Below are 55,430 nucleotides of genomic sequence, written 5' to 3' on the forward strand. Positions count from 1 at the left end.
CTTGTTTTAATGCCTGCTGCTCGGGAGGACCTTGCGTGAGACTGATCAGTGGGAATGGTATCGTGTTGCCTCAAGCATTCGTATCCTGCTTGGGCTCGATGGCGGCGCGGTAACCCGCAGTGATGACGGCAATGCCCAAGACGGTGACGATGATTTGAAGCAGTATTTCAAGCAAAGCGAATTTGAGCTGGATGAGAATGAGCGGCAGACTTGCTGAGGCCAGATTGAGCAAATACGCGATGAATTGCGTCGCCAGACCAAATGGCAGCATCAGCACTATGCTTGCAAATGCCATCTGAAGGCCCACGCCCTCGCCGAGCGTGAAAGCCTCGCTGATCCCCAAGGGCCGATCTATTGCGGTTGCAGGCAATGCCAGATTGAAGCGCATCAGGAACTGGCTGAGGAACAGGACTGCGATGCCAAGAACCACGAGCGACATCACGAGGCTAGAGGAGGCGGCGCTGAGGGCAAAGGCAATTGCAATGACTGGAATGAACATCAGAAAGCCGATCAATCCGATGAGCATGGTCCGCAGAAGAAACCAGAACTCCAGCTTTCCAAAGCGCAGATGAATGGTGCTTGGCCTTTCGCCGGTCAGAGCAAACCGATGCCAGGCGACTGCGATGGAAGGCCATGAAAGCACCATCGTAATGACCATTGCCAGCCAGGCGAAAAAGGCGGGAACAGATGTTGCGTCGGGGCTTGAAGGAAACGCGATGATGATCACCGAAAGCGTGAACTGCAAAGCGAACCATGTGCCGCATACCTTGAAGACCACATCGAGATTATTGAACGTCTGATGGAATGCGTCGGAGAGAATGCGCTTGAACAACCGGATATTCCTGAAAATGTTCGTGAAAACAGAGTTTCCACTATGGCTTGCAGCTTTTCGCAGTACAAATTTTTTGCGCTATGTATCTCCGCTTTTCCACGCTGAGTTTGGCAGAGTGAAATCGAACGTGACACGCCAGACCATTGCCCTTTTGGCGCAGGGGCACTAATCAGGCGGTAAGGCCTGGGTGGGGGAGGAATGCCCGCCCGGAGCCAAGGACGCAGCGAGACGGCAGATCCCATGATCGACAATTTTGCAAAGCCCAAGACCCGGCGCCATTCGGTCGCGGTAAAGGTTGGCAGCGTGACAGTGGGGGGCGATGCTCCGATTGTTGTGCAATCCATGACCAACACGGACACGGCTGATGCGGACGCCACCGTTGCGCAGGTTGCAGCGCTTGCCCGGGCTGGATCGGAACTGGTTCGCATTACGGTGGACCGGCCCGAAGCCGCAGTCCAGGTGCCGCGGATCCGCGAGCGTCTGGACCGGATCGGCATCAACGTGCCGCTGGTCGGGGACTTCCACTATATCGGCCACAAGCTCCTGAGCGACTATCCCGATTGCGCCGCAGCGCTCGACAAGTACCGGATCAATCCGGGCAATGTCGGCTTCAAGGCCAAGCGCGACACGCAGTTTTCGCAGATCATCGAGATCGCCATGAAGCACGACAAGGCCGTGCGGATCGGGGTGAACTGGGGCTCTCTGGATCAGGAACTCCTGACCAAATTGATGGATGAAAACGCGGTCAGCGCTGCGCCGGTCTCGGCTTCGGCCGTCATGCGCGAGGCGATCATCCAGTCCGGTCTTCTGTCTGCCCAAAGGGCCGAAGATCTCGGTATGGGCCGGGACAAGATCATCCTGTCGGCCAAGGTCAGTCAGGTTCAGGATCTGATCGCGGTCTATGCGGACCTGGCCGAGCGCTGTGACTATGCACTGCACCTGGGCCTGACCGAAGCGGGTATGGGTACCAAGGGCATCGTTTCCTCGGCGGCCTCCATGGGCATCCTGCTGCAACAGGGCATCGGCGATACGATCCGCGTGTCCCTGACGCCTGAGCCGGGCGGTGACCGGACCCGTGAGGTGCAGGTGGCCCAGGAGCTTCTGCAGGTCATGGGGTTCCGGGCCTTCGTGCCCGTGGTCGCGGCCTGCCCGGGATGCGGACGCACGACTTCGACCGTCTTCCAGGAACTGGCTCAGGACATTCAGGACCATATCCGGGTGTCCATGCCCGCCTGGCGCGAGCAATATCCGGGTGTTGAGGGCCTGAACGTTGCTGTGATGGGCTGCATCGTGAATGGCCCCGGCGAATCCAAATACGCCGACATCGGGATCTCTCTTCCGGGCACTGGCGAAACGCCGTCCGCGCCTGTCTTCGTCGATGGCGAAAAGGTTACGACCCTTCGCGGCGAAGGCATTGCCGATGAATTCAAGCAAATGGTTCTGGATTATATCGAGCAGCGTTTCGGCACTCCGGGCAAAGCATCCCAGTCAAGCCAGTCCTGATCACTGAGGGCATCATGAACCAGCCTGCCGCCGGGCCAGCTCCCGCCAAGAAAACCATTCTCGTCATCACTTCCCAGGTTGTCCGGGGCGGGATCAGCGGCCGGGGCATTGTCTTCACGCTGGAGCGGCTGGGCCATCCGGTCTGGTTTCTGCCGACGATCCTGCTGCCCTGGCATCCCGGGCAAGGTCCGGGCACGCGCATTGTGCCGCCGGCGCCGGACTTTGCTGCCATTGCCGCAGATCTGGCAGGGTCCAGCAAGCTTGGCGAAATCGGTGCGGTTCTGACCGGCTATCTGGGGGATGCGGAACAGGCCACGGCGATTGCCGGATTGGTCAAGGCTGTGAAGCAGGCCTCGCCGGAAGCGGTCTACATGTGCGATCCGGTGATGGGGGATCACTTCAGCCCTGACCGCAACGGTCTCTATGTGCCCAAGGCAACGGCGGCGGCGATCCGGGATGAACTGGTGCCGCTGGCCGACATCGTCACGCCGAATTCCTTTGAACTTGGCTGGATGACGGGCCGGGAAATCACCAGTGAAATGCAGACAGTTGCTGCTGCCCGGTCCCTTGGCGCCGAGCAGGTTCTGGTGACCTCTGCACCCGCCTTGCGCCGCAATGCCATTTCCAATCTTCTCGTCACCCGCCGCGGGGCGCTGGCTGCGGAACATGCTGCCGTCGCGAACCCGCCCAAGGGGACCGGCGATCTGATGGCTGCCCTGTATCTGAGCCGGTTGCTGGATGGCATGCCGGAAGAAGATGCCCTCGTGCGCTCTGCCGGTTCCACCTTCGAAATGGTCGCCCGCAGCGTCAAGAAGGGCGCTGATGAACTGCTGTTTGCCGAGGAGCAGGTATCGCTCGGACGGCCGATGGCGCTTGTTTCCAGCCGCCGCGTGATGGAAATGGTCTCCCGTGCCTGACCTCACGGCCCCCTTGCTGGCAGGCGTTGATGGCTGCAGGGCAGGGTGGGCTGTGGTGCTGATCCGGGACGGGGAGGCTGGAACAGCCAGGCTCAGGATTGCGGGTGACTTTTCCGCTGTGCTGGACCTGGTGCCTGATCCTGGCATTCTGGCTGTCGACATGCCGATCGGCTTGCCGGACAGGCTGTTGGCGAGAGGCCGGGGGGCAGAACAGGCTGCCCGGCGGCATCTGGAGGATCGCCAGTCATCCGTCTTTGCCGTTCCTTCGCGCGATGCGGTCTATTGCGAGGACTATTCCTCGGCCTGTGACGTGGCGTTCCAAACATCCGAGCCGCCGCGCAAAGTGTCCAAGCAGTGCTTTTATCTGTTTCCGAAGATCCGCGAGATTGATGGGCTGATGACGCCGGATCTGGAGATGCGCGTCTATGAGGTGCATCCGGAGCTGGCATTCTGGCGGCTGAATGGTGAGCAGGCGATGAGCCTGCCGAAGAAAGTGAAAAGCCGGGCCAGCGGGCCGGGGCTCGATCAGCGCCGGGAGCTTCTGGTCTCCTGCGGCTATTCCCCGGAGTTTCTGGATCAGAAGCTGCCGTCCGGTTGCGGGCGGGACGATCTGATCGATGCCGCTGCCAATGCCCTGATCGCTAAACGCATCCACTCGGGCATCGCAGAGCCGTTTCCAAAGGACTATCAGCGCGACGGTAAGGGATTGCGGATGGCGATCTGGGCCTGAGATCTGGGCCTGAGCCCAGATCTGTCTGAATGGTGTTATGAGCCGCCCCTGCCTTTTCAGGCCTACTGAGGCTTGGCCTCGGGCGTTGACTCGGTCGTGATCTGACCGACTTCCGGAGACGGGGTGTTGTCCTCGTCAGAGCTGCCGAAGGGCAGCCAGCGCTTCAGGAAGCTGCCGCTGGAAGAATTGCGGGCCGGTTCCGGAGCAAAAGCCGTCTCCACAGGCGTGGAAGCGGCTGCCGGGGCTGCTGGAGCTTCCTGCGTTGCGACCTGGACCTGAGGCGCCTGAACCTGCGGTGCCTGGGCGGGCTGGGCGACCTGAGGCGCTTCGACCGGAGCGGACAGGGTCGCGTTCTGCGGACGGTCGCCGCCGCCGGTCAGGGCGCTTGCAAACTTCGACTGGGTTTCCGCCCAACGGCGCTCGCGGTCTTCACGGGCTTCGATACGGGCCACCTGCTGTTCGAAGACCTTGTTGTCTTCGGCCTGCTTCTTGGCGACCAGCTGCTCGAGCGGCGCGGGGACCTTGTAGTCCGGACACTTGGCGGCTGCGCGGAACGGAACACCTTCCACGAGGGTGGTTGCATCGAAAACATATTTCTTTTCGCAGACCGAAACCTTCGGCGGAACCTGGGTGACCTCGAAATGGTCATAGCCGGTCTTCAGCATGCGCCAGAAGTCCATGTGCTCGCTGTCGTGGTGCTTGGCCATGTTTTCCGGCGTCATGCGGAAGGGGAAAGCCTGAACCTGGAAGGAGCGCTGGCCGCCGGCGAAACTGTCGCGGGCGAGGGCGTAGATGTCCTGAACCTGGGCGTCGGTCATGGCATAGCAGCCGCGCGAAGAGCAGGCGCCGTGGACCATGAGGTTCGAACCGGTGCGGTTGAGGGACCGGTCATAGGCATTCGGGAAGCCCATGTTGAACGCCAGGTGATAGTTGGAATTCGGATTCATCAGGCCCGGCGTGATTTCATAGAAACCTTCGGGTGCCTGACGGTCGCCTTCCTTGATCTTGGGGCCAAGGCCGCCGGACCATTTGCAGATCTCGAATGTGTCGAGCAGGGCATAACGGCCGTTGCGCTTTTCCTTCCAGACCTCAAGGGTGGAGTCTTCCTTGAAGATCCGGATCATGATCGGCGATTGGGACGGCATGTCCAGTTCGGTCATCTTGCGCTTGATCGCAGCAGAGACCGGCTCTTTCGCCTTGTTCGCGCTGGCAACGAATTCGTCCGACTGGCAGCCAGCCAGAACACCGGCAAGCAGAAGGGCTGCAGCTGCACCGCGCACCTTTCCTGAAAGGCGGAAGTCTGCCAGAAACTTGCCGCGGGGAGCGTTGCCGCGTCCGAACGGTCTATGCCAGTTTGCCATCTCGTCTATCCGTTGGCGCCGGGCGAATACGCGCGCCGGCTTCAGTGACAGTTTCCGGGAGAAACATCCAATGACATGGATGCCTGGCCGGATCCTGCGGGATCAAGGCTAGGCCGTCATGGTTGACGACCTGTTAACTTGCTTCTTCAAATTCATCAAAAGCTTGCCGTAAAGGCAAGGGCCGCACAATTTTCAGCTGCTGAATGCCCTGAAAATCTGTCCGAATCACGGCGAAAGGGGCGCTTTGGGGCGCCCCTTTCAAAGAATCTCGTGCTTTTTACGGACCGGTGGCCCGCCGCTGGTTCAGCCGAGCGTGCGGCCGATGGCGAGGAACTTCTCGCGCCGTGCCTTGCGCAGCTCATCAGCCGACATGCCGGCCATACCGGCCAGGGCCGCTTCGATTGCGCCGCCAGCCGAATTGATCACGGTTTCCTTGGCCCGGTGGCCGCCGCCAACCGGTTCGCTGACGATGCCGTCGATGACGCCGAGCTGCAGCAGATCCTGCGCCGTGATCTTCATGTTGGTGGCAGCGTCCTGCGCCTTGGTGCTGTCGCGCCACAGGATGGAGGCCGCGCCTTCCGGAGAAATCACCGAGTAGATCGCGTGCTCGAGCATCAGGACCTTGTTGGCCGTTGCGACAGCGATTGCGCCGCCGGAGCCGCCTTCACCGATGATGACGGAAATGGTCGGGGTGCCGAGGCCGAGGCCCTTGTCGGTGGAACGGGCAATGGCTTCCGCCTGGCCGCGCTCTTCCGCGCCGCGGCCCGGATAGGCGCCGGCGGTGTCGACGAGGGAGATCACCGGAATGGAGAAGCGCTCGGCCATGTCCATGATGCGGACTGCCTTGCGGTAGCCTTCCGGACGGGCCATGCCGAAATTGTGCTTCAGGCGGGACTGGGTGTCCGCACCCTTTTCCTGGGCAAGGATCGCGACCGACTGGCCACGGAACCGGCCGAGGCCAGCGATCAGGGCGTTGTCTTCGGCGAAATTGCGGTCACCGGCAAGAGGCGTGAAATCCTCGATCAGGCCGGAAATATAGTCGAGCGCGTGGGGACGGTCCGGGTGGCGGGCCACCAGGGTCTTCTGCCACGGGGTCAACTTGGCATAGAGGTCCTTGAGGGTCTGGGACGCCTTCGCCTTCAGACGTTCGATCTCGTCCTCGATGTTGACGGCTTCTCCGTCTGCGGCAAGGGCGCGCAGTTCCTGGATCTTGCCTTCGATATCGGCAACGGGTTTTTCGAATTCCAAATAGCTGTGCATGTACTCGTACACCTGGCCAGGCCGCTTAAAAGCGCCGGCCCGCCGGAACGCGGGCCCGCATCAGGAGGAGACTGGACGGCAAGATCTTGCGGCATCCAGCCTGCCGTGTGTCGGCTCTAGCAAGAGAAGGGGACCGGCGCAAGAGTGCCGGGCGACACCAGGGCCTTGCGGTTAACGGGAGGCGCTGTCCCGCTGGCCGCTTTCCACGTTGAGTTTCGAGGCTTCAACGACCAGCTGGCCGGTGTCCGTATCGATGGCAATCCGGTAGGGAATCAGTACGTTGTCCTGTCCCATCGGAGCCAGCCATGCTTCCATGTTGGCGTTTTCCATCTGCTTGACGGACTTCTTGGACGGGCGGTGGCCGGCAACCGGAACCCATTTGGCGGTGCAGACGACGACAGGGCCGTCATAGCCGCGGCCGGAGACCTGCTTGATCTCCTTGTAGCTCATCTTGATGTCGAAACGGGTCCAGCCATCGAACACCGGAAGCTTGCGCTTGCAGGCTTCCTTGTCCAGGCCACCCTTTGCGGAGCCAACCGGCATCAGCGCAGCACTGAGCGGATCCATGGCGTTTTTCTGGTGACGGGTCGTCACCGCGATGCGCTCCGGATTCGGCTTGAACTGGGGGGTGACTTCCATGGAGCGGATGTTGCCCGAGCCCTGCTTCAGCGAAACGAAGAAGTCACGGTCCGCCGCGCGGGAGGTCATCTGGTAGGTTGACGGGACAACCTTGGAGCCAACCAGCCAGCCGGACGCTTCCGCGCCGCCCTTGCCTGTGGTGAAGAGCGTGCCGATGCCAGCTGGCTCAAGACCGACCTTCGCGGAATAGGCGTTGCCCTGCAGCACGAGCGACAAGGTGCCCTTGCCGACGGTGAAACCGCCGACGCTGATTGAATAGAGGCCGCCGACGCTGCTTTTCTTCGCCTCGGCGGGCGTGACAAGCAATGCGCCTGCCAGCAACGGCAAGGCCAGAAGACGGCCGAATGACTGCAAACGTGACACTATCAAACCCTCCGCGCCGTTTCGGAACTCCGGCACCGACAAAACTTGGTTCCTGCACGACTCTGTTCTGGATGCCCGCATTCCAGGGGCGGCAAATCAGCGAGAGCCTCGTGACATTAATTCAGGCCAATTGTTCGCTGGTATGGTAACTCAGTCGTTAACAAAGGCGGTCCGGATGACGAAAAACACGGAATCGGCCTCCTGATGCGGAGAAGCCTTGACGATGGCCGCCGCTGCCAGTATAGCAGGCCAACTTTTTCCGTAAACCGCCGGAAATGCTGTAGCGGGGCCTAGGGTCCGCTCCCTTCCGGTTGCAACAGACGGGTTCGAAGCAAAGCGAACCTGCGACAAGATAAAAGGTGATATCATGGCACGCCGTTGCGAACTGTCCGGCAAAGACGTGATGAGCGGTAACAACGTTTCGCACGCCAACAACAAGACCCGTCGCCGGTTCCTGCCGAACCTGTGCAACGTGTCGCTGATCAGCGACGCGCTGGGTGAGACCTTCAAGCTGCGCATCAGCGCCCACGCCCTGCGCTCTGTCGAGCACCGCGGTGGTCTGGATGCATACCTGCTGAAGGCTTCTGACGCTGGTCTTTCTGAAAAGGCTCTGCAGATCAAGGCAAGCATCAAGCGTCAGCAGGCTGAAGCCGCTGCTGCTTAAAGTCTCCGTCAAGGGACTGAAAAATATGAAGACCCGGAGTTTCTCCGCGGCACAGTTCGCCATCGCGGCCACCGCGATGGCGTCTGTCGTTGTGGCATCCAATTTTCTGGTTCAGTTTCCGGTGGGCGGTACGCTCGGACCGGTGGTTCTTGCTGACCTCCTGACCTGGGGTGCCTTCACCTATCCGGCTGCCTTTCTGGTAACGGACCTGACCAACCGCAGGTTCGGTGCTTCTGCTGCCCGGCTGGTTGTCTATACCGGCTTCATCTCCGCCGTTGTCCTGTCGATCTGGCTGGCCACGCCGCGCATTGCGATTGCGTCGGGAACGGCTTTCCTGTCGGCACAGCTGCTTGACGTCACGGTGTTCAACCGCCTGCGCCGCAGCAGCTGGTGGAAGGCGCCGGTGATCTCGTCTCTGCTCGGGTCCGTTCTGGATACGGTGCTGTTCTTTTCGATCGCCTTCGCTCCGGCCTTCTCCGGTCTTCTTGGCTATCACGACGATTTCGCCACGGAAATTGCCCCGCTGTTCGGCGCTTTTGCGCTGGACGTGCCGCGCTGGATTTCCTGGGCGCTGGGCGATTTCACGGTCAAGCTGGTAGTGTCCATGGTGCTTCTGGCACCCTATCGCATGGCGATGGCGCTGCTCGGATCCTACGCGGACCCTGCTACAGCCTGAAATCGTCCCGTCAATCTGACTTCTCGAAGGCCTGCCGGATTTCCGGCGGGCCTTTTTTGTTTGTCTGCGGCAAGGTGCTGACGTCCAGGTTGTGCGGGTTTACCTTCCGTAAAGAATCGTTAACTCTTTCTTGAGACGATTTTTCATCGCCAGAAGGGCGATGTATCTTCAAGGGCCAGGAGGGCCGCCATGCCGACGTCCGTAGACCGTGCCCAGAGCGCGCAAGTCGTGCCGCATGCCACAGAATATCCCCCTGACCGGGAGCGGCAGAAACATGCCTTTCCTCGGCCTGAGGACGCTGCTGACGCTGATCAGGACCCCCGTGACGAGACTTCATCTTCACTCGATGAGGAGCCTGCCGTGGTTCTGGAGACAGAGCATTTCGAGGATCACCGGCTTGATGGGGTCGCTGCCTATACCGCGACAGCCCACAAGGTGCTCGATCCTGTTCCCCAGTCCACGGATCAGAAGCAGGCTGGGCCCCACGGGGATCCGCAATCGCCGTCGGCAGTGCGTCATGCCTATGAGGACCATGGCGGCGAGATCGAACATCACGAGATCAATGTCGCGACCTGAACGGCAGCGTCTTTGGCAGGTGCGTCAGGGAAAATACGTATTCGCTATGAGGCCAGATGCCTGTGGTTGCTAGGCAGCCGCATTCCGATCGCCTATAACCACGCCGACATGATCTTAAACGGATGAGCTGGAGGCTGGATCTTGAGTTTTCCCAAGGACCTGTTGAACGGATACGGCAACTACTTGCAGAAGGGCTTTGTCCGCCACAAGGAAACCCACGAGCACCTGGCGGTCTATGGCCAGAAGCCGAATGTCATGGTCATCTCGTGCTGCGACAGCCGGGTGACGCCTGAAGGTATTTTCCACGCCGGGCCGGGTGAGCTGTTCGTCATGCGCAACGTGGCGAATCTTGTTCCGCCGGCGGAAGACGACACCAGTCTTCACGGCACCAGTGCGGCGATCGAATATGCTGTTCGCGCGCTGAAAGTGAAGCACATCGTGGTCATGGGCCACGCCAAGTGCGGCGGGGTTCAGGCTTTTCGCGAGAATGCCAACGCGCCGACCCTCAAGGGCGACTACATCGGCCGCTGGATCAAGCTTCTGGAACCGGCAGCGATTTCCCTGGCCTGCATGCCCGTCGACAAGATCGACGATCCGCAGCTTGCGATGGAATATGCCGGTGTCCGCCAATCCCTGAAGAACCTTGTGACCTTCCCGTTTGTCGCTGAACAGGTTTCGGCCGGTGAACTGGAGCTGCATGGCGCATGGTTCGACATCGGCTCTGGCGAGCTGCGCGTGATGGATCCGGAGACGGAAGTCTTCTCCGTCAGCGAAGAAGCTCTGGCACTGGAAGCCCAGAACGGTTGACCCCACATCGGCGAGCTTGCCGCCGGACTGATGTCAGATCAGGCCGGCTGCGGGCTTTTACCGATCACTCTGCGCTGGATAGGGCCTTCGGCTGGCATCTTGCGCAGGTGTGCGTGATAGGGGGACTTGATGCAAGCCGGATCCGTTTCGGCCGCAGACCCTGTCACCGCGAAGGCCTGGCAGCGGCATCCACCGAAATCGATGTCCTTGCGCTCACAGCTGCGGCAGGTCTCCGGCATCCAGCTGTCCCCCCGATAGCGATTGAAGGCGTCCGAGTGATGCCAGATTTCTGACAGGCTTTTTTCCGTCACCCGGTCAAAGGTCAGGGAGCTGATCGTCTGGGCTGCATGGCAGGGCAGGACCTGTCCGTCCGGCGTGATCGCCATGGCATCTGCCCCCCATCCACCCATGCAGGGTTTTGGATAGTCGGCGTAGTAGTCCGGCGTGACGAAGTCGATGTTGAGAATGCCAGTCAGCCGCTCGCGGATGTCATGGACATACTCGACCTGCGCCATGACTGCGTCATAGCTGGGCAGAAGAGCCGCCCGGTTCAGGTGCGCCCAGCCATAATACTGGACATTCGCGATCTCCAGTCGCTCCGCGCCAAGTTCCAGGGCAAGCGCAACGAAGTCAGGCACTTCATGAATGTTCAGCTTGTGGATCGGGGCATTGATCGTGAGGGGAAGGCCAAGGTCCACGGCCCAACCGGCGGCAGCCCGTTTCTTTTCATGAGCGCCCTTGAGATGACCGACAAGCTCGGTGGTCTCGGGCAAGGCCCCCTGAAAGCTGATCTGGATATGGTCCAGCCCTGCCTGCCGGAACCGGGAGAGATCCTCTCTTGAAAATGACACCCCCGCGGTGATCAGGTTCGAATAGATGCCGTTCTCGGCCAGACAGGCGATGATCTGATCGAGATCCTTGCGCAGCGTCGGCTCGCCGCCTGACAGATGAACCTGCAGGACGCCAAGGCTTGCCGCTTGCCGGAACGTGCTGATCCAGTCCCCGGTGCTCAGTTCCCTGTTTGCTTTCAAAAGTTCCAGAGGGTTTGAGCAATAGCCGCATTGCAAGGGGCAGCGGTGGGTCAGTTCCGCCAGAATGCCGAGCGGCGCGAGGATGCGGGTCATGACGGCGTCTCCTCCGTCCTGATCAGAAGCCGGTCCGCCCACTCTTGCAGGAATTCAATGACGTCCGCTTCGACCTGGTCGGCAGGGGCGTCATAGGCCTTGGCCAAGTCCTGGGAAAGTGTCGCTACCGAAATCTTGCCGGTGCATCGTGAGAGAATTTCGACGCTGATCTCGTCCGGCCAGAGGACTTTTTCGGGCGCGAGGATCACCCATTTTCCGCGGATTTCGTCTCTTCGCAGCCGGACATGCCGGTGCAGAACGGGATGGCTGTCCGGCCCGATGATCAGCCTTTGACTTTCACGAGGGACAAACGGTTCGCTCAGGAGCATCGGTCTACTCCTGCAGGGGCGGCGGGATGAAGGCGCCGGGAGGGATTGCGCCGGGGGTGACATAGGCCGAGTGAAGCGCGTCCAGCATTGCCCAGAGAATATCGCACTTGGCCAGAAGGGCCTCGATGGCATCGGCCTGCTTGTCCGGCGTGTCTGCCCAGCGGGTCACCAGCGAAAGGGCGTGCTCAGCATCGCGCGGGGCCTGATGCAGGCGCGGGGTGAAATAGGAGAGCGTGTCCTCGTTGATATAAGCGTAGCGCGCCAGCATGGCGGGGACACGCTCCCCGATGGCGATGGGAGAAAAAAGCTCCGTCAGGGAGGAGGCCACTGCGACGAGGATGCTGGAGGAGGCGACCAGGTCAATATAGGCGCCGACCGCAAAGCGGGTGGCGGGCAGGGCATAGCGGCGGGACTGGACCATCTGGAGGTCCAGATCCAGACCTTCTGCGAGCTTCAGCCAGCGCTTGATCCCGCCATCGATAGCCGCGCCGTCCTCGCCGTCATGATCGGCGATGCGCTTGCGCCATTCCCGCCGGAACTCCGGATCCTCTGATCGGGACAGGATGATGGCATCCTTTTTGGGAATGGCGGATTGATAACAATAGCGGTTCAGCGCCCAGGCCTGCATCTGGCCTTTAGTCAGCTCACCGGCGTTCATCAGTTTGTGAAAGGGATGATGGATGTGGTAGCGGGCAAACCCTGCTGTGCGCAGGGCGTCCTCCAGCTCCTTTGGCGGCAGCAGGCGGCCTGCCTTGCGGATGTCATCGGCGACAGTAGCGGCCACGCCGCTGCCGATCGGCTCCGGCACTGGCATGGCACGGGTCAAGGTGGCTTGCAGGGTCATAGCGTCAGCTCCATGCCGTCATATCCGACCTCCCATCCGGCCTCCCGGACGGTCCTTGAGGCCGCAGAGGTAGGGTCCAGAATGGGATTGGTGTTGTTGATGTGAACGAAGATCTTGCGGCTGAGCGGCATATCCTGGAGTTGGGCCAGGCTTCCGGAATGACCGCTGATCGCAAGATGGCCCATGCGGGCACCGGTCTTTTCGCCAACCCCTGCATCCGGCATTTCGGTGTCCGTGAAGACCGTGCCGTCAAAGAGCAGAACCTCGGCGCCGGTGAGTCTTTCGAGCAGAGGCGTGTCGATGGCGGCGCAGCCTGGAATGTAGAAGAGATGCGCGGAGCGACTGTCCGATTGCGAAATCCTGAGGCCGACCGTGTCGCCCTCACTGGTGCCGAAACCGTCCTTGCTGGCGTCCTCCAGAAACAGCGCGACCTTGCCGGGAACGGCGAAGGTTTCGATGTCCAGGCCAAGGGGCCCGTCAGGTCCTTCGAGCGGGATGATGTCGCCGAGCGGCAGTTCGCGTCTGGGCACCAGTTCCGGGTTGAGCACCTGAAAGATGCTGTTTTCCGCGAGGGTCTTCAGAACGCGGGCTGTGGCGTAAAGGGTAAAACGCTGGCGCTCGCGCAGGGACAGAAGCCCGGCGATATGATCCACATCCGCATTGGTCAGAACCACGGCGCGGATGGGGCTGTCACGCAAGGGGCCGTGTGCCGGAGGCTGAAGCTCCGGTGTCGCTGCGATCTGCTCGCGGATGTCCGGTGAGGCGTTGAAAAGGACCCAGTCCTTGCCGTTCGCGCTTGCAGCCAGGCTGGACTGGGTCCGGGATGAAAAGCCCGGTGAACCGGAGCGGACAGCCCGGCTGAAGGTCGCGTTGCAATTCCACTGCGGAAAGCCGCCGCCTGCCGCGGATCCCAGGATCCTGATATCCACCGGGTGTTCCCCCTTCTGGAAGGGAGAGACTTACTTCTTGCGGCCGCAGGTGCCGATTTCAGCCGGCATGTAGCGGGTAATCTCGAAACCCGCTTCAACAGCGGTCATGGCAGGCTTTTTCCAGGTTTTCATGTTCATTCCTCCTCAGATCAACATGCAGAGGAACGGTAACATTCAGGTCCGGATTGGGCAGGTGCCACCTTAGTCGGCGTTTTGTGCGCACCGAACCTGAGGTGTTCGCAGCTGCATCATGACGAAAGGCGCTGTGGCCTAACGTCGAATCCGTCTGACATGCGTTTCTTGGGTCTGTTTGAGCTGCGCCGCACAAGGTCAATCTTACGGATTTGTAATGTGCGGCGGACTGGCGGGCGTGAGACCCGCCAGTCGCTGAGTTCAGTTCGCTGCCGACAGGCGATAGTCCAGCGGCGGGGTCCGGTCCCCGATCATGGCGCTGTATTTGAAGTCGCTGCCGCGGCCTTCCTCGAATTCGGCCTTGGCGGCGGCAATGACATCCGGGGACTGGAACAGCTCGGCTGCCGTTGTCGCCAGGGTTTCTGCTGCAAGCCGCGTGCCCTTGTGGCCAATCGACATGCCGCCTGCGGCGACTGCCTGCCAGCTGTGGGCCCAGGTGCCCGGAACCCAGGTGGCTGTGCCGAGACCGGCCGTCGGGGTGACCCAGCTCACATCGCCTACATCCGTGGAATAATAGCCCTGATCGCCGAAGGAATAGGCGTCCACCTCACTGACGCTGGTGAGCGGTGGTGCCTTCTTCAGGCTCGTCTGCAGCTTGGTGGCAAAGTCCGTTTCCTCTGCGGTCCAGGCGATCGGCTCGGATTGGCGCAGGTTCTGGTCCATGATCTTGCCAAGCGTATCATTGGGCAGCAGGGAATAGGCCCCGCCCACGCGCTCGACCTCATAGGTGGTGCCGGTGCCAAGAGCCGCGCCTTCCGCGGCCTTCTCGATCCGGCTGAACACATCCGCGACCACAGCCGGGTCTGGATGGCGGACATAGAGATAGGATTCAGCGAAATCCGGAACCACGTTCGGCGCCTTGCCGCCATCGGTGATGACGTAATGGATCCGGGTTTCCTGCGGAACGTGCTCGCGCATCAGATTGACCATCATGTTCATGGCCTCGATGCCGTCCAGCGCAGAGCGACCCTTGTCCGGAGCGAGCGCTGCATGGGCGGAAATGCCGGAGAAGCGGAACTTCGCGCTGATGTTCGCCAGAGACTTGCCCTGCTCCGCCGAGTTGCTGGCGCTCGGGTGCCAATGCAGCGTGATGTCGACATCATCAAAGAGGCCGCCGCGCACGAGATAGGCCTTGCCGGAGCCGCCTTCTTCCGCCGGTGTGCCATAGAGCCGGACCTGACCATTGGTGCCGGTCGCCTTCAGCCAGTCGGAAACCGCGATGGCGGCTGCAACGGAGCCTGCACCGAACATGTGGTGGCCACAGGCATGGCCGGCATCCAGACCATCCTGCTCATGCTTTTCCGGGGAAGCGGACTGGGAGAAGCCGGGCAGGGCATCCATCTCAGCCATGATGGCAATCACCGGACCATCCTCGGTGCCGCTTTTGGCAATGAATGCGGTGGGAATGCCGGCGACGCCTGTCTCCACTGTGAAGCCATGGGCCTTCAGCTCGGACTGGAGCAGATCAGCGGTTGCCGTTTCGAGGTAACCGAGTTCGGGATGGGCCCAAATCGTGTCGGACACTTCATACATGCGCGGGGCATAAGCATCGATCGACGCGCTGATTTCTGACCGTTGTTCCGGGCTCAAGGGTCCGGCAAGGGCGGCGCAAGACGGTGCGATGACCGCGACCGTGGCCAGAAGAAGGGACTTGTACATGGCAGATCTCTCTCGGGGATTGAAAAGGCAGGACCCCGAAAGGTTGCTGCATTCCAAACGGCCATGCAAGGTTGGCTGTCGGTCGCCGGTGCACAAATCTTGACGCACAGGTGGACGTAGCGTCTTCGGCCATTGAGGCGCTGGATCAGCTCAAGTATCTGAACACAAAGAAATTCAGGTGCTGAAACTTGGGGCAATCAGACGCAAGTTTTGCGAGAGAGGACGCAATTTTGACGTGCTTTGAAAAGAAGCGCCGGGGCCAGGTTCAGGCAGACCCACCGGTCCAGGCCGCGTCAAAAAAGGCAACTTCCAGATGGCACATGCGCTTGAAGAGGTTTTCGAGCTGCTTCTGCTCATCCTGGCTCAATGCCGCACCCACCCGGTCCATTTCTTCCCGGATCCAGCCGACAAAGGCCTCAAAAGCACTGATGGCGTGAAGGTCGATCCATTCGGCCAGATAAAAGGCCTCGGGCCGTGGCTTCTTAGCCTCGCGCTGTGCCCAGGTGAGATACATCCATTCGGCGCACAGGAGGCAGGCAAGTCCTTCCGCATAGCTGCTTCGTGCAGAGGTTAGCAGCAGGTCGGCAAAGGCGCGGGTGACCGGTCCCTGGGCCGCCTTCAGATAGACCTCAGGGGAAACGCCAAGCGCTTCGAAGGAGCGCAGGAAGTAGCTGTTTTCCTCGGAGGTCAGAGCGGAAAGAAATCCGCTCAGCTTGCTCTTGGAGGCCATGGTGGGGGCCTGGGCGACAAGATAGCCCAGCACGGACGCGAGATCCGTGATGAAGGTGTAGTCTTCGATCAGATAGCGGATATAGGCATCGGACGGCATGGTGCCGTCGCCAATCGCTCTGGTGAAGGGATGGTTGCAGCCATTTTCCCAGTCCTTGCCGCCGCAATGGCGCAGCCAGTCGGAAAACCGCGAACTGCCGGACCGGGCTGCGAACTCCTCAAAGGACGGAAGGACGGTTGAGGTCATGAGCTGTCCGGAGTTCTGCAGGAAAGGAATTTAGCGGCAGGAAGAGCGGAGCGCATGGATCACGCGCTCCGCGAAATCAAATCAGGCAGCCTGCTTCTTCGGCTTGATCAGGCCACGGTTCACCAGAACCTCGGCGATCTGCACGGCGTTCAGGGCAGCGCCCTTGCGCAGGTTGTCGGACACGACCCAGAGGTTCAGGCCGTTTTCGACGGTCGCATCTTCGCGGATACGGGAAATGTAGGTGGCGTCTTCACCGGCGCTTTCGTACGGGGTGATGTAGCCGCCGTCTTCATGCTTGTCGATGACGAGGCAGCCCGGAGCTTCGCGCAGGATGTCGCGGGCCTGGTCGGCCGTGATTTCACGTTCGAACTCGATATTGACGCTCTCGGAGTGACCGATGAAGACCGGCACGCGCACGGCGGTGCAGGTGACCTTGATCTTCGGGTCCAGCATCTTCTTGGTTTCTGCCAGAACCTTCCACTCTTCCTTCGTGTAGCCGTCTTCCATGAACACGTCGATGTGCGGGATGACGTTGAAGGCGATGCGCTTGGTGAACTTCTTCGGTTCGATCGGGTCGTTCACGAAGACAGCGCGGGTCTGGTTGAACAGCTCTTCCATCGCTTCCTTGCCGCCGCCGGAAACCGACTGGTAGGTGGAAACGACGACGCGCTTGATGCCGGCTGCCTCGTGGAGCGGCTTCAGAGCGACAACGAGCTGCGCGGTGGAGCAGTTCGGGTTGGCGATGATGTTCTTCTTGGTGAAGCCCGCAGCAGCGTCGGCATTCACTTCCGGAACGATCAGCGGAACGTCCGCATCGTAGCGCCATGCGGAGGAGTTATCGATCACAACGCAGCCCTTGGCGCCGATCTTCGGAGACCATTCCTTGGAAATGGTGCCGCCAGCGGACATCAGGCAGATGTCGGTGTCGGAGAAGTCGTAGTTTTCCAGCGCCTGAACCTTCAGCGTCCGGTCGCCAAAGGACACTTCGGTGCCCTGGGAGCGGCGCGAGGCGAGAGCGATGACTTCGTCAGCCGGAAATCCGCGCTCGGCCAGAATGTCGAGCATTTCCCGGCCCACGTTGCCCGTGGCACCTACGATTGCGATCTTGTAACCCATCTTGAAACTTCCTCATCCGGCTCCCCGCTTTACCGGCCTTGCCCAAGGTGCGGGCGAGCCGGCCTTCTGGTACCCCCCGTCCCCGGGGAGTGCGGGACGAGCGGCACCGTCAAGCGGTGGTTTTGGTAGTGGTTTTGAGGGTGGTGGCCGGGGTCTTGGTGACGCAAGCCGTCATGCCGCCGGTTTTAGCCGTCGTCATTTTCATGCCTGCGATGTCGGCGATGCGCCGCACCATTCAAGTCTCTCCGGTTGTCACGAAACCGCGGTGTTTCTGGCGCGGAATTGGCTGGATGTCAATAAAAGATCTTGCGCAAACAGCGCCCTTATCGAGGCAAGATTGCCGGTGCGAACCGGGGCCTGTCATGAAAACTTCGTGAAATCGTCATCGAAGCTCCACGTGACTTCCCTAGCGTCCGGCCGAAATTTCGTCGGGCTTGTCCCGAGAGCGGGGGTTGTCATGAAATTGCGTACTATTCTTCTGGCCGGGATCAGCCTGGGCGTATCTGCCGGTTTTTGCGGCGCTGCAAATGCCGGCTCGTTCTTCGAGCGGGTCAACACCTTCCCGGTCTATAAGACCCTGAACGAAGGCACGGATCCGAATACGGTTACCTCTGCCGAGATCATCTCCGCGACCAAGGATGGCATGACGCTGGTCTTCACCGACAGCCCGGCTGAATCTCTGGTGTTCGTTGATGCTTCCAACCCGGAAGCCCTGGCACCGAAAGCCCGCATCGCGCTGGGTGGTGAACCGACTTCCGTGACCGTTGGCCAGTCCTTCGCCTACACCGGCGTGAACACCTCCGAGAGCTACGTTGCCCCGTCGGGTCATCTGGCTGTCGTTGATCTCGGCTCCCTGGAAACCGTTGCCAAGTGCGACGTGAAGGGCCAGCCGGACAGCGTCGCCATGTCCGCTGATGGCAAGTTTGTTGCAGTTGCGGTCGAGAACGAGCGTGATGAAGAGCTCAACGACGGCAAGCTTCCGCAGCTGCCGGCCGGTCACCTGGCGATCTTTGATCTGGGCGAAGACGGCAAGCCGGTAAACTGCGATGCAGCCCGCATCGTCGATGTGACCGGTCTGGCCGAAATCGGCGGCGACGATCCGGAGCCTGAATTTGTCTCGATCAACGCCGACAATCAGGTCGTCATGACCCTTCAGGAAAACAACCATCTGGTGGTGGTTGACCTGGCCTCGGGCAAGATCACCTCGAATTTCTCCGCTGGTGCAGTGAACCTCGAGAACATCCCGGTCTCCAAGGCACGCATGAGCGATGCTTCCGGCAGCCTCGAAAACGTCAAGCGCGAGCCGGACGCCGTTGCATGGCTCGATGCCGACCGTTTCGTCACCGCCAACGAAGGCGATTATGAAGGCGGTTCGCGCGGCTTCACCATCTGGAACACCAAGGGTGAAGTCCTGTTCGACAGCGGCAACACCGTCGAACACATCGCCATGGCCAATGGTCACTATCCGGCCAAGCGCGCGTCCAAGAAGGGCGCTGAACTGGAAGGCGTTGCCGTTGGTGAATTCAACGGCGAAAAGCTCATCTTCGTGAACTCCGAGCGCGGCAACTTCGTCGTGATCTACAAGGACACGGGCGCAGAACCGGAGTTCGTGCAGTTCCTGCCGACCCATATCGCCCCGGAAGGCTCCATCGCCCTGCCGCAGCGCGGCCTGTTCGTGGTTGCCAACGAAGCTGACAGCGCCGAAGACGGCTTCCGGTCGCAGGTGTCCGTCTACCGTTTCGGTGCAGAAGCTTCGACCTACCCGATGGTTGTCTCCGAAGCTGATCCGGAAACCGGTGCTCCGATCGGCTGGGGCGCGCTCTCCGGTCTGGCTGGTGATCCGCAGGACGCAAGCAAGGTCTATGCGATCTCCGACAGCTTCTATGACAAGGCCCGCATCTACACCCTGGACGTTTCGTCCATGCCGGTGAAGATCAAGTCCTACGTTAACCTGCACGGTGCTGACACGCCGAAGTATGACCTGGAAGGCATTGCGGTTTCCAAGGATGGCGGCTTCTGGCTGGCGTCGGAAGGCAATCCGGAAAAGGACATGAAGCACCTGCTGATCAAGGCAGCGGCTGATGGGTCCGTCGAACAGGAAATTGAACTGCCGGCAGAGCTGGTTGCCCAGTCCACCCGCTTCTCCTTCGAAGGCGTTGCCGAGTTCGAAAAGGACGGCAAGACCTTGGTGGCCGTCGCCGTTCAGCGCAGCTGGAAGGACGATCCGAAGGGCATGGTCAAGCTGGCGATCTTCGATCCGGAAGCAAAGACCTGGGGCTTTGTCCATTACCCGCTCGATGCTCCGGCAAGTGCAGCCGGCGGCTGGGTCGGCCTGTCTGAAATCGTGTCCCTGGGCGGTGAAGAGTTCGCTGTTCTGGAACGCGACAATCAGGGCGGCGAGTTTGCCTCCATCAAGCAGGTGACCCGCATTTCCCTGAAGGGCATCACCCCGGCGGCCTATGGTTCTGAACTGCCGGTCGTGGAAAAGCGCAAGGCTCTGGACATTCTGCCGGCGTTGTCTGCTTCCAAGGGCTGGGTTCTGGACAAGCCGGAAGGCCTGACCGTGACCGCCGATGGCCGTTTGCTGCTGGTGACCGACAATGATGGCGTGGATGATGCGCCGGGTGCGACCGAGTTCTTCGACCTTGGCGCGGCGTCCCAGCTGAACTGATACGGTCCTCCCAAGACCGATCCCAAGCGCCCGGAAGACAATAGTCTCCCGGGCGTTTTCCTTTTTGCCGTCTCGTGTTTGGAGGTGCCGCCTTTTACTGCGCGCGGCGGTAGACCGAGGTGTTGGTGAAGCTTGCGACATCCGGCAGGTGGACGGTCTGGGTCACCGTCAGGGTGGTGCCGTCTTCGGAGAGCTCGCGCTCTGCCTTCATCAGGGTCAGCCCGCCGCGGCGGGCTTCGGAGACAAGGTTCCGCTCGCCGTTGAAGACCAGGCGCATGGCATCGACCAGACCGCTCTTGCCCAGCTTTGTCTCGGGGCCGTCAGGCAGCGCCTCGAACGTGTCGTTGGTGACTTCACCTTCAGCGGACACGCTGTTCATGATGAAGCGGGCCATGCCGAAATTGTCTTCGATCTTCAGCGTTGCGCTCTTTGGAGGCTCGCCCTGGTCGAATTCGCTTTCATCCGCATCGAGGATCCAGGTGCCGAGGAACGGGCTCAGTTTGTCGCTCATTTTGCTGCCTTTGATGCTTGAAAGTGTGCGGCATTATAAAGGAAAAACGGCCGCCGTTGGGCAAGTCCCAATGGCGGCCGTTTCAAAGTTCATAAAGTGGTTCAGGCGCTCAGCGCGTTCAGCTCGGCAATGATCGCATCGCCCATTTCGGAGGTGCCTACGACCTTGGTGCCTTCCGAGGCGATGTCCTTGGTGCGCAGGCCCTTTGCCAGCGCATTGGCGATGGCCTTGTCCAGCATGTCGGCTTCGGCAACCTTCTCGAAGGAATAGCGCAGAGCCATGGCGAAGGACGCGATCATGGCGATCGGGTTTGCTGCGCCCGTGCCGGCGATGTCCGGAGCAGAACCATGGACCGGCTCGTAGAGGGCCTTGCGCTTGCCGGTCTTCGGGTCAGCTGCGCCGAGCGAAGCGGAGGGCAGCATGCCGAGGGAGCCGGTGAGCATGGCAGCCACGTCGGAGAGCATGTCGCCGAAGAGGTTGTCACAGACGATGACGTCGAACTGCTTGGGCCAGCGCACGAGCTGCATGCCGCCGGCATCGGCCAGCATGTGCTCCAGCTTGACGTCTTCGTAGCCGTTCTTGTGGGTCGCGGTGACGACTTCGTTCCAGAGCACGCCGGACTTCATGACGTTGCGCTTTTCCATCGACGTCACTTTGCCGTTACGGGTGCGGGCAAATTCGAAGGCGGCCTTGGCGATGCGCTCGATTTCGTAGGTGTCGTAAACCTGCGTGTCGATGGCGCGCTTCTGGCCGTTGCCGAGATCGGTGATGGTCTTCGGTTCGCCGAAATAGACGCCGCCGGTCAGCTCGCGCAGGATCAGGATATCAAGGCCTTCGATGATGTCCTTCTTCAGGGAAGAGGCATCGGCAAGCGCCGGGTAGCAGATGGCCGGGCGCAGGTTGGCGAACAGCTCCATGTCCTTGCGCAGGCGCAGCAGACCGGCTTCCGGACGCACGTCATAGGGAACGCTGTCCCACTTCGGGCCGCCAACGGCACCGAAGATCACGGCATCGGCTGCCATGGCCTTTGCCATGTCTTCTTCGGAAATCGCGACGCCATGTGCGTCATAGGCGCTGCCGCCGACGAGGCCTTCGTCGGTCTCGAAGCTGTCGCCACCCTGGGCATTGAACCAGGAGATGACCTTCTTCACCTCGACCATGATTTCCGGACCGATGCCGTCGCCGGGCAGAAGAAGGAGATTGTGAGTTGCCATGGGTGTCCGCCCTGCTGTTCTTGTTAAGACAAACTGATCGGGTTGGGTTATCGCTTTGGTCCGGTTCTGGCAAGGTTCAACGGCTTGCAAAGAGTTCAAGCGTCGTAGAGCAAAGCTCACATGCCTTTCCGCAGCGTCTTGCAGAAGGCTGTCAGAAACCGACCAGCGACCGGGCCACGGGCCAGATCAGATTGAGGGCGAGCAGGGTCATGACGATCCTGAACCCCTTCTTGAAAGTCTCTTCCTGCATCCGTCCGAGAAGCCGGGTTCCGGCAAGGGTTCCCAGGAAGCCGAAGAAGATCATGAGGGCCGTGAAGCCGATCCAGGGGCCGAAGGCAAAGCCGAGGAAACCGAAGGCGGCAACCTTGCAAACGTGCATCGTCAGCGAGGTGATTGCCTGATTGGCGACGAACTGGTGCCGGGTCAGACCCAGAGTGGACAGGACGCTGCCTCCGATGGGTCCGGTTGCCCCGAAGAACATGGAAAGGCCTGTGGCGATAAATCCGGCGATGCCCATCGCCTGCTTGCGGGCGTGGTCGAGCTTGGGAACCTTTCCCCAGACCGTCCAGAGCACAAAGAAGGCAATGCCGAGCCGGAGCCAGGTGGAGGGCAGGTTCACCGCCAGCATGCCGCCGAGGGCCGCGCCCAGAACCGCGCCCCCTGCAAACCACAGGGCGATAGCCGGATCGATATAGCGCCGCTGGACGATGGCACGCCCGCCATTGGAGCCGAGCTGAACCAGGCCGTGGATTGGAACAAGCGCCAGTGGCGGCATGAGATTGGCCATGACCGCGATCAGCGCGATACCGCCGCCAAGCCCGACAGCCGCCGTCAGCGCCGAAGCAATGAAACTGGACAGCAGAAGGACGAAGGTGGCGATCGGGGAGAGGGCGGCCGGAAAGAAGAATTCAGCAATCGGATGCATGAGCGGAACCTGACAAGGGAAGTCGGCCCCTTATCTGCCCGCAATTCTGCCCTTGCAAGGGTTCAATCCTGCCGCCTGCTGCGGATCAGTGGCCGATCGAGACCAGTCGTGGCCCGTTGGGCGAGGTTTCCTCGAAATGCCGGGCATGGTTTTCAACCTGGTCGCCGAAAGTGGTGGCGGCAATGCCGCCCGGGGATGCCTTGGCGTCTTTCTTCAGGGAGGCGATCTGACGGACCAGAAGCTCCTGATTTTCCACGGAGATGCCCTTGGGCAGGTGCAGGATGGCGATGGAGCAATTGAGAAGCGGGAATTCCTTCTCCTGCCCTGAGCGGTCCTTGGCGTATATGACCCCGGCCTGACGGTGCTCCGGATCATAAAGGCTTTCCGCCTGGTGCCGGAACTCGCTGCGCAGATTGCCCATGATGCGCAGGATCTCGGTGACCGGCAGATTGCGCATGCCGATGAAGAAGTCGTCGCCGCCAATGTGACCGACAAAGTCCCGCTGGCTGGTGGGCATGCGCTTGATCAGTTCGGAGAACATCAAGAGTGCACGGTCGCCCATGCGGAAGCCGTAAATGTCGTTGAACGGCTTGAAATTGTCGAAATCAACATAGCAGAAGCAGCGGTCGGTTTCGCTTTCGCAGGCGGCATCCGCCACGAAGGCGGTGAGGGACAGGTTGCCCGGCAGGCGGGTCAGCGGGTTCTGGTCCTCCGCCTCGCGCATCCGGATCTCGTTGGAGATCTTGAACAGCGAACTGGTTGTCAGGAAGCCGTAGTACTTGCCGTTTTTGGTGATGATCACCCCAGCCGTCTTGTCGTCGTCCTCGGCAATCATCGCGACCAGGTGGTCGAGACGGGAGTGAAGATCTGCAACCGGGCAGCGGTGCAGGAAGTTCTTCAGTTGATTGTTGACCGCCTTGTTACGCAGGAGATCCTGGCCGAAGGGCATGTAGATCAGGCTCTTGATGTCCGCTTCCTGGATCAGGCCGCGCGGCTCGTCTGCCGAGTTGACCACCGGAATGAACGGATAGGCGCGACCTGCGCGTAAAAGGGCCAGAACGTCATCCATACGCGCATCGTCGCGCAGGGCGACCAGCGGCCGCACTTCTCGAAGAATCAGGTCCTCATCCGACTTCAGGCCGCTTTGAACCTGATTTGCTGCGGCAGCGAATTGCGGGTAGCGGGACTGGGCGTCATCGATCCGGGTAAACGGGTGGCTTACAAGATAGCCCTGGATCAGGTCGCAGCCGATCTGGCGGCAGGCGGAGAGTTCCAATTCGGTCTCGACGCCTTCTGCGACAACGCGCATGCCAAGAACGTGGGCGAGATCCACCATGGAACTGACCAGCAGGCGCTTGCGGCCGTCGCTGTGCAGGCCCTGAATGAAAAACCGGTCGATCTTCAGGATATCCGGTTCGAAGTCGTAAAGGTTCTTCATGTGCGAATAGCCCTTGCCGAAATCGTCAATGGCAATCGCAAAATCCATGGCCCGGGCATCGTCGATGAAGTCGCGGATCCTGTCGATTTTGGAAGGCTCGGTCGCTTCGGAAATCTCGAGGCAGACGCTGGAGGGCGTAAGGCCATGCATGAGCAGGAGATTGGCGGTTTCCGGCAGCAGGAAGCCAGGCGTCGTCAGCAGTCTTGCGTCGATGTTGAGGAACAGCCGGGCGTTCTTGCGCTCCTGAAGGCTGGCGAATTTCTCGATCGACTTGCGTCGCAGCATCAACTCGAGATCGCTGAGGCATCCAAGGTCATGGGCCAGATCGAAAACCGCCATGGGCGTCGCACAGTCGAGCTGGTCGACATTGCGCAGGAGCGCTTCATAGCCATAAACGTCGCCGGTATGCGCGTCGATGATCGGCTGGATGGCATAGTCGAGAACGGCGTTGGCGTTCAATAGGAACAGCTGCGGGTTACGGTTCAGCCAATAGCCGTTTGCCCTGCGAGGTTGGATCTCAATCACGTAAGCTGTCCCTTGGACGTTTGTTTCCTGCTTACGAGACTAGCCTCAGTTGTCTGGATATTTATGACAGTTTTGCAACTGCTGATAGACTTGGTTAGTTCAAAATTAATGACGCAACGTCAGTGCGGATGAATAATATCTTAAACTAATCAATGGGTTCAGGGCAGGCCGCAGGAAGGTGCCGTGCGGCCTGCCAAAAGGATCACTGCCAGGCAGGCAGGGCGGTTTCGATGAGCTTCACCCAGAAGGAGGAGCCGACCGGAATGAGGTCATCGTTGAAGTCATAGAGCGGGTGATGGAGCCCGGCACTCTCGCCGTTTCCGGCGTAAATGAAGGCGCCGGGACGCTCTTCCAGCATATAGGCAAAGTCTTCGCCGCCCATCATCGGGTCGACGTTGCGTTCCACCCGGTCCGGTCCGGAGATGCTCTCCGCAATTTCGATGGCGAAGTCCGTCTGGCTGTCATGATTGACCACGACCGGATATCCGCGCTGGAATTCCAGGTCGACACCGGCACCGAAAGCTTCGGCAATCGAGGTAACCACCGATTTGAACCGTTCTTCCGCCTGGGCGCGGACGGCGGAATCCAGCGTGCGGATCGTGCCCTGGAGCCGGGCTTCCTGGGGAATGACGTTGAAGGAGTTCCCCGCCTGAAAGGCCGTCACGGACACGACGACGGACTTGAGCGGATTGACGTTCCGGCTGGCGATGGACTGAAGCGCCGCGACCACATGGGAGCCGATGACGATCGGGTCAATGGTGTTGTGCGGCTTGGCAGCGTGGCCGCCCTTGCCCTTGATCGTGACGATGAATTCGTCGGTCGCCGCCATGATGGCGCCCTTGCGGATCGCAAACTCGCCCACCGGAATGCCCGGCATGTTGTGCATGCCATAGACTTCGTCGATGGCCCAGCGGGTCATCAGTCCGTCGTCGATCATGGCCTTCGCACCGGCGCCGCCTTCTTCTGCCGGCTGGAAGATCACGACAACGGAGCCGTCGAAGTTCCGGGTCTCCGCGAGATACTTGGCTGCGCCAAGAAGCATGGCGGTGTGGCCGTCATGACCGCAGGCGTGCATCTTGCCGGGGGTCTTGGAGGCATAGTCCTTGCCTGTGATTTCCTCGATCGGCAGGGCATCCATGTCGGCGCGCAGGCCGATGGTCTTGCCCGCGCCGCCGTTGCGGCCGCGGATCACACCGACGACGCCGGTGCGGCCAATGCCGGTTGTCACTTCATCCAGGCCGAAGCTCTCTAGAAGCTCAGCTACCCTTGCGCTGGTGCGGTGGGTTTCATAAAGCAGCTCCGGATGCTCGTGGAAGTCACGCCGCCAGGTCGCGATCTCATCCTGAAGATCGGCAAGACGATTGAGAATGGGCATCGGTTGCTCCTTTTAGCCGTCACGCGCCAGAAATGCTGCGACGGATCCCTGAGGTTTGGCGGCCACCCGAGCCGCAAATCAGGGGCACATTAGCGGATTGGCTGCGGGTGAAAAAGGTCCGGCATGTTCAATCCCTGGCCTTGGCGGAATTTTGATCACACCGCCTTCTCCAGGGGCAAAAGTCTGTAGACGCTCGACTTTTTGATCTCTGCATCTTCCAGCGCGCCGACCACGGGAACCGCATAGGTTGCCAGAAGCTCCAGCCTTTCCCTGGGCAGATAGGATCTGCCGGGGTCGCCGACATAGACCTTCGTGCCCTTGGCCTGCAGCCTGTCCGCAAAGGCCAGAACCTTCAGCGCCATGGGTTTGTCGTAGAAGACATCGCCGAAGAAGGCGACGTCCACATCGAGGGCAGGACCTGAAGTGAGATCTTCGGTCGTGAAGGTGATGGCCACATTGTTCAGGGCGGCGTTCAGTTCACCGGCCGTCTTGGCAAAGCGGTCGATGTCGACGGCGGAACAGCTGGCAGCGCCAGCCATCATGGCGGCGATGCCGACAATGCCGGAGCCCGACGCAAAATCGAGCACCGTCTTGCCGGCGACAAGCTCGCGATTGTCCAGAAGATGCCGGGCGAGCGCCTGACCACCTGCCCAGGCAAAGGCCCAGAATGGCGGCGGCAAGCCGATCTCGCCCAGTTCGTCTTCGGTGCATTGCCATAGATCCATGGCTTCATCGGCCAGATGCAGGCGGATTTCCTCCGCATGCGGCACTGGTTTGATGCGTGTCTGGGTCCGGATGAAGTGAGCAGGATCTTTGACTGGGTCCATTTAGGCTGGGTCTTTAAGGCCGCCCATCTCGCAGACGATGCGCCATTCTTCTTCCGTCACAGGCTGGACGGACAGACGCATGGAGGTGACGAGGGACATTTCGGAAAGGCGCGGCTCCGCCTTCACGTCGGCCAGGGTGACCGGCTTGGGCATGTCGCGCAAGGCGCGGAAGGCAACGCAATCCCAGCGCGGATCGTCGGTCTTCGGATCCGGATGGATCCCGCTGCAGACCTCGACGATGCCGACGACTTCCTTGCCGATGTTGGAGTGATAGAAGAAGGCCTTGTCGCCGATTTCCATCGACCGCATGTTGTTGCGGGCCAGATAGTTGCGGATGCCATCCCAGGATTCACCCTCGGCGCCCTTGGCCTTCTGCTGTTCCCAGGACCACTTGTCCGGCTCGGACTTGATCAGCCAGTACCGCACTTACTTTGCCTCCGGGTTCTTCACGGCCCAGTTCCAGGCGCGAATCTCGACCGAAGCAAAAAGGCCCGCCTTGGCATAGGGGTCCTGATCGGCAATCGCCTGTGCAGCGGCCTTGTCCGCGGCTTCCACGATCACCAGGGAGCCGGCCATGTTGCCGTCATCGTCGAGGAAGGGACCGGCGGCCTTGAGGCTGTCGCCAAGGCCCTTGAGGAATTCGATATGGGCCGGGCGGTTGTCCAGACGGACCTGAAGGGCGCCGGGCTTGTCGGTGCAAAGGAAAGCGAAGAGCATTGTCGTCTCCATGTTGAGTTGGCGCACTTTAGAAGCAGCTAACCGGCAAACTCAATCGGGAAAGAGCGCTGGCACCGTTATGGTCCAAGCCGCCCTTTGGAATGCCGGGGAAAATCAGGCTCCGGCATTCTCGGACTTGAGCGGCCGGGTCATCAGGGCCGTGATTGCCTCGTCAATGGACAGCTTGCCGGAGATGAGTTGAGCCACGGTCGTTGAGATCGGCAGATCCACCTTGAGCCGTTCGGCAAGCTCCACGGCGATCCGGGCCGAGTGAGCACCTTCCGCCAGCTTGCCACCCGCATTGATCAGGTCCTGGGCGGTCTTTCCGCGTCCAAGCTCGATGCCGAAGGAGAAGTTGCGGGATTGGGGCGTGGAACAGGTCAGCACAAGGTCACCCAGGCCGGAGAGGCCGGTGAGCGTGTCCTGTCTGGCTCCCATGGCAAGTCCAAGCCGTGTCAGTTCTGCAAAACCACGGGCGGTGAGGGCAGCTTGCGCGCTAGCGCCGAGCTTTCGCCCGACGACCGCGCCACAGGCGATGGCCAGCACGTTCTTGAGCGCGCCGCCAACCTGAACACCGGTCAGGTCCGTCGAGGTGTAGGGGCGGAAGGCCTGGGAGGCCATGGCCCGGGACAGGCTGTCGGCCAGATCCTGTGTTTCTGCGGCGATGGTCACTGCGGTTGGCAGACCCTTGGCGACATCATCGGCAAAGCTCGGGCCGGACAATAGCGCAGGCCGGGCATCGGGAAGTTCCTCGGCCATGACTTCGGTCAGCAGCTTGCCGCTGCCCTGCTCGATGCCCTTGGCGCAAAGCACGACCGGAATGCCCGGACGCAGGTGCGGCTTCAGGGCTGCCAGCATGGAGCGGGTGGTCTGGGCCGGGGTCACCAGAAGGATGGCGTCCTGTCCGGCAAAATCGGACAACTCACTGGTAGCGCGGATTTCCTCGTCAAAGGTGATGCCTGGAAGGTATCGGCTGTTTTGCTGGCGCGACCGGACATCGGAGACGGTTCCGGGGTCGCGGGCCCAGAGGGTCACTTCGCGTCCGGCACGGGCCGCCGTGAGCGCCAGTGCGGTTCCCCAGGCCCCGCCGCCGGCAACGCCGATTCGCTCGACTGACGTCATGCTTTTTCTCCTGAAACCCGGGCCCGCAAGGCCTCCAGTGGATCGTTGAAAAACGCGAAGAAGGTTCCCGGACGGTTGAGTTCCTCGCCATGAAGGTCAAGCCAGAACAGCCGGAAGCGGATCGGATCGCCGCCATTGCTCGGGGTCATCTCGAAATGTTCCCACTCTTCCTGAGGGATCCGGTCGATCCTTGCATGAAAGAGCTTGCGGAGGTGCCGGCCGCGCAGGGGCTGATCCGGCGGTGTCTGGCACTGGGGATGGTCCTTCAGCGTCTCGAAGGGAATGTCCTGATCGGCAAAATGCTCGAAGGCCGTGTCGAGCACGAGCCCGGTCTCTTCGATGAATTCGCGCCGGGCACCGATCAGATAGCTTTCGCCCGGATCGATGGTGCCGCCGGGAATCTGCAGGCCGACCTCCGGATGATCCGGTTCGCTGAAGACCAGCAGGCGTGACCCGCAGGTGAGATAGACATAGGCCTTGTGATAGATCTTCATCACCGAATCCGTTGCTGGCTGGATGCGGTTATCCCTATCAAGTCTGGCAGCAATGCGGAACAGGCCGTGATTAGGTGATCAGACCTTGGCGCCTTTTTTCCCGGATCCCAGAACGCTGCCGGAAATCTGATCCAGCGGCCAGCGGGGGCGAGGGGACAGGCCCATGTCATCGACAGGGCCAAGGCGCAGGCGCTCGATCCCGGCCCAGGCGATCATCGCGGCATTGTCCGTGCAAAGCCGCATGGGCGGGGCAACGAAACGGGCGCCTGCCTGTTCGGCAGCTTCGGTCAGGGCGCTGCGGATTTCCTGATTGGCGGCAACGCCTCCTGCCACCACGATGGCAGGCTGAATATCGGGATAGCGTTCGCGGAAAAGCTCCAGTGCGGTCCGGGTCCTTGCCGAAAGTACGCCGGCCACGGCCTTCTGGAACGCGGCGCAGAGGTCGGCGACGGTCTGGTCGTCCACGGGCTCCAGTTTCTGGGCCTGTGTGCGCAGTGCGGTCTTGAGGCCTGCGAAAGACATGTCGAGACCGGGACGGTCCAGCAGCGGGCGGGGCAGGCGGAACCGGTTCGGATCGCCCTTGCGGGCCATCTGTTCCACCGCCGGGCCGCCGGGATAGGGCAGGCCGAGAAGTTTTGCCGTCTTGTCGAAGGCTTCGCCAATGGCGTCGTCAATGGTGGTGCCGAGGCGCTCGTAATCGCCGATGCCGCGCACCATCAGAAACTGGCTGTGGCCACCGGAGACCAGAAGCAGCAGGAAGGGAAAATCGAGGTCATCCGTCAGCCGCGCTGTCAGCGCATGGCCTTCCAGATGATTGACCGCGATCAGCGGCTTGCCTGCGGCCATGGCGATGGCCTTGGCCGTCATCAGGCCAACAATTACACCGCCGATCAGACCGGGACCGGCCGTGGCTGCGACGGCATCGATCTCATCAAAGCTGCAATTGGCCTCCGCCAGTGCTTCGGCGACGATCCGGTCGAGCACTTCGATATGGGCGCGGGCTGCGATTTCCGGCACGACACCGCCGAATTCCGTGTGCTCGTCGATCTGGGAGCGGATCACATTGGACAGGATTTCAGGCGAAGCCGGACCCCGGACCACCGCGGCGGCGGTCTCGTCACAACTTGTCTCGATGCCCAGAACGGTCAGCGACCGCATGTCGCATTGGGTTTCGGCGGAATTCATTCTTGCTTCTGCATTGGCCATTGCAAGCCAAGGGCCTATCATCTACCGAGCAAAAAGTCGTCACGTTTCTTGGCCCGTCCGGGTCCGAATTTCTGGGAATTGAGTTCTTGGCTTCCAAACTTATCCGTATCGGTACGCGCGGCAGCGCTCTCGCCCTCGCACAGGCTCATGAAACCCGCAGCCGTCTGATGGCCGCTCACGACCTGCCGGAAGAGGCTTTCGAGATTGTCGTGATCAAGACCTCTGGCGATCAGATTCAGGACAGGCCTCTGTCCGAAGCTGGCGGCAAGGGGCTTTTCACCAAGGAGATCGAGGAAGCCATGCTGGATGGCCGCATCGATCTGGCGGTGCATTCTTCCAAGGACATGCCGACCGTTCTGCCGGACGGTCTGGGGCTCACAGCGTTCCTGCCGCGCGAAGACGTGCGTGATGCGTTTCTGTCGCCCAAGGCCAGAACCTTGACCGAACTGCCGCATGGCGCGGTCGTCGGCTCCAGTTCCCTGCGCCGTCAGGCCATGATCAAGCGCCTGCGCCCGGACATCGAAGTGGTCATGTACCGCGGCAACCTGCAGACCCGGCTGAAGAAGCTGGAAGAAGGGCAGGTGGATGCAACGCTGCTGGCTTATGCCGGCCTGCGCCGCCTCGGCCTTGAGGAACATGTCACCAGCCTTCTGGATACGGATGATTTCCTGCCCGCTGTCGGGCAGGGGGCAATCGGTATTGAAAGCCGACTGGACGATGCGGAGACGCTGGCTCTGCTCGCGCCGATCCATGATGCGGACACCCAGTTCCGGTTGGATGCGGAGCGGGCATTCCTGGCGGTTCTAGACGGATCCTGCCGCACGCCGATTGGCGGTCTTGCGACTGTCGAGGGCGACAAGCTGCATTTCCGTGGCAAGATCCTGAAGCCGGACGGGTCTGAAGTGCATGAGATTTCCCGTGAAGGCTTTACCTCGGATGCCCTGCTAATTGGCCGCGAGGCAGGTCTTGCGCTGAAAGACCTGGCCGGACCGAATTTTCTGGCAGGCTGACCCATGCGGTTTCTCGTGACCCGGCCTGAACCTGATTGCACGCGCACAGCGGGCAAGCTTCAGGCCATGGGGCACGAGGGGCTTCTGGCCCCCATGTTGCACCTCGTTCCCTCAGCTCCCTATGCGTTTGACCTTGAGGGAGTTGGGGCGCTTGCGGTGACGAGTGTGCGGACCGTTGCCAGTCTGGCTGCCCATCCACAGCTTCCGGCACTATTGAGCCTTCCTGCCTATGCGGTCGGGGCAAGGACTGCGTCAGCGTTGCGGGAGGCAGGCTTTTCCAGGATTGCCTCAGCGGACCGGGATGTGGCCGCCCTTGCCGAATTGATTGGCGCTGAGGTTTCCGGCACGGCCGTGCTCTATCCTGCGGCGGAAGACCGGGCGGGGGATCTGGAAGGCGCGCTTGCCGCCAAGGGGCTGACCTGCCGGGTTGAAGTGGTCTACCGGATGGCTCCGAAGGGTGAACTGCCTGACGAGATTGCCGCACAGCTGAAGGCGGGAAGTGTCGACGCCGTGCTGATTTATTCAAGCCGCACAGCCGAAATCTTCAAGGAAGCGGTGCACAGGGCTGGACTGGCGCGTCTCCTGCCCCACATGCGGATTGTCGGAATTTCGCGGCAATCGGTGAGTGCATTTCACGGCCTTGCCTTGACCGTTCATGCACCGCACCCAACTGAAGAAGCATTGCTGACGTTAGCCTTAAGCGGGAATTAACCCGAAGCAGGCGAGTCGTTGGTCTCGCACCGCGAAAAAGACCTGCCGTATCAGGTTCCCGTCGCGGCGCCAGTGTGTATGGTAGGAAAGAAGGAAGCTGGCTTGATCCAGCGAGAGGTTGAGGAGACGCACGATGGCAACGGACAAGGACGCGGCAGGCACCGGTACCGGATCCAAGTCTTCCGGAACTGAAAAGCCCGCAGCCACCAAGTCTGCGGGGACGGGATCTTCTTCCAGCTCGAGCGCCGCTTCTGCGGGCAAACGCCCGGTGACAATCGACCTGAAAGCCGAAGCCGTGGGCGGCAAGGCACCTGCCGCTTCGCAGGCCTCTTCCACGGGGCAGGGCGCGTCTGCAGCCGGTTCCAAGGCACCGTCGGCCTCTGCAGCTTCCTCTTCTGCCTCTGCTGCATCGGCAACCAAGCCTTCCGTGCCGGGTGCAGCCAAAACCTCTGTTCCGCCCACTTCCAGCGACAAGACCGCGAGCCCTGCCAAGGCCGTTGCCGCAGAGCCGGAAAAGACCGCCGCAGGCGAGAAACTTGCCGCTGCCGTTGCAGGTGAAGCGGGCAAGAGTTCCAGTTCCTCCTCTCCGTCGTCGACCTCATCGTCTTCAGCCGATTCGTCGGCCAGCGGCACGGGAACTGGTTCTGGCGGTAACTCGGGCAGCGGTTCAGGCAACGGATCGTCCGGCTCTGGTGCAGCTTCCAAGCCGTCCGTCGCTTCTGTTTCCGCAGGGGAGCAGGGAAGCGGTGTTGTGGCGATGATCTCCGCCGGTCTCTTTGGCGGCCTAGTTGTACTGGCTGGGGCTTACGGGCTTCATTCCGCAGGCGTTCTGAAATTCGGCGGTGGCGCAGACGAGCGTGTCGATGCGGTTTTGTCGCGCGTGGCCGGGCTTGAAGAAAAGGTCCAGGGTCTGGAGACCACTGGAACGACGGTCACTGAAAACGCTCAGAAGCTGGATCAGCTTCAGGAAAAAATTGAAACGGTCGACAACGCCAGCCGCGGAGCCCTGTCCGGTCTTGAAACCGCCATTGGTGAGCTGCGCAGCAGCATCGGCGGCCAGGAGGCGAACGGCGAGGCTCAGGCTTCCGCTCAACCGGCACCGCAGGAAGGCGGTGCGGCTCAGACTGCTGAGGCTGCAAATGCACCTGCTGCCGATTTGTCTGGTCTGGAAAGCCGCATCGCGAGCGTTGAAACCCTTGCCAAAGCGGCTCAGGCGGCGGTGGCTTCCACGGATGCTGCGACGCAGGCCATTGCCGACAGCCAGGCCAAGCTTGGCGAAACCGTTTCCGGTCTTTCTGCCAGCCTGAAGACGGCTTCGGACGAACAGGGCTCGGCTCTTTCCGGCCTCAAGGGCGAAATCGAAGCTCTGAGCGCCCGGGTTGCCGCCGTTGAAAAGACCATGGGGGATGCCACCGCACGGGAAGTTGCCGCTCGTGCTCTCTCTGTTTCCGCGCTCCGGTCTGCGGTGGATTCCGGCCAGCCATTCGAAACTGAACTGGCGGCTGTGAAGGCTGGCCTGCCGGACGGCACGGATCTCTCTGCCCTTGATGCTTATGCGGCAAAGGGAATTGAATCGCGCACGGCCCTGATCGCGGAATTCCCAGGCGTTGCCCGCAGCATGTTTGATGCTTTCAGCGCGCCGGAGCGGTCCGGCGACATGCTCGACAATCTGCTTTCGGGCGCCAAGTCCCTGATCGCGGTCCGCGGACCGGGAGATGCGGATGGAACGGGACCGGAGGCCGTGCTGCGGCGGATGGAAGATGCCGTTGCCAAGGGCGATCTGGAGGCCGCCGTCGCGGAGTTTCCGTCTCTGCCTGAAGAGGCGAAGACGATCGGTGAACCCTGGGTCAACAAGACCAAGGCCCGTATCGCTGCCGACAAGCTGACGGCGGAAGCCACCCAAGAGCTCCTTTCCGCACTCGGCAAGAAGAGCAACTGATTTCATTTCCGCACGGCATTTGCCGGCGGCCGTTTTCTCCGGTGCTGAGCGCCGGTTGACCTGGGAGCGAGAAGCATGGTCCGCGTCCTGATCTTTTTTGGTCTCCTCTTCGTTGTTGCGGCGGGGTTTGCCTGGATGGCGGATTTGCCCGGCGTCGTCACCATCAGCTGGGCTGGCTATGTCTGGGAGCGTCCGCCCGTCGTGGCGGCCCTGCTGCTGGCCATCGTGCTGATTGCCTTCCTGCTGGTCGTCTGGCTGATCCTGAGCATTCTGCGCTCGCCGAAGATTGCCTCACGCTTCTTCCGCCGCCGCCGCAAGGACCGGGGCTACACTGCCCTGTCCAAGGGCCTGATCGCGCTTGGCGCAGGCGATGTGAAACAGGCGCGGAAATACGGCCAGGAAGCGGAAAAGCTGCTGCGGCATGAGCCTGCGGCCCAGCTTCTTCTGGCGCAGACCGCCCAGTTGTCCGGCAAGGACGACGAAGCACGGGCCCGGTTCGAGGCGATGCTCGACAATTCGCAGACCCGCGCACTGGGCCTTCATGGTCTCTTCGTCGAAGCCGAGCGGCAGAACGAGCCGGTGGCAGCTCTTCATTATGCTCAGGAAGCGGTGAAGGAATCCCCGAAGCTGGAATGGGCCGGAAAGGCTGTTCTTGGCTATCAGGCGATTGCGCTGCGCTGGGAAGACGCTCTGCAGACGCTGGAGCGCAACTACACGTCCAAGCAGATCGACAAGAAGACCTACCGCCGGCACAAGGCGGTCGTCCTGAGCGCTCTTGCCCAGTCGCTGGAAGATGGTGAGCCGGACCGGGCCTTCTCGCTGGCCAAGGAAGCTCATAGCCTTGCACCGGATCTGGTTCCGGCGGCTGTGGTGGCTGCCCGTCTTGCGACCCGCAAGAACGAGATCCGCAAGGCTGCGAAGATCGTTGAAACCTCGTGGAAGGTTTCGCCCCATCCGGATCTCGCAGAAGCCTATGCCCATGTGCGCACAGGGGATTCTGCCGCCGACCGGTTCAAGCGGGTCAAGGCGCTCGATGCCATGCGGGCCAACACCACGACCGGGGCTCTGGCTGTGGCCAAGGCGGCGCTCGAGGCGCGCGAATTCGCTGTTGCCCGTGAGCAGCTCAAGACCGTGCTGCAGGCCGAGCCGTCCCGGCAGGCCTTCCTGCTGATGGCGGAACTTGAAGACGCGGAAACCGGTGACCGGGGCCGCATGCAGGAGTGGCTGGCCCGCGCGGTCCGTGCCCCGCAGGACCCGGCCTGGGTTGCCGATGGTATTGTCTCCCGCGAGTGGCAGGCCGTCTCTCCGCTCACCGGGCGGCTTGATGCCTTCGTCTGGCAGGTTCCGGCCGGACTGGACGAAGTCTCTGGCGGTCCCGTTCTCGAAGAAGCCCTGTTTGATGCCCCCGCTCTTTTGAAGGCGGAAGTGGTGACCGTCCCGGTCGGCCAATCCGACGGCCCTCATGTGGAGGCGGAAGCTGAAAAGCCGGCGCCTGTGAAAGCAGGAGCGCCTGCGGATGCGGAAGTGATTGACGTTGTCAGCACCAAGCCGGTGGAACCGGCCGTGTCTGCAGCAGCGGTTGCAACGAAGCCTGAGCCAGTGACAACAACCGTTGCCGAAGATCTGCCTCGTCCCGAAGGCTATGAGGGCACGACCGACGACGTGAAATTCATGAAGCGTCCTCAGGATCTGGCTCCTGCACCTGCTGCAGTAGCCGCCCCTTCCGGTGCTGACCCTGTGGCGGAACCGAAGGAAAAGGCCGCAGCCGGGGCCGCAGAGAAGCCGGTGGCAAAATCCAAAGTGGAAGAGGCGAAGGAAGACCTCGACAAGCCCATTTCCTTCCCGCTTGCGCGCATGCCGGACGATCCCGGGCTCGACGAGGATGACGAGCCGGAGGCCAAGCCAAAGCCGCGTTTCTTCAACTGATCTTTCGGGGACGGGCGCTGAATTTGCGCCCGTTTCCCATCGGCCCCTGAAGCGCTTGAAAAGGTTCTTCAACAGCCGGAGCGAGAAGCCTCTTGCATAAGACGGCTTGCTCCGCTATCTAGCCCCCACCCTGACGCTTCGCCGCGTCGGGATCCGGTCGCTGCCCAAGCAACCGGATGGGCACACAAGGTCCGGTTTGCCGCTGTAGCTCAGATGGTAGAGCACGTCATTCGTAATGATGGGGTCGTAGGTTCGAGTCCTATCAGCGGCACCACTTTCGGGTCTCAAGTCCCGCTTTTCCCGCGTCTTTCAGATAATCGACAAGATGTTGACCCGGAATAACCCGGATTAAAGTTGATTGCGGGAAATTCAGCGGCATTTAGCTGGATCCGGGATATCGTCCAAAGGTCGACGGTCAAACGGTCACATTCACATCAGGCACATCTGGAAACCGCATTTCTGCCCCGGAAACCAGATGCCATGCGATATCCAATCAGCCACAGAACTCCCGGCGCTCACGAAATCCGTAACGGATACAATGCTGGGCGAGTTTTCGACTGTTGTTGCCGAACTTGGCTTTGAGATCGTTGTACCGGTTCGCATAGGCTGAAGCGTTGAACTTTGCATTGGACCGGCCTTCCCTCGCTCCGTGTAGCAGGAAATGGTCCAGGGCTTTGCGTTCATCCAAGCCAATCGCCCGAATGAGATCACTGTACCCAGCAACGTAAATCCAGCCATCGAAGGTGATGCTCCGGCCCTCGTCGCAGCCGTATTCCTCAAAATGTCTCCGTGCTCTGTCCGGGTTCCGGCCGAATGCCTTGGCGAGATCGGAGTAGGAGGCAATGTAGAGAAGGGCGTAAGTGTCGTCCTTCATATCGTCCATAATGTCCCGGCAACGCCGGGGCAGATAGCGTTGTGCAACGATTGAACCACTGGTTCCCGAGCTGGTCACAGGGACTTTGCCGACTGTCAGGTCGGATGCATCAACTTGTGTGGAAGCGCTCACGCCGAAGGACAGGCCGATCAGGAGCGCAAAAATGATTTTCAAAATATTCATGCTTGGGTTTCCCCGTCGTTTTTCAATGTTCTGTCTGGCATCGGAACAGATGCCGATTTCAAAACTAAGCTCTCGGTGGTGCTGATGTCATCCTTCCATTCTTGGGAGCAGAAGAGCGCGTCGGATTTCACGATCAACATTTGTCGCTCTGCTTCGATGATCTGATCCTAAGCTATTGTTATTTTATATATTTTCCGAAATTACCTCGTTTGAGGCAAGGCATGTCGCAAAGAAATAATTCATCTGCCGTAAATGGTAATTTCATGAATTGTCGGTTTTATCGATGACAGTCTTTCCAAGATAAGTATTTCGGAGAGGTGTGGGGCTATTGTCGGTGGGGTTCCGTAAATGTTGCATAAAATGATTCGCGCTCTTGTTGCTGATGATAGTTCGATTGCACGTGAGGTTGTGAAGGACGGGATCCGGTTACTCGGAGCAAAGCGCTATTTCGAGGTGAGTGCAGTCTCTGATGGCAAGGAAGCCCTGTCTGTTCTGCAGAAGAAGCCGGTCGATATTGCATTTGTCGATGTCAACATGCCGGGGCTGAGCGGGCCGGAAGTGGTCGCCGCAATGAAACAGACCCAGTCCAAGGACTGTCTGACCATTGCCATGTCCGCCAGCATGAACGACCGGGTGGAAGCGGTGCTGAAAGACTTCGGCGCCTATCACTTTCTGCAAAAGCCGTTCCGGGCGGAGAATGTTGCGGAGATCATTTCCAGCTACATCCTCATGACCGAGAAATATCCGGTTCTCGTCGTGGATGATTCTGCGACCATGCGGAAGCTGACCCGCAAGATCCTCGATGCCAGCCGGTTCAACTTCGAAATCACCGAAGCCGACAGTGCGGAAAGCGCTCTTCGGGCGATCAAATCCGGTACGTTCAAGATGGTCATCACGGATTTCAACATGCCCGGTGCTGATGGCCTGGAGCTGGCGGGGTCTATCCGTGAACTCTCCAGCAAGATCGCGATCTATATGATGTCGACCAATGACACGACCTATCTGGAGCGGTCTGCGGCCTTCATCGGGATCAACGGGTTCCTGAAGAAGCCCTTCAACGCGGGCGATATCGACGCCCTGATGCACAAGTTGCTGGGGCTGGATGATCCGAGCTTTGGCAAGGTGCGCGAAGTCTTCAGTTTCATGGAGCGGGAGCGCCTGAAGGTTGCGTCCTGAGCCTTGCGGTTTGATCAGAGGGGCGGAGCAGGCGGGAGCGCCTGCCTTGCCGTTCTCGGACAGGTTTTATTACCAACCGAAATGGAAAGTGGTTCCCGTTGCGCCGTTGCCGGATTGGGAGACCTGAGCATTGGTGTTCCGTCCGAACTGGAACAGGCCATAGGCATTGTTGTTGCCGGTCTGGCTGACCGTGCCGTTGTGGCCGGAGCCATCCTGATGAACGATGCCGACATTGCCGGAGCCAAGCTGGCGCAGGCCAGCTGCATTGCCCGTGCCGCGCTGGCGGATGCCGCTGCCCTGGATCTCGTTGACAAGGCCATAGACCATCAGACCTGCGCGCATCACCTGTTCCTGCTGGGCGGACTGGGGCGCGATGTTGATCGAGAAGCTGCCGCCGGCATTGGCGCTGCTGGTTGCCAGGGGAAGAGCGACGGCCACAAGGGCCAGTGTGCGGGTCGCGAGGGTTTTCATGGGACTGTCTCCTTGTAAACGCTTTGGATGATCTCTTGGCACCTTCCGGGCTTAGATCCGGCCGCCGATGGTCTCGTTGCAGTGATAGTTGACGGTGCCGATGGTCACCTGAAGCCGGGCGTCATAGATGCCGTCCCGGGAGAGCATGAGCTGACCGAGCGGAGCGCGGCCCGTGGCGGGGACGCTGGCTTGTCCACCCTGGGAGATATCCGTCTTGTTGCTGCCGGCGCCGCCGGTGACGGAGAGGCGATAAGAGACAGTTTGCGGTCCCTTGGTGCCGCTGGGCAGTTTGGCAAAGGCGGTGACATTGATCATGCCGCCTTCAATGGTGGTCTCCAGGGTGCAGGCTGCCGAGCTGCTGTGTGCGCCGGAGGCCGAGGGGGCTGCTGACAATCCGCTCACCGCGAAGAAAGCAAGTGCGCCGGCGAGTGCAGGTGTCAGGCCAGCTGCGGCTGTAAGAGTGGCAATACGCATGATCTGTTTCCTTCTCTGTCTGCTTCCGGACGGAGGCGCGTTGAGCGGGCGAGGCGGCGGCAGCGTGTGCCGCCTGCTTCACGATTGATCCCGGTTCAGGCTCACGGGCAGGTCTGGACGAAGGCTGCGACATTGCCGCTGCCGTTCTGGGAGACATTGGCGCTGCAGCCGCTGCCGACCTGGACACCGGCGGCGATGTTGCCGTTGCCGTCCTGGGTCAGGATCGAGGTGTGGCTGGTGCCGAACTGGCCAACGCCGGCCGCATTGCCGTAGCCGTTCTGCCAGGTGGAAGACGCGTGATGGGAGCCTTCCTGACCGGTCGCTGCGGTGTTGTTGCCGCCGAACTGGTGGCTGATGGCGTTGTTCTTGTGGCCGGACTGGTACATGCCGATCAGGTTGTTGAAGCCGACCTGGTTGCCGCCTGCCGAGTGGCCGTAGCCGAACTGTTCGATGCGGATGCCGCCTGCCATGGCGGGAGCAGATGCAATGCCGATAACGAGAGCGGCAACGGTTCCGATGAGTGCCTTGCGGGTCATTTCAATTCTCCTGTCTGGGTCAGCGGGGACGCTGTGTTGAAGACAGGATGAAACTAGCAACGGGCTCCGGAACCTTGCCTGAACCCGGTGTTCAGGTGCCGTTCATCGCCCGGGAACGGTTGCAAAGTGGCGGCTCACATTCCCAAGAGCGGCTGAGGATGCTATCGGAAACGGGTTAGAGGACGCCGCCTGAAACTGAGCCGGATGAAAGATATTCCAATGGCTTCGGGCGAGGGAAATGGAACGTGGGAGTGAGAGAATGACCAAGCCGGACGCAGCAACACGACCTGACTATGCGCCTAGAATTCCGCAGAGCCTTGGTCCGCTTGCCGGTTTTGATCAAGGGGTCTGGCTCAAGGGCGATTGGCACCTGCATTCCCGCCACAGCACCGATTCGACCAACAATCCGGTTGGAAAGATCATTGGTTTTGCGGAGCGTCACGGCTTTGATTACCTGGTGATCACGGATCACGACGTCCATGTGCAGGGCGATGTGGCGAATCACACCTGGGCCGATCCGGAATACACATCCGAGAAGCTGCTTCTCTTCTATGGCGGGGAACTGACTGCAGCCCGTGGCCATATCAATATCCTGTCGGCCGAGCCCTATGACCATCAGCGGGTGTTCGATGCGCGCGATGCAAGGGACTGGAACCTTCTGGCCTTGAAGCAGGAACTGGGCATTCACGTTTCGGCGAATCATCCCAGCACCAAGAACCACTACGGCTATTCGTTCGATCTGGCCGATTCGGTCGAGATCTGGAATGGCTCTTCCTGGCCTAAGAATATCACGGGCGTACGCATCTGGGACGACATGCTTCTGTCTGGCCGGATGCTCGGTGCGCGTGGGGGCAGCGATGCGCATCATGGTGTGCCGGACAGGCCGGAACTGACAAAGCCGAACACGCCGGAGGCGACCGCCAACTATGTCGGCACGCCGACGACCTGGATCTTTGCCCGGGAGCGGACCAAGGAAGCGGTGCTTCAGGCGCTTGTCGAGGGGCGAGCAAGCGTCAGCGCCAACCCGTACAATCCGCGTGTCGAGCTTTATGCGGATCTGGATGGCGACGGCCAGATGGACATGATGATGGGCGACAATGCCAAGCCAACAGGGGCGCCCGTCACCTTCGAGGTCCGTCTCGCAGGTGGTGGCATCGAGGGCGCGGTCTACCGGGTCAAAGTGGTGAAGAACCGGCAGGATTTCCTGACCCTGCAAACAGATCCCGTAACCCGCACGGTCCGGTTTACCGATACACCGTCTCCGGAGGGGCGGAGTTATTACCGGGTGGAGATCGAAGGCCCGCAGGCCACCTATCCGGAAGTGCCGAATTCCATGGCCCTCAGCCAGAACATGATCGCACTCTCCAATCCGATCTATTTCAACTACGACCCGGCATTCTGACCGGGAGGCCGGATCCCGATCCTTGAGCCTTGCTCTCAAGACCTTCGTAAAAAGAGACTGTCTTCCGAGGTTGATGACAAAGCCGTCAAGTTTGCTGGTCATCCCGGTTTGGTGCCCTGCACCAAGACCGGGATCCAGTATCCCGCAGGGTGGGTCTTGAAAAAGATAGTTATCTCAGGTGGTTACTGGATCCCTGCCTTCGCAGGGATGACACCCAACTCTACGCGTTTTGACGCAGCCAAGGGCAATTGGGTCTTTGTCAGCAGTCTGAGCCGCCGGTTTCCCGGCGGCTTTTTTGTTTTCCGGTGGCTGACATCTCATCCTCGAAATCTTGGTTTGCCCTGTTGCATGGCGGAGAGGGATGGGTTAGGTGAAGGATTGTTATGTAATAACGTAACTTGTTTTCATCCACCGGCAACCAGTCGAGGTTTCAGACATGCCTTTGGCGATCTCCAGACAAATTGGCGCATTCGCACTCACTTCCATGCTGCTGTGCGGCGCGCAGGTACTTGCGCAGGACAGCAAGGCCAAGGATCAGGACCATGCGCATAGCCATTCCCATGAGCAGGGTAAGGCTCACGATCATGGGTCGGACAAGGTCTACAAGGGTTATTTCGAAGACAGCCAGATCCAGGAGCGCCCGCTCTCCGATTGGGAAAACGACTGGCAGTCGGTCTATCCCTATCTGCTGGAAGGCGTGCTGGACCCGGTCATGGCTCACAAGGCCGGGCATGGCAGCAAGACGGCCGAGGAATACCGCCAGTATTACGAGATCGGCTACAAGACCGACGTGGACCGTATCGTGATCAAGGATGGTTCTGTGAGCTTCTACAAGGGAGGCGAGGTTCTCAAGGGCGATTATGTTTCAGACGGCTATGAGATCCTGACCTACAAGGCTGGAAACCGCGGTGTTCGTTATGTCTTTGAAAAGACGGGCGGAGACGAGGCAGCGCCAAAATTCATCCAGTTCAGTGACCACAAGATCGCCCCGGAAGCCGCGGATCACTACCACCTTTATTGGGGAGACGACCGGGCAGCCTTGCTTGAAGAAGTGACCAACTGGCCGACCTATTATCCGTCGTCGCTCAAGGGAGCGGAAATTGCAGAAGAAATGATGGCGCACTGAGCGGCTGGCTCATTCCTTGAGCAACTGATTTTCAGTGTCATTGCGGGAGGCCCGGTGCATATGCGCCGGGTTTCCTGTTTCCGGATCGGTTTCCCAGCTTTGGGACTGGAACGCGAGGAAGATGCCGGTCCATGTGCCGGTTTGCTGTGAATGGATCAGCAGCCCGCCGTCCTGATTGGGCGCGTTGTCCTTCTCGTGCTTGTCTGACGATCCCTGGTTCATGTGGATGTTGTGCAGCCCGTTTCCGGGTGAAAAGCCGAAATAGAGATCCGGCTTGCCCCGCTCTGGCCCCCAACTCTCACCGAAGGCATAGAAGGTGAGGTGATGGTCCTCGTCGATGGCCCGCCGGGCGAGAGGTTCCAGAACGTCGCGCAGATCATTTGCCGGACCAGAGCGCTGGAAGGGGGCAACCCGCATGTCGGCCCGGGTCAGAAAGCCGCCGCGGACATAGTCCAGCGCCAGATCGGGACGCTCACCAGTGATATCGGTCATTCCTTCCGGAAGCTGGAGAAGGTCGGACAGCATGGGGTGCTGGAAATTCTGGCAGACGGCATACAGCAGATCATGGGGCGGTTGCTGGGAGCGGATATTGACGGCGATGCGATAGCTGGTCCAGCCGGCCTCGACGCGGATTTCCACATGGGGAATGTCGTCATCATCCAGTGTCAGATCAGAAGCCTTTCCCTTTAACAAGCGGTAGTTTCTGATTGGCATGCGATGGATCTTTCCTTCGAGGTGTCTTCCACACTGATACCGGATGCCACAGGGGCGTGATAGGCTTCCATGATCCCGGAGCACGCAGTCCCTGGTTGAGTCCCTCTGCATGAGCAATGGTTCAGGCTGCAAGGCAGGACATCTTGACCGGCTGGTTGTGGTGGCTTCAAAATCCGCAAATCAATCGAATCATACGGGTTGAGTTGAACCCGGAGGACATATGGGCAAGACAGCGAGACTGGAACTGCTTCGCAGAATGGTTCCCCTGGCCCTTTTCGTCCTCGGGATCACGGGCGGTTTCACCTTTCTGTCTCCCATCAGCGCACTTCTGTGTCTGGCAGCGGCTGTGGGCGTTTATGCCGCCATGCCCCGTCCGAAAGTGCCCGCAGGTGCGCTGAGAGCCGGTCAGCCGGTGCCGACGACGCTTCTGGATCTGATCGGGTTTCTCATTGGCGTGCCGTTGTTCTGCATGGGGTTTCTGGGCGCCGCCTATGGCGGCAGTGGCGCTGCGGCGATGCTGCTTCTGCTCCTGCCTGCCTGCCTGAGCTTCTTTGTCTTCATGGCTTCGATCCGGCAGGAGACATCCTGGGTGCGCTTCTTCGGCAATGGTTTCGAGATGACACAGCTCGGGATGAAGATCCGCATCCGCTATGAGGATCTGGGGGCCGTGCGCTTGCGCGAAGTGCGGACCCGGAAGGGGATTGGCGCGGTTCTGTCGTCCATGTTCGTGCATGACCGCCGCCGTATCGAAATGCTGGCCAATGCCAATGAGACCACGACGCTGAATTTCGTCACCAGGGGCGGCACGCAATTCGCGTTTTCATCCGAAATGATCCCGGATCTTCAAAGGGTCCTGATTGGGCTCGATCGGGCTGGGGTGGAGCTGCCGCAGAACCTCAGTGACCGGCAGCGGGACAAGATCCGCCGCACCCGCGAGCGGCTTTATGGTAGCTCTGAAAGTTCGAACGCGGAACAACTCGATGTTGCCCGCATCGCAAACACGGTGCGCCTGTTCCACGAACGCCGGAACAGACAGCACCGGAGCTGAGAGTCCTGTTCAGACCCAGTTCGGCTTGCGCTTGTCGAAGAAGGCCTGAATGCCTTCCCTGGCTTCCGGGGTTTCCCAGGTGTCGGCGAGCCTGCGGATCGTATTTTCGATGACGCTTTCAGCAATGGATGGCCCGAGGGTGCGGGCCAGAGCTTTTGAGGCTGCAACGGCGGCAGGAGCCGCTGAAAGATAGGGCTTCACTTCCGCCTCGACTGCCGCATCCAGATCCGCCTCCGTAACGACCTTCGCCACCAGATCCAGATCCTTGGCTTCGGCTGCACCAAACAGCCTTGCGGACATGAAAACCCTCCGCGCCTTGCCTTCACCCATGCGGGCCAAGACATAGGGGCTGATGGTGGCGGGGATCAGGCCAAGGCGGGTTTCCGTCAGCCCGAACTTGGCTGTCTCCACGGCAATGACCGTGTCACAAACGCTCATCATGCCAATGCCGCCACCGAAGGCCTGGCCCTGCACCCGGCCGATCAGGGGCTTGGGCAATTCGTTGAGGGCCTGAAGCATGTGAGCGAGCTTCCGGGCTTCGCGCATGCGGGTGTCGCGGTCAGCGTCGAATTGCTCGCGCATCCAGCCGAGATCGCCACCGGCACAGAAACTCGCCCCTGCGCCGGTGAGGATCACCACGCGCACGGAAGGGTCGTTGCCGAGCTGCGATGCTGCCTCGGTCAGTTCGTCGATCATCCGGGCGGAAAGAGAATTGTGCTTGTCCGGGCGGTTGAGGGTCAGGGTCGCAACGCCGCGCTCATCGGCTGCGATGGAAATCGTCTCGTAACTCATGCCTCGACACTCCGCAGCGAAAGCGCGAAGCGCGCTACTTCCGCAAGCTTTTCCATGTCGAGTCCTGTCTCGAAGCCCTTCTGTTCGAGAAGCCTTGCGACCGCTTCCGTTGCCACATTGCCCTTGGCACCTGGCGCATAGGGACAGCCGCCCAGACCACCGATGGCCGCATCAAAGGTGCGCAGACCCTTGTCGAGGCTGACCTCGATGTTGGAAAGGGCAAGGCCCTTGGTGTCGTGATAGTGACCCGCCACATGCCGTGCAGGTACCTCTGCCAGGACGGCATCCAGCATCCGGCCGATGGTCTCGGGCGTGCCCGCGCCGATCGTGTCGCCCAGCGAAATCTCGTAGCAGCCGAGATCGAAAAGGATCCTGGCGACCTTGGCGACGGCTTCCGGAGGGGTCGGGCCGTCATAGGGACAGTCGGTCACGCAGGAGATATAACCGCGCACGGGGATATGGTCCTTATGGGCCTTCTCGATCACCGGCTTGAACCGCTCGATGCTTTCCGCGACCGAGCAATTGATATTCTTCTTCGAGAATCCCTCCGAGGCCGAACCGAAGACGGCGATCTCGTCGGCGGAAACGCGCTTGGCAGCGGCATAGCCGGTGGCATTCGGGGTCAGGGCGGAATAGCTGACGGCAGGATGGCGGTAGATGCCTTCCATCACCTCGGTGGCATCGGCCATCTGGGGTACCCATTTGGGACTGACGAAGCTGGTGACCTCGATCTTGCGGAAGCCGCATTCGGTCAGCATGTCCACGAGCCGGATCTTATCGGCGGTCGGCACGAAGGTCTTTTCATTCTGCAGCCCGTCGCGCGGGCCCATTTCGAAGATGGTGACGAAGTCGCTCATCCTGTTTCCTTATTCATCAGCAGCGCGGGCGCGCAATTCGCGGCGGATTACCTTGCCCGTCGTGGTCATGGGCAGCGCGTCCACGAAGGCGACTTCCCGCGGATATTCATGGGCAGCGAGGCGGATCTTGACGAAATCAGCGATTTCCTTTGCCAGCTCATCAGTCGCCTCAATGCCCTGTTTCAGGACGATATAGGCCTTTACGATTTCCGTGCGCTGGGCGTCGGGTTTGCCGACGACGCCTGCCAGTGCGACGGATGGATGCCGGATCAGGCAGTCTTCGATCTCTCCAGGACCGATACGGTAGCCAGACGAGGTGATCACGTCATCATCCCGGCCCACGAAGCGGATCCAGCCCTGTTCGTCCCGCTCGCCCGTGTCGCCTGTCAGCATCCAGCCACCTGCGAACTTGGCGGCCGTTGCCTCCGGATTGTTCCAGTAACCGAGGAACATCACCGGATCAGGGCTTTTGACGGCGATGTTGCCCAGTTCATGATCGGCAACGGTGTTGCCGTTGGCATCGACCACATCGACCCTGTGGCCAACCGCCGGGCGGCCCATAATGCCCGGCCGGGCTTCCATGATGGCAGAGCAACTCGAGACGATCATGTTGCATTCGGTCTGGCCGTAGAACTCGTTGATGGTCAGGCCGAAAGTCTTCCGTCCCCAGGCGATCAACTCGGTTCCAAGCGTCTCGCCGCCGGAGGCGATGGAGCGCATGTTGAGATTCCACCGGGATTCGGGTGCTTCGACCTGGCGCATCAGCTTGAGGGCCGTCGGCGGCAGGAACGCGTTCCGGACATTTTGCGCCTCGATCAAGGCGAAGGCAGCTTCCGGCGTGAACTTCTTGAACCGGCATGCAACCACCGGAACGCCGAGAAACAGCGCGGGCATGAGCACATCCAGCAGTCCGCCGATCCAGGCCCAGTCGGCAGGGGTCCAGATCCGGTCACCGGGCTGGCCCAGAAAGTCGTGGCTCATCTCCACACCGGGCAGATGGCCGAGCAGCACCCGGTGCCCGTGAAGGGCGCCCTTGGGCTGGCCGGTGGTGCCGGAGGTGTAGATGATGATGGCCGGATCTTCCGGCCGGGTGGCAAGCGGCGCGAAGCGTTCCGACTGATCCGCCATGGCCGTTTCAAGATCGCGGGCGCCGAAGAGATCTCCATCCGTGCAGAAGACGGTCTGGAGGTCCGGGAGTTCGTGGCGGATGGCGGCGATTCTCCTTGCGCCGGCCTCATCTGTCACGACGATTTTCGCACTTGAATTGCCCAGGCGGTAGCTCAGGGCCTCCTCACCGAAGAGGGTGAAGAGGGGAATGGTGATCGCCCCAAGTTTCAGGGCGGCGATATGGGCAATCGCCGTCTCCGGCATCTGGGGCAGGAGCACCGCGACCCGGTCGCCGGGCTGAACATGTTCCGTGGCGAACAGGCAGGCGAGCTTGTTCGATAGACGTTTCAGGTCGCCATAGCTGTAGGACCGGGTTTCGCCATCCTCCTGAACGAAAACCAGCGCCTCCCTGTCCGGCTCCTTCGCGGCCCACTCATCGCAGATGGCGGCGCCGATGTTGAAGGTGTCCGGAATGTCCCAGCTGAAGCGGCTGATCAGCTCGTCGTAACTGGACGCCTCAGGCAGCATTCGATGTGTCCTCCTCCAGAGCCAAAAGAATGGCTCCATCCTGCACCTGTTCGCCTTCTGCCGCCAGAATGCTTGCGACCACGCCATCCCTGGGCGCTTTCAGCGTGTGCTCCATCTTCATGGCTTCCAGAACCACAAGGGCCTGTCCGGCGGTGACCGTGTCGCCCGGCTTGGCGCTGAGCACCTTCACCAGACCCGGCATAGGCGCAATGATCTGGTCTCCGGAGTTTCCGGCTTCCTCGTCGTCTGCAAGATGATCCGCGAGCCCGATCCGGTAGGCGTGGCCTCTGAGGAAAACAGTCACGGATCCGGCCTCTTGTGCCAGAGCGGCGGTCTGGCGTCCCCCCTCGCGCTCGAAGGTGATCGCCGAGCCCGAGACCGAGATGATCTCATAGGTCCGGGCATTGTCCTTCGACAGAACGGAGAAGGACCTGCCGCCAAGGGCATGCACTTCCACATCCCGGCGTTCGCCTGCAATTTCCAGCAGAGCGAACTGGCGGGAGGCGCTCCACATGCGCCAGCCCTTGAGCTTGTCCCAGGGGTCGGAGCCTGTGGCTTCCCGTGTCAGCCCAAGGGCTGCAAGGGCTGCAAGGGCGACGGCATCTTCAGGCGTTTCCGGCTCGCTGATGAGGCTTTGAAGGTCCCGGTCGATCAGACCCGTGTCGACATCACCCCTTGCAAATCCTTCATGGCGGCAGAGGCTGGCAAGAAAGCCGGCATTGGTCACGCAGCCCGCGACCTGGGTGTCTTCCAGTGTCGCCAGCAGTTTGCCCAGGGCCGCTTCCCGCGTCGGGCCATGAACAATGATCTTGGCGATCATCGGATCATAATAGGGCGTGATGGCATCGCCGCTGCGAACGCCACTGTCGATGCGGGCGAGCGTGTCCGGCAGATGCAGATGGGTGAGCGTGCCAATGGCAGGCAGGAAGCCCTTGGGGGCATCTTCTGCATAAAGCCGGGCCTCGAAAGCCCAGCCGGAGAAAGTCAGCTCGTTCTGACGCTTGGGCAACGCTTCCCCAGAAGCGACCCGCAGCTGCCATTCCACCAGATCCTCGCCGGTGATCAGCTCGGTCACCGGATGTTCGACCTGCAACCGGGTGTTCATTTCCATGAAATAGAACCGGTCAGCCTTCAGGCCTTCGGACACATCGGCGATGAATTCGATGGTGCCTGCGCCGGAATAGTTGATGGCCTTGGCGGCCTTGACGGCAGCCTCGCCCATGGCCCGGCGCATCTCTTCCGGCATGCCGGGGGCCGGGGCTTCCTCGATCACCTTCTGGTGCCGCCGCTGAAGCGAGCAGTCGCGCTCGAACAGATGCACCGCGTTGCCGTGGCTGTCGCCGAAAACCTGGATCTCGATATGGCGCGGCTTGGTCAGGTATTTCTCGATCAGGACGCGGGGGTCGCCGAAACTTGCCTGCCCCTCGCGCTGGGCGCCTTCAAGCGCAGAGAGGAAGTCTTTCGGATCGTCGACCCGGCGCATGCCTTTGCCGCCACCACCTGCACGGGCCTTGATCAGGACCGGATAGCCGATCCCGTCTGCCTGCGCCTTCAGGAATGCCGGGTCCTGGGACTCGCCGTGATAGCCCGGCACCACCGGCACGCCTGCCTCCACCATCAAGGCCTTGGCGGCGTCCTTCAGGCCCATGGCCCGAATGGAGCTTGCGCTCGGGCCAATGAAGGCAATGCCGGCAGCATCCAGCGCATCAACGAAACCGGGATTTTCCGACAGGAAGCCATAGCCCGGATGAACCGCTTCTGCGCCGCTCTTCTTGCAGGCGTCGATGATGGCATCGACGCGCAGATAGCTGTCCGCCACGGGCGCGGGGCCGATCCAGTATGCCTCGTCGGCCAATGCCACATGCATGGCCGAAGCATCCGCGTCCGAATAGACCGCAACCGTGCGGATGCCGAGCCGTCTGGCTGTCTTGATCACCCGGCAGGCAATTTCGCCGCGATTGGCAATGAGGATTTTCTTGAACATCAGGACATAGCTCTCCTCAAAGCGGTTTCGAGATTGACCTTGGCTTCACTGTCAAAGGCGACAAGGAATATCTTTTCGAACTCAGGTAGTTCTGCGAGTGTCTGCTCGATCGTGGTTATGGCTACGGCTGCGGCTTCGCTCGCAGGGTAGCCGTAGATGCCGGTTGAAATTGCAGGAAAAGCCAGCGTTTTACAGCCGTTCTTCGCGCCAATTCTGAGTGAGTTTTCGTAGCAGGATGCCAATTGCTCAGGCTCGCCAGATGTGCCCCCGCGCCAAACCGGACCAACGGTATGAATGATATGGCGGGCAGCAAGCTTGTAGCCCTTGGTGATCTTGGCTTGCCCGGTCTTGCATCCTCCAAGAAGGCGGCATTCGAATACAAGTTCGGGGCCGGCCGCGCGATGGATCGCGCCATCGACCCCGCCGCCTCCCAAGAGGGATGAGTTTGCCGCGTTGACGATGGCATCTACCGGCAACTTGGTGATATCGCCCTGAATGATCTCGATCTTGTCCATGGCATCACATCCGGAACAGGCCGAAGCGTGTGTCGTCGATGGGGGCGTTGAGCGCGGCGGAAAGGGACAGGCCCAGAATGTCACGGGTCTTGCGTGGATCCACGATGCCGTCGTCCCAGAGGCGGGCGGAGGCATAAAGCGGGTGGCCTTGTTCCTCGAACTGGTCGATCACCGGCTGCTTGAAGGCCTTTTCCTCCTCGGCTGACCAGCTGCCGCCCTTGCGCTCGATGCCGTCGCGTCGGACGGTGGCCAGAACTCCGGCTGCCTGTTCGCCGCCCATGACCGAAATGCGGGAGTTCGGCCAGGTCCAGAGGAAGCGCGGGTTGAAGGCCCGGCCGCACATGCCGTAGTTGCCCGCCCCGAAGGAGCCGCCGACCAGCATCGTGATCTTCGGCACGGAGGTGGTGGCGACAGCCGTAACCAGCTTTGCCCCATCCTTGGCGATGCCGCCGCTTTCATATTTGCGCCCGACCATGAAGCCGGTGATGTTCTGCAGGAACACCAGAGGCACCTTGCGCTGAGAGCAGAGCTCGACGAAATGGGCGCCCTTCACGGCGCTTTCGGAGAAGAGCACGCCGTTGTTGGCAATGATGCCGACAGGCATGCCGTGGATATGGGCAAAGCCGCAGACGAGGGTGGTGCCATAGCGGGCCTTGAACTCGTCAAACCGCGAACCATCGACGACACGGGCGATCACTTCGCGGATGTCATAGGGGGTGCGCAGATCCGCTGGAACGACGCCGAGGATTTCGTCCGGGTCATAAAGCGGATCTTCCGGGGTCTGCAGCGCGACCTGGGTAAGCTTGGTGCGGTTGAGGCTGGCAACAGACCGGCGGGCAAGGGCCAGCGCATGGGCGTCGTCCCGGGCCAGATGATCGGCAACGCCGGAAAGGCGCGTATGCACATCGCCGCCGCCCAGATCTTCCGCCGAGACTTCTTCGCCGGTCGCTGCCTTCACCAGCGGGGGGCCAGCCAGGAAGATGGTGCCCTGATTGCGCACGATAATCGTCTCGTCCGACATGGCCGGAACGTAAGCACCGCCCGCCGTGCAGGAGCCCATGACAACGGCGATCTGGGCGATGCCCTTGGCCGACATGTTGGCCTGATTGAAGAAGATGCGGCCGAAGTGATCCCGGTCCGGGAAAACTTCATCCTGGTTCGGCAGGTTTGCGCCGCCCGAATCCACCAGATAGACGCAGGGAAGGTTGTTTTCCGCGGCGATTTCCTGGGCGCGCAGATGCTTCTTCACGGTCATCGGATAATAGGTTCCGCCCTTCACCGTGGCATCATTGGCGATGACCATGACTTCCTGGCCCTCGACACGGCCGATGCCGGTGATGATGCCCGCAGACGGAGCGGCATCGCCGTAAAGCCCATGGGCGGCAAGGGTGCCGACTTCCAGGAAGGGCGAGCCGGGATCGAGCAGCCGGGAAACCCGTTCGCGGGGCAGAATCTTGCCGCGGGACGTGTGGCGCTCGCGGGCGGTTTCGCCGCCGCCGTCAAAGGCCTTCTGGGCCGCGTCGCGCACCTGCGACATCGCCGCCTCATGGGCGCTTTTGTTGGCAGCGAAGCCTTCGCTGCGCGCTGAAAGGTTTGATTTCAGAAGTGTCATGTCAGCCGCTCTCCCCTGCGGTGAGGTCTGGCGCGGCGCCAAGGCTGCCACGCACCATGTCCAGATAGATTTTTTCGATGCGGCCGACGGTCAAGGACCCGCTTTCCCGATACCAGGCCGGGATGCCTGTCAGCATGGCGATGATGGCGCGGGTCGCGACACGCGGCTCCGCGATGTGGTAGCGGCCCATCTTCCTGCCGTCTTCCAGAATGCCCGTCAGGATCGCCTCATAGGCTTGTCGCTGACGTTCGACTTCGGCGAAATTCTCGGGCTCCAGATTGCGCAGCTCCATGTAGGAGATGAACACTTCTTCCGACCGGCTCAGGTGGTAGCAGATGTGAAAGGAGACGAAGACCTCCAACGGATCGGCGTCTTTGGGCGCTTTGGCCCGGCGGTCCCCCCAAGCCTCCAGCAGATCGCGCATGTGCTCGAGCATCAGCGCCTTGAGGATGTCCTGCTTGGTGGCGAAATGATTGTAGAGGGCGCCGGGCTGAACGCCGACTTCCGCAGCGATCTGGCGCATGGAAACGGCAGCATAGCCCTGCCGGGCAAAGAGGCGCAGCGCAGCCTTGCGCACCCGGGCCGCGGTCTGCCCGCCCTTGGTGCTATTGCGCGTGTCTTCAGGTGCTGCTGGCTTGCCGGCTGCTCCTCCCAGAGTGCCTGCCTGCCCCTTGCCGGATTGATCCATGCTGTCCTCCGGGAAGAAAAATAAATGAACGATCATTCATTTTCAATCATAAAAACGCAGGGACCTGTGCGCATGGGTGCACGAGTTCCTATCTTCAGCAGGACTGTCAAAAAACGGTAACAGTCCGGGAGTTCACAGAGGAGAGGAAATGGCTGGAGACGGAACCATGGATGAGACAAGCGCCCGCAGCTGGGTGGAAGCGGAATGGGCAGACAGTCTGGATGAAGAGCTGGAGATGGAGATCGATGATCTTCTGGTCGCGCGCGAGCTCAAGTTCATCACGGATCTGAAGCATTCGTCCGACATTGACCGCAAGACCTATTTCCATGAGCTGCTGCGTCTTCAGGCCGAACTCGTGAAGCTTCAGGACTGGGTTCAGCACACCGGGCAGAAGCTGGTCGTGATCTTTGAGGGCCGCGACGCAGCCGGCAAGGGCGGCGTGATCAAGCGTATCGCCCAGCGTCTCAACCCGCGTGTCGCCCGTGTTGTTGCCTTGCCGGCACCGACCGAGCGTGAAAAGACCCAATGGTACTTCCAGCGCTATGTGCCGCATCTGCCGGCTGCTGGCGAAATGGTTCTGTTTGACCGCTCCTGGTACAATCGCGCGGGTGTCGAGCGGGTCATGGGCTTTGCGTCGGATGAGCAGGTAGACCAGTTCTTCAACGACGTTCCGGAATTCGAGCGCATGCTGGTGCGTTCGGGCATCAAGCTGGTGAAATACTGGTTCTCGATCACTGACCAGGAACAGCAGCTCCGCTTTCTGATGCGCATTCATGATCCGCTCAAGCAGTGGAAGCTCAGCCCTATGGACTTGGAATCCCGCGTGCGCTGGGAGGATTACACCAAGGCCAAGGAAGAGATGCTGGAGAAGACCAACATCCCGGAATCGCCCTGGTTTATCGTGGAAGGCAACGACAAGAAGCAGGCGCGGTTGAACTGCATCAGCCATCTGCTGTCGATCATGCCTTATGAGGACGTGCCGCACGATCCGATCCATCTGCCGGATCGCGTCTTCAACCCGGATTATGAACGCAAGGTTCTGCCGGACGAGCTCTACGTTCCCGAGAAGTTCTGATCCATATCCGGATTGCTCCGGCGCGCTTCCTTCCGAAGGTGCGCCGGAGTTGCTCTCTCCGCCTGTCACAGGCTAAGGATTGTATTCCAACAATCTCGAATGAGGGGCGTACATCATGAGCGATGCCGGCAAGCCGATCCGCTGGGGCATTCTTTCGACTGCGAAAATTGGCCGCGAAAAGGTCATTCCGGGCATTCAGCGCTCCAAATACGGGGCCGCCGCTGCCATTGCATCGCGCGATCTCGTGCGGGCAAAGGAAACCGCATCGGCGCTGGGCATCGACAAGGCCTATGGGTCCTATGAGGAGCTTCTGGCCGATCCGGATATTGATGCCATCTACAATCCGTTGCCGAACCATCTGCATGTGCCTCTGACCCTCCAGGCCGTTGCGGCTGGCAAGCATGTGCTTTGCGAGAAGCCGATCGCGCTCAATGCCGGGGAAGCGCGCCAGCTGATGAACCTGCCGAAAGACAAGCTGGTCGCGGAAGGGTTCATGGTCCGGGCGCATCCCCAATGGATCCGGGCGCGGGAGATTGTTCGCTCCGGCGCTCTTGGCGAGCTCAAGGTGGTGCAATCCTTCTTCAGCTATTTTAATGCTGATCCGGCAAACATTCGCAACATGGCGGAAATTGGCGGCGGCGGATTGATGGATATCGGCTGCTATCCGATCGTGGCCGGCCGCTATTTCTTCGAAGCAGAACCGAAGCGCGCGATCTCGCTTATTGACCGGGATCCGGAATTCGGCACGGACCGGGTGGCCAGTGCCCTGATCGATTTCGGCGATGGCCGCCGGCTTGATTTTACAGTTGCGACCCAGCTTGCGCCCTATCAGCGCATTCAGCTGGTTGGAACCAAGAAGCGCCTGGAAATCCTCATTCCCTACAATGCGCCGGGCAATGAGGGCATGGTGCTGCGGCTGGATGACGGAACAAAGTTTGCCGATGTAGCCTCTGTGACCGAGCAGCTTCCGCCCTCTGACCAGTATGCGGAGTTGGCGGACGTGTTTGCCCGTTCGATCCTGGGCGAAATAGATCCGCCCTACGGTCCGGCAGACGCCGTCCAGAACATGAAGACCCTGGATGCGCTCTTTGCCTCTGAAAAGACCGGAGCCTGGGCCGAAATCGGCTGACCTTCAACGCGGGTTCAAGCCTATCCATAAAACAAAAACCCCGCCAATTTGGCGGGGTTTTTCAATGTCTGAGAGGTGCTGTCTGCAGCGCACTTATTTCAGCGGCGCAAGGATCATCACCATCTGACGGCCTTCGAGACGCGGCGAGGATTCAACCTTGGCGATCTCGGCGGTTTCTTCGCGAACCTGATCGAGCAGCTTCATGCCCAGATCCTGGTGCGCCATTTCACGGCCGCGGAAACGGAGAGTGACCTTGACCTTGTCGCCTTCGCTGAAGAAACGAAGCATGCTCTTCATCTTCACCTCATAGTCATGGGTGTCGATGTTCGGGCGCATCTTGATCTCTTTGATCTCGACGGTTTTCTGCTTCTTTCGCGCTTCGGCAGCCTTCTTCTGGGACTGGTACTTGAACCGGCCATAGTCCAGAATCTTGCAAACAGGCGGCTGAGCGTTCGGCTGGATCTCGACCAGGTCAAGACCGGCTTCTACTGCGATATCCATGGCCTCATCGGTCAGAACGATCCCGCGGTTGTTCCCTTCGTGATCGATCAACTGGACTTCGCGAACGCGAATTTCATTGTTTGTGCGCGGGCCTTCCTTCGTCGGAGGCGGAGCGCGGAATGGACGGCGAATGGTCGCTATCTCCTGTGTTGTTGTGCTCTCGGTTTGGTTTCCTCATGTGCCGGATGCACAAAGAACCCCGGATGTGAACATCTAGGGCACGCTGACTGCTCAGCCAAGGAACACAGGAAAAATCCGGCGAATCCGGCTCAAAGTCAACAGGAAACAATACTTAATGGTCTGGAATGGGTGTTCCGGGCCGGTTCGCGCAGCCGGGAAAAGCTGATCTGAAGCCATCCGGTCCCGCCTCATGCCGGGAATGCCCGTGGGGTGCAACCGCGCTTTCGTCATATGGGGCGCGGCTGCCGCCGGCGCAAGAGGTTGCAGTTCCAGACCTTTTTCAACGCCCTGCCTTCATTCCGGCTTTCGGAACCGTTAGGGTGTGCCGGACTTCAGCAAGGATGTGCTCA

The 55,430-nt window shown here is 60.7% G+C and carries 56 protein-coding genes and 1 tRNA gene (1 of these 57 only partly in view); 20 read left to right on the forward strand and 37 right to left on the reverse strand.

Annotated features, from left to right (window positions below; genetic code table 11):
- Positions 1–70: 70 nt before the first annotated feature.
- Positions 71–832: a hypothetical protein gene (locus tag BUA94_RS18485; protein ID WP_073014784.1), complete on the reverse strand. Its 762-nt coding sequence runs from the start codon at positions 830–832 to the stop codon at positions 71–73.
- 240 nt (positions 833–1,072) lie between these two features.
- Here BUA94_RS18485 and ispG point away from each other — a divergent pair, with 240 nt between their 5' ends.
- Genes ispG through BUA94_RS18500 form a run of 3 tightly spaced genes read left to right on the forward strand, consistent with a single transcriptional unit; the run spans position 1,073 to position 3,982 of the window.
- Complete coding sequence (ispG, locus tag BUA94_RS18490) at positions 1,073–2,335, forward strand: flavodoxin-dependent (E)-4-hydroxy-3-methylbut-2-enyl-diphosphate synthase (RefSeq protein WP_073014929.1); 1,263 nt, start codon at positions 1,073–1,075, stop codon at positions 2,333–2,335.
- A 14-nt stretch (positions 2,336–2,349) separates the two neighbouring features.
- A complete protein-coding gene (pdxY, locus tag BUA94_RS18495) occupies positions 2,350–3,252 on the forward strand; it encodes a pyridoxal kinase (protein WP_073014785.1) in 903 nt (300 codons plus the stop codon).
- Entirely contained in the window at positions 3,245–3,982 is a 738-nt protein-coding gene (locus tag BUA94_RS18500) for a DUF429 domain-containing protein (protein WP_073014786.1), read from the forward strand. Before pdxY ends, BUA94_RS18500 begins: the two co-directional genes overlap by 8 nt.
- A 62-nt stretch (positions 3,983–4,044) precedes the next feature.
- Here BUA94_RS18500 and BUA94_RS18505 read toward each other — a convergent pair whose 3' ends face one another.
- From BUA94_RS18505 to BUA94_RS18515, 3 genes are all read right to left on the reverse strand, one after another.
- Positions 4,045–5,343 carry a L,D-transpeptidase family protein gene (locus tag BUA94_RS18505; protein WP_073014787.1) on the reverse strand — a complete coding sequence of 433 codons (1,299 nt, stop codon included), beginning with the start codon at positions 5,341–5,343 and terminating at the stop codon, positions 4,045–4,047.
- A 303-nt stretch (positions 5,344–5,646) separates the two neighbouring features.
- A complete protein-coding gene (locus BUA94_RS18510) occupies positions 5,647–6,603 on the reverse strand; it encodes an acetyl-CoA carboxylase carboxyltransferase subunit alpha (RefSeq protein WP_073014788.1) in 957 nt (318 codons plus the stop codon).
- Positions 6,604–6,774: 171 nt separating this feature from the next.
- Positions 6,775–7,605: a DUF3108 domain-containing protein gene (locus tag BUA94_RS18515; RefSeq protein WP_073014789.1), complete on the reverse strand. Its 831-nt coding sequence runs from the start codon at positions 7,603–7,605 to the stop codon at positions 6,775–6,777.
- A 367-nt stretch (positions 7,606–7,972) separates the two neighbouring features.
- Here BUA94_RS18515 and rpmB point away from each other — a divergent pair, with 367 nt between their 5' ends.
- The 4 genes from rpmB (at position 7,973) to BUA94_RS18540 (ending at position 10,328) form a co-directional block, all read left to right on the forward strand.
- Positions 7,973–8,269 (forward strand): 50S ribosomal protein L28, encoded by a 297-nt coding sequence (rpmB, locus tag BUA94_RS18525; protein WP_073014791.1) that lies wholly within the window; start codon positions 7,973–7,975, stop codon positions 8,267–8,269.
- Between the two features lie 25 nt (positions 8,270–8,294).
- Positions 8,295–8,945 carry a queuosine precursor transporter gene (locus BUA94_RS18530; RefSeq protein WP_073014792.1) on the forward strand — a complete coding sequence of 217 codons (651 nt, stop codon included), beginning with the start codon at positions 8,295–8,297 and terminating at the stop codon, positions 8,943–8,945.
- A gap of 189 nt (positions 8,946–9,134) precedes the next feature.
- Entirely contained in the window at positions 9,135–9,521 is a 387-nt protein-coding gene (locus tag BUA94_RS18535; protein WP_073014793.1) for a hypothetical protein, read from the forward strand.
- A gap of 138 nt (positions 9,522–9,659) precedes the next feature.
- Positions 9,660–10,328: a carbonic anhydrase gene (locus BUA94_RS18540; protein ID WP_073014794.1), complete on the forward strand. Its 669-nt coding sequence runs from the start codon at positions 9,660–9,662 to the stop codon at positions 10,326–10,328.
- A 38-nt stretch (positions 10,329–10,366) separates the two neighbouring features.
- On the opposite strand, the gene pqqE is transcribed toward BUA94_RS18540, so the two are convergent.
- The 9 genes from pqqE to BUA94_RS23905 form a co-directional block, all read right to left on the reverse strand.
- Positions 10,367–11,452, reverse strand: coding sequence for a pyrroloquinoline quinone biosynthesis protein PqqE (pqqE, locus tag BUA94_RS18545; protein ID WP_073014795.1), 1,086 nt, complete (start codon positions 11,450–11,452; stop codon positions 10,367–10,369).
- Positions 11,449–11,781 carry a pyrroloquinoline quinone biosynthesis peptide chaperone PqqD gene (gene pqqD / locus BUA94_RS18550; RefSeq protein ID WP_073014796.1) on the reverse strand — a complete coding sequence of 111 codons (333 nt, stop codon included), beginning with the start codon at positions 11,779–11,781 and terminating at the stop codon, positions 11,449–11,451. The genes pqqE and pqqD overlap by 4 nt, the downstream gene beginning before the upstream one ends.
- Positions 11,782–11,785: 4 nt before the next feature.
- Positions 11,786–12,625 (reverse strand): pyrroloquinoline-quinone synthase PqqC, encoded by an 840-nt coding sequence (gene pqqC, locus BUA94_RS18555; protein WP_235860640.1) that lies wholly within the window; start codon positions 12,623–12,625, stop codon positions 11,786–11,788.
- The gene (pqqB, locus tag BUA94_RS18560; protein WP_073014797.1) at positions 12,622–13,554 is read right to left on the reverse strand and encodes a pyrroloquinoline quinone biosynthesis protein PqqB; all 933 of its coding nucleotides are present in this window, start codon (positions 13,552–13,554) and stop codon (positions 12,622–12,624) included. The genes pqqC and pqqB overlap by 4 nt, the downstream gene beginning before the upstream one ends.
- 30 nt (positions 13,555–13,584) lie before the next feature.
- The gene (gene pqqA / locus BUA94_RS18565; protein ID WP_139251197.1) at positions 13,585–13,686 is read right to left on the reverse strand and encodes a pyrroloquinoline quinone precursor peptide PqqA; all 102 of its coding nucleotides are present in this window, start codon (positions 13,684–13,686) and stop codon (positions 13,585–13,587) included.
- 261 nt (positions 13,687–13,947) lie between these two features.
- Positions 13,948–15,405 (reverse strand): amidohydrolase, encoded by a 1,458-nt coding sequence (locus BUA94_RS18570; protein WP_073014799.1) that lies wholly within the window; start codon positions 15,403–15,405, stop codon positions 13,948–13,950.
- A 265-nt stretch (positions 15,406–15,670) separates the two neighbouring features.
- Positions 15,671–16,381 carry a TenA family protein gene (locus BUA94_RS18575; protein WP_073014800.1) on the reverse strand — a complete coding sequence of 237 codons (711 nt, stop codon included), beginning with the start codon at positions 16,379–16,381 and terminating at the stop codon, positions 15,671–15,673.
- 81 nt (positions 16,382–16,462) lie between these two features.
- Entirely contained in the window at positions 16,463–17,497 is a 1,035-nt protein-coding gene (locus tag BUA94_RS18580; RefSeq protein WP_073014801.1) for an aspartate-semialdehyde dehydrogenase, read from the reverse strand.
- A gap of 109 nt (positions 17,498–17,606) precedes the next feature.
- Positions 17,607–17,732, reverse strand: a complete 126-nt coding sequence (locus tag BUA94_RS23905; RefSeq protein WP_268877528.1) for a hypothetical protein — start codon at positions 17,730–17,732, stop codon at positions 17,607–17,609.
- A 222-nt stretch (positions 17,733–17,954) separates the two neighbouring features.
- Here BUA94_RS23905 and BUA94_RS18585 point away from each other — a divergent pair, with 222 nt between their 5' ends.
- The gene (locus tag BUA94_RS18585; RefSeq protein WP_073014802.1) at positions 17,955–20,168 is read left to right on the forward strand and encodes an esterase-like activity of phytase family protein; all 2,214 of its coding nucleotides are present in this window, start codon (positions 17,955–17,957) and stop codon (positions 20,166–20,168) included.
- Positions 20,169–20,262: 94 nt separating this feature from the next.
- On the opposite strand, the gene BUA94_RS18590 is transcribed toward BUA94_RS18585, so the two are convergent.
- The 11 genes from BUA94_RS18590 to tsaD form a co-directional block, all read right to left on the reverse strand.
- On the reverse strand, positions 20,263–20,679 hold the full coding sequence (locus BUA94_RS18590; RefSeq protein ID WP_073014803.1) for a hypothetical protein: 417 nt from the start codon (positions 20,677–20,679) through the stop codon (positions 20,263–20,265).
- 101 nt (positions 20,680–20,780) lie between these two features.
- A complete protein-coding gene (gene leuB, locus BUA94_RS18595) occupies positions 20,781–21,893 on the reverse strand; it encodes a 3-isopropylmalate dehydrogenase (protein WP_073014804.1) in 1,113 nt (370 codons plus the stop codon).
- 151 nt (positions 21,894–22,044) lie between these two features.
- Complete coding sequence (locus BUA94_RS18600) at positions 22,045–22,818, reverse strand: sulfite exporter TauE/SafE family protein (RefSeq protein WP_073014805.1); 774 nt, start codon at positions 22,816–22,818, stop codon at positions 22,045–22,047.
- 85 nt (positions 22,819–22,903) lie between these two features.
- Positions 22,904–24,781 (reverse strand): GGDEF domain-containing protein, encoded by a 1,878-nt coding sequence (locus tag BUA94_RS18605; protein WP_073014806.1) that lies wholly within the window; start codon positions 24,779–24,781, stop codon positions 22,904–22,906.
- Between the two features lie 202 nt (positions 24,782–24,983).
- Positions 24,984–26,156, reverse strand: a complete 1,173-nt coding sequence (locus BUA94_RS18610) for a M20 aminoacylase family protein (RefSeq protein WP_073014807.1) — start codon at positions 26,154–26,156, stop codon at positions 24,984–24,986.
- Positions 26,157–26,311: 155 nt separating this feature from the next.
- On the reverse strand, positions 26,312–26,983 hold the full coding sequence (locus BUA94_RS18615) for a class I SAM-dependent methyltransferase (RefSeq protein ID WP_073014808.1): 672 nt from the start codon (positions 26,981–26,983) through the stop codon (positions 26,312–26,314).
- Positions 26,984–27,409, reverse strand: coding sequence for an EVE domain-containing protein (locus tag BUA94_RS18620; RefSeq protein WP_073014809.1), 426 nt, complete (start codon positions 27,407–27,409; stop codon positions 26,984–26,986).
- Positions 27,410–27,700, reverse strand: a complete 291-nt coding sequence (locus tag BUA94_RS18625) for a YciI-like protein (protein WP_073014931.1) — start codon at positions 27,698–27,700, stop codon at positions 27,410–27,412.
- 114 nt (positions 27,701–27,814) lie between these two features.
- Positions 27,815–28,822: an NAD(P)H-dependent glycerol-3-phosphate dehydrogenase gene (locus BUA94_RS18630; RefSeq protein WP_073014810.1), complete on the reverse strand. Its 1,008-nt coding sequence runs from the start codon at positions 28,820–28,822 to the stop codon at positions 27,815–27,817.
- Entirely contained in the window at positions 28,819–29,316 is a 498-nt protein-coding gene (locus BUA94_RS18635) for an NUDIX hydrolase (protein ID WP_073014811.1), read from the reverse strand. The genes BUA94_RS18630 and BUA94_RS18635 overlap by 4 nt, the downstream gene beginning before the upstream one ends.
- A gap of 78 nt (positions 29,317–29,394) precedes the next feature.
- Positions 29,395–30,465, reverse strand: a complete 1,071-nt coding sequence (gene tsaD, locus BUA94_RS18640; protein ID WP_073014932.1) for a tRNA (adenosine(37)-N6)-threonylcarbamoyltransferase complex transferase subunit TsaD — start codon at positions 30,463–30,465, stop codon at positions 29,395–29,397.
- 143 nt (positions 30,466–30,608) lie between these two features.
- Here tsaD and hemC point away from each other — a divergent pair, with 143 nt between their 5' ends.
- The 5 genes from hemC (at position 30,609) to BUA94_RS18665 (ending at position 36,382) form a co-directional block, all read left to right on the forward strand.
- Positions 30,609–31,532 (forward strand): hydroxymethylbilane synthase, encoded by a 924-nt coding sequence (gene hemC, locus BUA94_RS18645; RefSeq protein WP_073014812.1) that lies wholly within the window; start codon positions 30,609–30,611, stop codon positions 31,530–31,532.
- Positions 31,533–31,535: 3 nt separating this feature from the next.
- Positions 31,536–32,243, forward strand: coding sequence for a uroporphyrinogen-III synthase (locus tag BUA94_RS18650; protein WP_073014813.1), 708 nt, complete (start codon positions 31,536–31,538; stop codon positions 32,241–32,243).
- A gap of 133 nt (positions 32,244–32,376) precedes the next feature.
- On the forward strand, positions 32,377–34,182 hold the full coding sequence (locus BUA94_RS18655; protein WP_084082118.1) for a COG4223 family protein: 1,806 nt from the start codon (positions 32,377–32,379) through the stop codon (positions 34,180–34,182).
- A 75-nt stretch (positions 34,183–34,257) separates the two neighbouring features.
- Positions 34,258–36,108 (forward strand): heme biosynthesis protein HemY, encoded by a 1,851-nt coding sequence (locus BUA94_RS18660; protein WP_073014814.1) that lies wholly within the window; start codon positions 34,258–34,260, stop codon positions 36,106–36,108.
- A 198-nt stretch (positions 36,109–36,306) separates the two neighbouring features.
- A tRNA-Thr gene (locus BUA94_RS18665) sits at positions 36,307–36,382 on the forward strand.
- Between the two features lie 219 nt (positions 36,383–36,601).
- Here BUA94_RS18665 and BUA94_RS18670 read toward each other — a convergent pair.
- Positions 36,602–37,165, reverse strand: a complete 564-nt coding sequence (locus BUA94_RS18670) for a hypothetical protein (RefSeq protein ID WP_073014815.1) — start codon at positions 37,163–37,165, stop codon at positions 36,602–36,604.
- 348 nt (positions 37,166–37,513) lie between these two features.
- Between BUA94_RS18670 and BUA94_RS18675 the strand changes: the two genes are divergently transcribed.
- Positions 37,514–38,341, forward strand: coding sequence for a response regulator (locus BUA94_RS18675; protein ID WP_073014816.1), 828 nt, complete (start codon positions 37,514–37,516; stop codon positions 38,339–38,341).
- Between the two features lie 69 nt (positions 38,342–38,410).
- On the opposite strand, the gene BUA94_RS18680 is transcribed toward BUA94_RS18675, so the two are convergent.
- The 3 genes from BUA94_RS18680 to BUA94_RS18690 all read right to left on the reverse strand — a co-directional run bounded on the left by BUA94_RS18680 (position 38,411) and on the right by BUA94_RS18690 (position 39,822).
- The gene (locus BUA94_RS18680) at positions 38,411–38,812 is read right to left on the reverse strand and encodes a hypothetical protein (RefSeq protein ID WP_073014817.1); all 402 of its coding nucleotides are present in this window, start codon (positions 38,810–38,812) and stop codon (positions 38,411–38,413) included.
- Between the two features lie 51 nt (positions 38,813–38,863).
- A complete protein-coding gene (gene csgH, locus BUA94_RS18685) occupies positions 38,864–39,286 on the reverse strand; it encodes a curli-like amyloid fiber formation chaperone CsgH (protein WP_073014818.1) in 423 nt (140 codons plus the stop codon).
- A 101-nt stretch (positions 39,287–39,387) separates the two neighbouring features.
- Entirely contained in the window at positions 39,388–39,822 is a 435-nt protein-coding gene (locus BUA94_RS18690) for a curlin (protein WP_073014819.1), read from the reverse strand.
- A gap of 259 nt (positions 39,823–40,081) precedes the next feature.
- On the opposite strand from BUA94_RS18690, the gene BUA94_RS18695 reads away from it, so the two are divergent.
- The gene (locus BUA94_RS18695) at positions 40,082–41,224 is read left to right on the forward strand and encodes a CehA/McbA family metallohydrolase (RefSeq protein ID WP_073014820.1); all 1,143 of its coding nucleotides are present in this window, start codon (positions 40,082–40,084) and stop codon (positions 41,222–41,224) included.
- 436 nt (positions 41,225–41,660) lie between these two features.
- Positions 41,661–42,350 carry a ZinT family metal-binding protein gene (locus BUA94_RS18700; RefSeq protein ID WP_073014821.1) on the forward strand — a complete coding sequence of 230 codons (690 nt, stop codon included), beginning with the start codon at positions 41,661–41,663 and terminating at the stop codon, positions 42,348–42,350.
- Between the two features lie 9 nt (positions 42,351–42,359).
- Here the strand turns inward: BUA94_RS18700 and BUA94_RS18705 are convergent, their stop codons facing one another.
- Positions 42,360–43,064 (reverse strand): YukJ family protein, encoded by a 705-nt coding sequence (locus BUA94_RS18705; protein WP_073014822.1) that lies wholly within the window; start codon positions 43,062–43,064, stop codon positions 42,360–42,362.
- Positions 43,065–43,284: 220 nt separating this feature from the next.
- Here BUA94_RS18705 and BUA94_RS18710 point away from each other — a divergent pair, with 220 nt between their 5' ends.
- The gene (locus BUA94_RS18710; RefSeq protein WP_084082119.1) at positions 43,285–44,112 is read left to right on the forward strand and encodes a hypothetical protein; all 828 of its coding nucleotides are present in this window, start codon (positions 43,285–43,287) and stop codon (positions 44,110–44,112) included.
- 9 nt (positions 44,113–44,121) lie between these two features.
- Here the strand turns inward: BUA94_RS18710 and BUA94_RS18715 are convergent, their stop codons facing one another.
- Genes BUA94_RS18715 through BUA94_RS18745 form a run of 7 tightly spaced genes read right to left on the reverse strand, consistent with a single transcriptional unit; the run spans position 44,122 to position 52,195 of the window.
- On the reverse strand, positions 44,122–44,904 hold the full coding sequence (locus BUA94_RS18715; protein WP_073014823.1) for a crotonase/enoyl-CoA hydratase family protein: 783 nt from the start codon (positions 44,902–44,904) through the stop codon (positions 44,122–44,124).
- Positions 44,901–45,761: a hydroxymethylglutaryl-CoA lyase gene (locus BUA94_RS18720; protein WP_073014824.1), complete on the reverse strand. Its 861-nt coding sequence runs from the start codon at positions 45,759–45,761 to the stop codon at positions 44,901–44,903. Before BUA94_RS18720 ends, BUA94_RS18715 begins: the two co-directional genes overlap by 4 nt.
- Before the next feature lie 9 nt (positions 45,762–45,770).
- Entirely contained in the window at positions 45,771–47,396 is a 1,626-nt protein-coding gene (locus tag BUA94_RS18725) for an acyl-CoA synthetase (RefSeq protein WP_073014825.1), read from the reverse strand.
- Complete coding sequence (locus tag BUA94_RS18730) at positions 47,386–49,380, reverse strand: acetyl-CoA carboxylase biotin carboxylase subunit (protein WP_073014826.1); 1,995 nt, start codon at positions 49,378–49,380, stop codon at positions 47,386–47,388. The genes BUA94_RS18725 and BUA94_RS18730 overlap by 11 nt, the downstream gene beginning before the upstream one ends.
- Complete coding sequence (locus BUA94_RS18735; protein WP_073014827.1) at positions 49,380–49,895, reverse strand: O-acetyl-ADP-ribose deacetylase; 516 nt, start codon at positions 49,893–49,895, stop codon at positions 49,380–49,382. The genes BUA94_RS18730 and BUA94_RS18735 overlap by 1 nt, the downstream gene beginning before the upstream one ends.
- A 4-nt stretch (positions 49,896–49,899) precedes the next feature.
- A complete protein-coding gene (locus tag BUA94_RS18740) occupies positions 49,900–51,507 on the reverse strand; it encodes a carboxyl transferase domain-containing protein (protein WP_073014828.1) in 1,608 nt (535 codons plus the stop codon).
- Between the two features lies 1 nt (position 51,508).
- Complete coding sequence (locus BUA94_RS18745; protein WP_084082128.1) at positions 51,509–52,195, reverse strand: TetR/AcrR family transcriptional regulator; 687 nt, start codon at positions 52,193–52,195, stop codon at positions 51,509–51,511.
- Between the two features lie 148 nt (positions 52,196–52,343).
- Between BUA94_RS18745 and ppk2 the strand changes: the two genes are divergently transcribed.
- Together ppk2 and BUA94_RS18755 are read left to right on the forward strand one after the other, a co-directional pair.
- On the forward strand, positions 52,344–53,270 hold the full coding sequence (gene ppk2, locus BUA94_RS18750) for a polyphosphate kinase 2 (RefSeq protein WP_408011966.1): 927 nt from the start codon (positions 52,344–52,346) through the stop codon (positions 53,268–53,270).
- Positions 53,271–53,385: 115 nt separating this feature from the next.
- The gene (locus BUA94_RS18755) at positions 53,386–54,399 is read left to right on the forward strand and encodes a Gfo/Idh/MocA family protein (protein WP_073014829.1); all 1,014 of its coding nucleotides are present in this window, start codon (positions 53,386–53,388) and stop codon (positions 54,397–54,399) included.
- Between the two features lie 93 nt (positions 54,400–54,492).
- Here BUA94_RS18755 and infC read toward each other — a convergent pair whose 3' ends face one another.
- Complete coding sequence (gene infC / locus BUA94_RS18760) at positions 54,493–55,032, reverse strand: translation initiation factor IF-3 (protein ID WP_073014830.1); 540 nt, start codon at positions 55,030–55,032, stop codon at positions 54,493–54,495.
- A gap of 370 nt (positions 55,033–55,402) precedes the next feature.
- Here infC and BUA94_RS18765 point away from each other — a divergent pair, with 370 nt between their 5' ends.
- Positions 55,403–55,430 carry the 5' end (the start) of a hypothetical protein gene (locus BUA94_RS18765; RefSeq protein WP_208980151.1) on the forward strand. The gene runs 431 nt beyond the window's last position, so 28 of the gene's 459 nt are visible here — the first part of the coding sequence; the start codon lies at positions 55,403–55,405; its stop codon lies beyond the right edge, outside the window.

Source organism: Roseibium suaedae (genome assembly GCF_900142725.1).
Lineage (GTDB): Bacteria > Pseudomonadota > Alphaproteobacteria > Rhizobiales > Stappiaceae > Roseibium > Roseibium suaedae.

What these genes read in the sequence shown, in the direction of transcription:
- BUA94_RS18575 (WP_073014800.1), bottom strand. Translation starts at nt 16,381, where the DNA reads ATGACCTCAACCGTCCTTCCGTCCTTTGAGGAGTTCGCAGCCCGGTCC.
- BUA94_RS18690 (WP_073014819.1), bottom strand. Translation starts at nt 39,822, where the DNA reads ATGACCCGCAAGGCACTCATCGGAACCGTTGCCGCTCTCGTTATCGGC.
- BUA94_RS18635 (WP_073014811.1), bottom strand. Translation starts at nt 29,316, where the DNA reads ATGAAGATCTATCACAAGGCCTATGTCTATCTCACCTGCGGGTCACGC.
- BUA94_RS18695 (WP_073014820.1), top strand. Translation starts at nt 40,082, where the DNA reads ATGACCAAGCCGGACGCAGCAACACGACCTGACTATGCGCCTAGAATT.
- BUA94_RS18585 (WP_073014802.1), top strand. Translation starts at nt 17,955, where the DNA reads ATGAAATTGCGTACTATTCTTCTGGCCGGGATCAGCCTGGGCGTATCT.
- BUA94_RS18650 (WP_073014813.1), top strand. Translation starts at nt 31,536, where the DNA reads ATGCGGTTTCTCGTGACCCGGCCTGAACCTGATTGCACGCGCACAGCG.
- BUA94_RS18680 (WP_073014817.1), bottom strand. Translation starts at nt 38,812, where the DNA reads ATGAAAACCCTCGCGACCCGCACACTGGCCCTTGTGGCCGTCGCTCTT.
- BUA94_RS18590 (WP_073014803.1), bottom strand. Translation starts at nt 20,679, where the DNA reads ATGAGCGACAAACTGAGCCCGTTCCTCGGCACCTGGATCCTCGATGCG.
- pqqD (WP_073014796.1), bottom strand. Translation starts at nt 11,781, where the DNA reads ATGCTCCTGAGCGAACCGTTTGTCCCTCGTGAAAGTCAAAGGCTGATC.
- pqqA (WP_139251197.1), bottom strand. Translation starts at nt 13,686, where the DNA reads ATGAAAACCTGGAAAAAGCCTGCCATGACCGCTGTTGAAGCGGGTTTC.
- leuB (WP_073014804.1), bottom strand. Translation starts at nt 21,893, where the DNA reads ATGGCAACTCACAATCTCCTTCTTCTGCCCGGCGACGGCATCGGTCCG.
- pqqC (WP_235860640.1), bottom strand. Translation starts at nt 12,625, where the DNA reads ATGACCCTGCAAGCCACCTTGACCCGTGCCATGCCAGTGCCGGAGCCG.
- BUA94_RS23905 (WP_268877528.1), bottom strand. Translation starts at nt 17,732, where the DNA reads ATGGTGCGGCGCATCGCCGACATCGCAGGCATGAAAATGACGACGGCT.
- BUA94_RS18535 (WP_073014793.1), top strand. Translation starts at nt 9,135, where the DNA reads ATGCCGACGTCCGTAGACCGTGCCCAGAGCGCGCAAGTCGTGCCGCAT.
- BUA94_RS18735 (WP_073014827.1), bottom strand. Translation starts at nt 49,895, where the DNA reads ATGGACAAGATCGAGATCATTCAGGGCGATATCACCAAGTTGCCGGTA.
- BUA94_RS18675 (WP_073014816.1), top strand. Translation starts at nt 37,514, where the DNA reads ATGTTGCATAAAATGATTCGCGCTCTTGTTGCTGATGATAGTTCGATT.
- pdxY (WP_073014785.1), top strand. Translation starts at nt 2,350, where the DNA reads ATGAACCAGCCTGCCGCCGGGCCAGCTCCCGCCAAGAAAACCATTCTC.
- BUA94_RS18630 (WP_073014810.1), bottom strand. Translation starts at nt 28,822, where the DNA reads ATGACGTCAGTCGAGCGAATCGGCGTTGCCGGCGGCGGGGCCTGGGGA.
- BUA94_RS18755 (WP_073014829.1), top strand. Translation starts at nt 53,386, where the DNA reads ATGAGCGATGCCGGCAAGCCGATCCGCTGGGGCATTCTTTCGACTGCG.
- BUA94_RS18610 (WP_073014807.1), bottom strand. Translation starts at nt 26,156, where the DNA reads ATGCCCATTCTCAATCGTCTTGCCGATCTTCAGGATGAGATCGCGACC.
- BUA94_RS18670 (WP_073014815.1), bottom strand. Translation starts at nt 37,165, where the DNA reads ATGAATATTTTGAAAATCATTTTTGCGCTCCTGATCGGCCTGTCCTTC.
- BUA94_RS18715 (WP_073014823.1), bottom strand. Translation starts at nt 44,904, where the DNA reads ATGAGTTACGAGACGATTTCCATCGCAGCCGATGAGCGCGGCGTTGCG.
- BUA94_RS18710 (WP_084082119.1), top strand. Translation starts at nt 43,285, where the DNA reads ATGGGCAAGACAGCGAGACTGGAACTGCTTCGCAGAATGGTTCCCCTG.
- BUA94_RS18700 (WP_073014821.1), top strand. Translation starts at nt 41,661, where the DNA reads ATGCCTTTGGCGATCTCCAGACAAATTGGCGCATTCGCACTCACTTCC.
- BUA94_RS18600 (WP_073014805.1), bottom strand. Translation starts at nt 22,818, where the DNA reads ATGCATCCGATTGCTGAATTCTTCTTTCCGGCCGCCCTCTCCCCGATC.
- BUA94_RS18745 (WP_084082128.1), bottom strand. Translation starts at nt 52,195, where the DNA reads ATGGATCAATCCGGCAAGGGGCAGGCAGGCACTCTGGGAGGAGCAGCC.
- ispG (WP_073014929.1), top strand. Translation starts at nt 1,073, where the DNA reads ATGATCGACAATTTTGCAAAGCCCAAGACCCGGCGCCATTCGGTCGCG.
- BUA94_RS18580 (WP_073014801.1), bottom strand. Translation starts at nt 17,497, where the DNA reads ATGGGTTACAAGATCGCAATCGTAGGTGCCACGGGCAACGTGGGCCGG.
- BUA94_RS18530 (WP_073014792.1), top strand. Translation starts at nt 8,295, where the DNA reads ATGAAGACCCGGAGTTTCTCCGCGGCACAGTTCGCCATCGCGGCCACC.
- BUA94_RS18655 (WP_084082118.1), top strand. Translation starts at nt 32,377, where the DNA reads ATGGCAACGGACAAGGACGCGGCAGGCACCGGTACCGGATCCAAGTCT.
- BUA94_RS18615 (WP_073014808.1), bottom strand. Translation starts at nt 26,983, where the DNA reads ATGGACCCAGTCAAAGATCCTGCTCACTTCATCCGGACCCAGACACGC.
- BUA94_RS18510 (WP_073014788.1), bottom strand. Translation starts at nt 6,603, where the DNA reads ATGCACAGCTATTTGGAATTCGAAAAACCCGTTGCCGATATCGAAGGC.
- csgH (WP_073014818.1), bottom strand. Translation starts at nt 39,286, where the DNA reads ATGCGTATTGCCACTCTTACAGCCGCAGCTGGCCTGACACCTGCACTC.
- BUA94_RS18660 (WP_073014814.1), top strand. Translation starts at nt 34,258, where the DNA reads ATGGTCCGCGTCCTGATCTTTTTTGGTCTCCTCTTCGTTGTTGCGGCG.
- BUA94_RS18625 (WP_073014931.1), bottom strand. Translation starts at nt 27,700, where the DNA reads ATGCTCTTCGCTTTCCTTTGCACCGACAAGCCCGGCGCCCTTCAGGTC.
- rpmB (WP_073014791.1), top strand. Translation starts at nt 7,973, where the DNA reads ATGGCACGCCGTTGCGAACTGTCCGGCAAAGACGTGATGAGCGGTAAC.
- ppk2 (WP_408011966.1), top strand. Translation starts at nt 52,344, where the DNA reads ATGGCTGGAGACGGAACCATGGATGAGACAAGCGCCCGCAGCTGGGTG.
- BUA94_RS18730 (WP_073014826.1), bottom strand. Translation starts at nt 49,380, where the DNA reads ATGTTCAAGAAAATCCTCATTGCCAATCGCGGCGAAATTGCCTGCCGG.
- BUA94_RS18570 (WP_073014799.1), bottom strand. Translation starts at nt 15,405, where the DNA reads ATGTACAAGTCCCTTCTTCTGGCCACGGTCGCGGTCATCGCACCGTCT.
- BUA94_RS18705 (WP_073014822.1), bottom strand. Translation starts at nt 43,064, where the DNA reads ATGCCAATCAGAAACTACCGCTTGTTAAAGGGAAAGGCTTCTGATCTG.
- BUA94_RS18740 (WP_073014828.1), bottom strand. Translation starts at nt 51,507, where the DNA reads ATGACACTTCTGAAATCAAACCTTTCAGCGCGCAGCGAAGGCTTCGCT.
- BUA94_RS18725 (WP_073014825.1), bottom strand. Translation starts at nt 47,396, where the DNA reads ATGCTGCCTGAGGCGTCCAGTTACGACGAGCTGATCAGCCGCTTCAGC.
- BUA94_RS18720 (WP_073014824.1), bottom strand. Translation starts at nt 45,761, where the DNA reads ATGAGCGACTTCGTCACCATCTTCGAAATGGGCCCGCGCGACGGGCTG.
- BUA94_RS18505 (WP_073014787.1), bottom strand. Translation starts at nt 5,343, where the DNA reads ATGGCAAACTGGCATAGACCGTTCGGACGCGGCAACGCTCCCCGCGGC.
- pqqE (WP_073014795.1), bottom strand. Translation starts at nt 11,452, where the DNA reads ATGACCCGCATCCTCGCGCCGCTCGGCATTCTGGCGGAACTGACCCAC.